This is a genomic window from Rubrivirga sp. S365, assembly GCF_032248475.1.
Lineage (GTDB): Bacteria > Bacteroidota > Rhodothermia > Rhodothermales > Rubricoccaceae > Rubrivirga > Rubrivirga litoralis.
In genome coordinates this window covers 454,952-511,019 of record NZ_JAVTTN010000001.1, presented here as the reverse complement: position 1 = coordinate 511,019, position 56,068 = coordinate 454,952, and the positions used below count along the sequence as shown (strand labels likewise).

General features: G+C 74.1%; 53 protein-coding genes (2 of these 53 cut by a window edge). 38 read left to right on the top strand and 15 right to left on the bottom strand.

What is annotated here, in order from left to right; genetic code table 11:
• Positions 1-549 carry the 3' portion of an ISAs1 family transposase gene (locus RQM47_RS02285; RefSeq protein ID WP_311666078.1) on the top strand. 549 nt of this gene lie to the left of the window's left edge, so 549 of the gene's 1,098 nt are visible here — the last part of the coding sequence; its start codon lies beyond the left edge, outside the window; its stop codon occupies positions 547-549.
• Positions 550-626: 77 nt separating this feature from the next.
• Here RQM47_RS02285 and pheT read toward each other — a convergent pair whose 3' ends face one another.
• The 5 genes from pheT to infC all read right to left on the bottom strand — a co-directional run bounded on the left by pheT (position 627) and on the right by infC (position 5,871).
• Positions 627-3,149 carry a phenylalanine--tRNA ligase subunit beta gene (pheT, locus tag RQM47_RS02280; protein WP_314007225.1) on the bottom strand — a complete coding sequence of 841 codons (2,523 nt, stop codon included), beginning with the start codon at positions 3,147-3,149 and terminating at the stop codon, positions 627-629.
• 59 nt (positions 3,150-3,208) lie between these two features.
• Complete coding sequence (pheS, locus tag RQM47_RS02275; protein ID WP_311664721.1) at positions 3,209-4,276, bottom strand: phenylalanine--tRNA ligase subunit alpha; 1,068 nt, start codon at positions 4,274-4,276, stop codon at positions 3,209-3,211.
• Positions 4,277-4,445: 169 nt separating this feature from the next.
• The gene (gene rplT / locus RQM47_RS02270) at positions 4,446-4,793 is read right to left on the bottom strand and encodes a 50S ribosomal protein L20 (RefSeq protein ID WP_311664719.1); all 348 of its coding nucleotides are present in this window, start codon (positions 4,791-4,793) and stop codon (positions 4,446-4,448) included.
• Positions 4,794-4,880: 87 nt separating this feature from the next.
• Positions 4,881-5,075, bottom strand: coding sequence for a 50S ribosomal protein L35 (gene rpmI / locus RQM47_RS02265; RefSeq protein ID WP_311664717.1), 195 nt, complete (start codon positions 5,073-5,075; stop codon positions 4,881-4,883).
• A gap of 166 nt (positions 5,076-5,241) precedes the next feature.
• Positions 5,242-5,871 (bottom strand): translation initiation factor IF-3, encoded by a 630-nt coding sequence (gene infC / locus RQM47_RS02260; protein WP_314007222.1) that lies wholly within the window; start codon positions 5,869-5,871, stop codon positions 5,242-5,244.
• A 137-nt stretch (positions 5,872-6,008) separates the two neighbouring features.
• Here infC and RQM47_RS02255 point away from each other — a divergent pair, with 137 nt between their 5' ends.
• The 11 genes from RQM47_RS02255 to RQM47_RS02205 all read left to right on the top strand — a co-directional run bounded on the left by RQM47_RS02255 (position 6,009) and on the right by RQM47_RS02205 (position 17,499).
• The gene (locus tag RQM47_RS02255) at positions 6,009-6,290 is read left to right on the top strand and encodes a hypothetical protein (RefSeq protein WP_314007219.1); all 282 of its coding nucleotides are present in this window, start codon (positions 6,009-6,011) and stop codon (positions 6,288-6,290) included.
• A 311-nt stretch (positions 6,291-6,601) separates the two neighbouring features.
• On the top strand, positions 6,602-7,903 hold the full coding sequence (locus RQM47_RS02250) for a sigma-54 dependent transcriptional regulator (RefSeq protein ID WP_314007217.1): 1,302 nt from the start codon (positions 6,602-6,604) through the stop codon (positions 7,901-7,903).
• 110 nt (positions 7,904-8,013) lie between these two features.
• Positions 8,014-8,490 (top strand): LPS assembly lipoprotein LptE, encoded by a 477-nt coding sequence (gene lptE, locus RQM47_RS02245; RefSeq protein ID WP_311664709.1) that lies wholly within the window; start codon positions 8,014-8,016, stop codon positions 8,488-8,490.
• Positions 8,487-10,010 carry a glycosyltransferase family 2 protein gene (locus tag RQM47_RS02240; protein ID WP_314007214.1) on the top strand — a complete coding sequence of 508 codons (1,524 nt, stop codon included), beginning with the start codon at positions 8,487-8,489 and terminating at the stop codon, positions 10,008-10,010. The genes lptE and RQM47_RS02240 overlap by 4 nt, the downstream gene beginning before the upstream one ends.
• A 78-nt stretch (positions 10,011-10,088) precedes the next feature.
• Positions 10,089-11,054: a hypothetical protein gene (locus RQM47_RS02235; RefSeq protein ID WP_311664705.1), complete on the top strand. Its 966-nt coding sequence runs from the start codon at positions 10,089-10,091 to the stop codon at positions 11,052-11,054.
• 73 nt (positions 11,055-11,127) lie between these two features.
• Complete coding sequence (locus tag RQM47_RS02230; RefSeq protein WP_311664703.1) at positions 11,128-12,288, top strand: anhydro-N-acetylmuramic acid kinase; 1,161 nt, start codon at positions 11,128-11,130, stop codon at positions 12,286-12,288.
• 249 nt (positions 12,289-12,537) lie between these two features.
• Positions 12,538-13,653, top strand: a complete 1,116-nt coding sequence (gene thiL / locus RQM47_RS02225; RefSeq protein WP_311664701.1) for a thiamine-phosphate kinase — start codon at positions 12,538-12,540, stop codon at positions 13,651-13,653.
• 85 nt (positions 13,654-13,738) lie between these two features.
• Positions 13,739-14,266 (top strand): DUF1648 domain-containing protein, encoded by a 528-nt coding sequence (locus tag RQM47_RS02220; RefSeq protein WP_311664699.1) that lies wholly within the window; start codon positions 13,739-13,741, stop codon positions 14,264-14,266.
• A gap of 171 nt (positions 14,267-14,437) precedes the next feature.
• Positions 14,438-15,964, top strand: coding sequence for a F0F1 ATP synthase subunit beta (gene atpD, locus RQM47_RS02215; RefSeq protein WP_311664697.1), 1,527 nt, complete (start codon positions 14,438-14,440; stop codon positions 15,962-15,964).
• A 91-nt stretch (positions 15,965-16,055) separates the two neighbouring features.
• The gene (gene atpC / locus RQM47_RS02210) at positions 16,056-16,466 is read left to right on the top strand and encodes an ATP synthase F1 subunit epsilon (protein ID WP_311664695.1); all 411 of its coding nucleotides are present in this window, start codon (positions 16,056-16,058) and stop codon (positions 16,464-16,466) included.
• Between the two features lie 547 nt (positions 16,467-17,013).
• The gene (locus RQM47_RS02205) at positions 17,014-17,499 is read left to right on the top strand and encodes a methylated-DNA--[protein]-cysteine S-methyltransferase (RefSeq protein WP_314007211.1); all 486 of its coding nucleotides are present in this window, start codon (positions 17,014-17,016) and stop codon (positions 17,497-17,499) included.
• Positions 17,500-17,596: 97 nt separating this feature from the next.
• Here RQM47_RS02205 and RQM47_RS02200 read toward each other — a convergent pair whose 3' ends face one another.
• The 4 genes from RQM47_RS02200 to RQM47_RS02185 all read right to left on the bottom strand — a co-directional run bounded on the left by RQM47_RS02200 (position 17,597) and on the right by RQM47_RS02185 (position 21,129).
• Positions 17,597-18,931, bottom strand: coding sequence for an amidohydrolase (locus RQM47_RS02200; protein ID WP_314007208.1), 1,335 nt, complete (start codon positions 18,929-18,931; stop codon positions 17,597-17,599).
• A 93-nt stretch (positions 18,932-19,024) separates the two neighbouring features.
• Entirely contained in the window at positions 19,025-19,855 is an 831-nt protein-coding gene (locus RQM47_RS02195) for a hypothetical protein (RefSeq protein WP_311664689.1), read from the bottom strand.
• 649 nt (positions 19,856-20,504) lie between these two features.
• The gene (locus RQM47_RS02190; protein ID WP_311664687.1) at positions 20,505-20,918 is read right to left on the bottom strand and encodes a SufE family protein; all 414 of its coding nucleotides are present in this window, start codon (positions 20,916-20,918) and stop codon (positions 20,505-20,507) included.
• A 37-nt stretch (positions 20,919-20,955) separates the two neighbouring features.
• A complete protein-coding gene (locus tag RQM47_RS02185) occupies positions 20,956-21,129 on the bottom strand; it encodes an aminotransferase class V-fold PLP-dependent enzyme (RefSeq protein WP_311664685.1) in 174 nt (57 codons plus the stop codon).
• A 276-nt stretch (positions 21,130-21,405) separates the two neighbouring features.
• Here RQM47_RS02185 and thrS point away from each other — a divergent pair, with 276 nt between their 5' ends.
• Positions 21,406-23,481 (top strand): threonine--tRNA ligase, encoded by a 2,076-nt coding sequence (gene thrS, locus RQM47_RS02180; protein ID WP_311664683.1) that lies wholly within the window; start codon positions 21,406-21,408, stop codon positions 23,479-23,481.
• A gap of 37 nt (positions 23,482-23,518) precedes the next feature.
• Here the strand turns inward: thrS and RQM47_RS02175 are convergent, their stop codons facing one another.
• From RQM47_RS02175 to queC, 3 genes are all read right to left on the bottom strand, one after another.
• On the bottom strand, positions 23,519-24,106 hold the full coding sequence (locus RQM47_RS02175; protein WP_311664682.1) for a Uma2 family endonuclease: 588 nt from the start codon (positions 24,104-24,106) through the stop codon (positions 23,519-23,521).
• Positions 24,107-24,803: 697 nt separating this feature from the next.
• Positions 24,804-25,676, bottom strand: coding sequence for a 7-carboxy-7-deazaguanine synthase QueE (locus RQM47_RS02170; protein WP_311664681.1), 873 nt, complete (start codon positions 25,674-25,676; stop codon positions 24,804-24,806).
• Positions 25,677-25,679: 3 nt separating this feature from the next.
• Positions 25,680-26,465 (bottom strand): 7-cyano-7-deazaguanine synthase QueC, encoded by a 786-nt coding sequence (gene queC, locus RQM47_RS02165; protein ID WP_311664680.1) that lies wholly within the window; start codon positions 26,463-26,465, stop codon positions 25,680-25,682.
• Between the two features lie 159 nt (positions 26,466-26,624).
• Between queC and queF the strand changes: the two genes are divergently transcribed.
• From queF to RQM47_RS02105, 12 genes are all read left to right on the top strand, one after another.
• Positions 26,625-27,155 (top strand): preQ(1) synthase, encoded by a 531-nt coding sequence (queF, locus tag RQM47_RS02160; protein WP_314007204.1) that lies wholly within the window; start codon positions 26,625-26,627, stop codon positions 27,153-27,155.
• 97 nt (positions 27,156-27,252) lie between these two features.
• A complete protein-coding gene (gene mltG, locus RQM47_RS02155; protein ID WP_314007202.1) occupies positions 27,253-28,320 on the top strand; it encodes an endolytic transglycosylase MltG in 1,068 nt (355 codons plus the stop codon).
• A 524-nt stretch (positions 28,321-28,844) separates the two neighbouring features.
• Positions 28,845-29,996 carry an SDR family NAD(P)-dependent oxidoreductase gene (locus RQM47_RS02150; protein WP_314007199.1) on the top strand — a complete coding sequence of 384 codons (1,152 nt, stop codon included), beginning with the start codon at positions 28,845-28,847 and terminating at the stop codon, positions 29,994-29,996.
• A 2-nt stretch (positions 29,997-29,998) separates the two neighbouring features.
• Positions 29,999-32,179: an NAD-dependent epimerase/dehydratase family protein gene (locus tag RQM47_RS02145; RefSeq protein ID WP_311664672.1), complete on the top strand. Its 2,181-nt coding sequence runs from the start codon at positions 29,999-30,001 to the stop codon at positions 32,177-32,179.
• Positions 32,180-32,415: 236 nt separating this feature from the next.
• Entirely contained in the window at positions 32,416-33,351 is a 936-nt protein-coding gene (locus RQM47_RS02140; RefSeq protein WP_349256327.1) for an MDR/zinc-dependent alcohol dehydrogenase-like family protein, read from the top strand.
• Between the two features lie 335 nt (positions 33,352-33,686).
• On the top strand, positions 33,687-34,754 hold the full coding sequence (locus tag RQM47_RS02135) for a Gfo/Idh/MocA family oxidoreductase (RefSeq protein ID WP_311664668.1): 1,068 nt from the start codon (positions 33,687-33,689) through the stop codon (positions 34,752-34,754).
• Between the two features lie 26 nt (positions 34,755-34,780).
• On the top strand, positions 34,781-36,205 hold the full coding sequence (locus RQM47_RS02130; RefSeq protein ID WP_311664666.1) for a glycosyltransferase family 4 protein: 1,425 nt from the start codon (positions 34,781-34,783) through the stop codon (positions 36,203-36,205).
• A gap of 114 nt (positions 36,206-36,319) precedes the next feature.
• Positions 36,320-37,501, top strand: a complete 1,182-nt coding sequence (locus RQM47_RS02125) for a glycosyltransferase (RefSeq protein ID WP_311664664.1) — start codon at positions 36,320-36,322, stop codon at positions 37,499-37,501.
• Positions 37,502-37,506: 5 nt separating this feature from the next.
• Positions 37,507-38,580 (top strand): glycosyltransferase, encoded by a 1,074-nt coding sequence (locus tag RQM47_RS02120; RefSeq protein ID WP_311664662.1) that lies wholly within the window; start codon positions 37,507-37,509, stop codon positions 38,578-38,580.
• A gap of 68 nt (positions 38,581-38,648) precedes the next feature.
• Positions 38,649-38,921, top strand: a complete 273-nt coding sequence (locus RQM47_RS02115; protein WP_311664659.1) for a hypothetical protein — start codon at positions 38,649-38,651, stop codon at positions 38,919-38,921.
• A gap of 64 nt (positions 38,922-38,985) precedes the next feature.
• Positions 38,986-40,071 (top strand): glycosyltransferase, encoded by a 1,086-nt coding sequence (locus RQM47_RS02110; RefSeq protein ID WP_311664657.1) that lies wholly within the window; start codon positions 38,986-38,988, stop codon positions 40,069-40,071.
• 142 nt (positions 40,072-40,213) lie between these two features.
• Positions 40,214-41,017 carry a TIGR04290 family methyltransferase gene (locus RQM47_RS02105; protein WP_311664656.1) on the top strand — a complete coding sequence of 268 codons (804 nt, stop codon included), beginning with the start codon at positions 40,214-40,216 and terminating at the stop codon, positions 41,015-41,017.
• A gap of 176 nt (positions 41,018-41,193) precedes the next feature.
• Here the strand turns inward: RQM47_RS02105 and RQM47_RS02100 are convergent, their stop codons facing one another.
• Entirely contained in the window at positions 41,194-42,291 is a 1,098-nt protein-coding gene (locus RQM47_RS02100) for an ISAs1 family transposase (RefSeq protein ID WP_314006942.1), read from the bottom strand.
• 139 nt (positions 42,292-42,430) lie between these two features.
• Between RQM47_RS02100 and RQM47_RS02095 the strand changes: the two genes are divergently transcribed.
• The 12 genes from RQM47_RS02095 to RQM47_RS02040 all read left to right on the top strand — a co-directional run bounded on the left by RQM47_RS02095 (position 42,431) and on the right by RQM47_RS02040 (position 52,267).
• Positions 42,431-42,769: a hypothetical protein gene (locus tag RQM47_RS02095; RefSeq protein ID WP_314007196.1), complete on the top strand. Its 339-nt coding sequence runs from the start codon at positions 42,431-42,433 to the stop codon at positions 42,767-42,769.
• Positions 42,766-43,119, top strand: a complete 354-nt coding sequence (locus RQM47_RS02090) for a cell division protein ZapA (protein WP_311662403.1) — start codon at positions 42,766-42,768, stop codon at positions 43,117-43,119. The genes RQM47_RS02095 and RQM47_RS02090 overlap by 4 nt, the downstream gene beginning before the upstream one ends.
• Positions 43,116-43,517 carry a hypothetical protein gene (locus RQM47_RS02085; RefSeq protein WP_311662404.1) on the top strand — a complete coding sequence of 134 codons (402 nt, stop codon included), beginning with the start codon at positions 43,116-43,118 and terminating at the stop codon, positions 43,515-43,517. Before RQM47_RS02090 ends, RQM47_RS02085 begins: the two co-directional genes overlap by 4 nt.
• A 644-nt stretch (positions 43,518-44,161) precedes the next feature.
• A complete protein-coding gene (locus tag RQM47_RS02080; protein ID WP_311662405.1) occupies positions 44,162-45,058 on the top strand; it encodes a glucose 1-dehydrogenase in 897 nt (298 codons plus the stop codon).
• Positions 45,059-45,160: 102 nt separating this feature from the next.
• A complete protein-coding gene (locus tag RQM47_RS02075) occupies positions 45,161-45,787 on the top strand; it encodes a YbhB/YbcL family Raf kinase inhibitor-like protein (RefSeq protein WP_311662406.1) in 627 nt (208 codons plus the stop codon).
• A 37-nt stretch (positions 45,788-45,824) separates the two neighbouring features.
• Complete coding sequence (locus tag RQM47_RS02070) at positions 45,825-46,055, top strand: DUF433 domain-containing protein (protein WP_311662407.1); 231 nt, start codon at positions 45,825-45,827, stop codon at positions 46,053-46,055.
• A gap of 313 nt (positions 46,056-46,368) precedes the next feature.
• Positions 46,369-48,201 (top strand): translational GTPase TypA, encoded by a 1,833-nt coding sequence (gene typA, locus RQM47_RS02065; protein WP_311662408.1) that lies wholly within the window; start codon positions 46,369-46,371, stop codon positions 48,199-48,201.
• Between the two features lie 57 nt (positions 48,202-48,258).
• Positions 48,259-48,582, top strand: a complete 324-nt coding sequence (locus tag RQM47_RS02060; protein ID WP_311662409.1) for a nucleotidyltransferase domain-containing protein — start codon at positions 48,259-48,261, stop codon at positions 48,580-48,582.
• Positions 48,579-48,965: a HEPN domain-containing protein gene (locus tag RQM47_RS02055; RefSeq protein WP_311662410.1), complete on the top strand. Its 387-nt coding sequence runs from the start codon at positions 48,579-48,581 to the stop codon at positions 48,963-48,965. The genes RQM47_RS02060 and RQM47_RS02055 overlap by 4 nt, the downstream gene beginning before the upstream one ends.
• 345 nt (positions 48,966-49,310) lie before the next feature.
• Positions 49,311-50,384: a hypothetical protein gene (locus RQM47_RS02050; RefSeq protein WP_311662411.1), complete on the top strand. Its 1,074-nt coding sequence runs from the start codon at positions 49,311-49,313 to the stop codon at positions 50,382-50,384.
• Positions 50,385-50,489: 105 nt separating this feature from the next.
• Positions 50,490-50,801, top strand: a complete 312-nt coding sequence (locus RQM47_RS02045) for a hypothetical protein (protein WP_311662412.1) — start codon at positions 50,490-50,492, stop codon at positions 50,799-50,801.
• Positions 50,802-51,139: 338 nt separating this feature from the next.
• Positions 51,140-52,267 (top strand): saccharopine dehydrogenase NADP-binding domain-containing protein, encoded by a 1,128-nt coding sequence (locus RQM47_RS02040; protein ID WP_311662413.1) that lies wholly within the window; start codon positions 51,140-51,142, stop codon positions 52,265-52,267.
• A gap of 171 nt (positions 52,268-52,438) precedes the next feature.
• Here RQM47_RS02040 and dnaN read toward each other — a convergent pair whose 3' ends face one another.
• Positions 52,439-53,569: a DNA polymerase III subunit beta gene (dnaN, locus tag RQM47_RS02035; RefSeq protein WP_311662414.1), complete on the bottom strand. Its 1,131-nt coding sequence runs from the start codon at positions 53,567-53,569 to the stop codon at positions 52,439-52,441.
• 336 nt (positions 53,570-53,905) lie between these two features.
• Complete coding sequence (dnaA, locus tag RQM47_RS02030; RefSeq protein ID WP_314007193.1) at positions 53,906-55,495, bottom strand: chromosomal replication initiator protein DnaA; 1,590 nt, start codon at positions 55,493-55,495, stop codon at positions 53,906-53,908.
• 557 nt (positions 55,496-56,052) lie between these two features.
• Here dnaA and RQM47_RS02025 point away from each other — a divergent pair.
• Positions 56,053-56,068, top strand: the start of a protein-coding gene (locus RQM47_RS02025) for a DUF177 domain-containing protein (protein WP_311662416.1). The gene runs 473 nt beyond the window's last position; only the first 16 of its 489 coding nucleotides appear in the window; its start codon is at positions 56,053-56,055; its stop codon lies beyond the right edge, outside the window.

Genomic DNA, 56,068 nt, shown 5'->3' with positions numbered 1-56,068 from the left:
GGCGGGGACTACGTGTTCGGCCTCAAAGGCAACCAGGCCGGGCTGCGCGAGCAAGCCGAGCGCTGGATGATGGAGGCGACGCTCTCGGGAGACGTGGACGCCTTCGAGACCTCTGAGCGTGGCCACGGCCGCGTCGAGACGCGGCGCTACTGGTCGGCCGCTGTGCCGGACGAGGCGCTGCGGAGGCTGCTCTGGGCCGGACTGACGAGCGTCGGGATGGTGGAGTCCACGCGGACGGTGGGCGGCAAGACCTCGACCGAGCAGCGCTACTTCGCGACGAGCCTGGCGGTCGACGCCGAGACGCTTGCGCGGTCGGTGCGTGGGCACTGGGGCGTCGAGAACGGGCTGCACTGGTCGCTCGACGTGAGCTTCGGCGAAGACGCGAGCCGGACACGGACCGATCACGCAGCGGCGAACCTGGCGGTAGCGCGGCGGGTGGCGCTGACGCTGCTGCGCGCCGAGACAACGGCCGAGGGCGGCGCGCCGACGAAGCGGATGCGATGCGCCTGGGACGCCGACTACCTCGCGACGGTGCTCCGGCTAGAGTGATGCGTAGCCCCTGCGCCTCCGCGCCGCCGCCCCGCCCTCACCACGCACGTACCACGCGCGGGCGGGGCGGCCCCGGGTCAGCCCCGGAGCTCAGCGCCGTGCTCGGCGCCGAGCGCCTTGACCACGCGGCGGACCCGGCCGTCGACCTCCTTGTCGCGGAGCGTCCGGTCGGCCCCGAAGCGGAGCGCGAACGCGAGGCTCTTGTGGCCCGCCTCGACGCCCTCGCCCCGGTACAGGTCGAACAGGCGGACGTCCTGCAAGAGCGGCCGCCCCGCCCGGCGGATCGTCTCCAGCAGCGGCCCGGCCGGCTGCGCCTCGGGGACCACGACGGCCAGGTCGCGCTCGACGACGGGGTGCCGGCTGATCGGCTCGTACGCCACGACGGCGTCACGGTCGGCGAGGGCCACGACGGCGTCCCAGTCCAGCTCGGCCGCGAAGAGCGGCGCCTGGAGGTCGGCCGCGTCGGCGACGGCGTCGGACACGCGGCCCAGCACGCCGAGGCGGCGCCCGCCGGCCTCCAGCACGAGCGCGTACGCGGTGAGGGCGTCGGGGGCGGGGCGGGGCGTCTCGGTCACGCCCGTGATTCCCAGGTCGGCCAGCAGGTCCACGACCACGCCCTTCAGGTCGTACACGTCGGTCTCGCGGGCGGGGCGGTCCCAGGCGTCGAGCACGGCCGCCCCGCTCATGCCCAGCGCGAGCGCGCGGTGCTCGTGGTAGCCGTCGACCACCCCGCCCGCGCCGTTCCTGTCTGCGCCGTTCTCGTCTGCGCCGGCCGCTTTCCGGTAGACGTGGCCCGACTCCATGAGCCGGAGCGACCCCGCCCCGCGCGCCTGGTTGTACGACGCGACGGCGAGCAGGCCGGGCAGGAGCGACGGCCGGAGCGCGGCCATCTCCTGCGAGATCGGGTTGAGCGTCTCGACGGGCGGGGCGGCGGCCCCGGTCCACGCCGCGTCCGCGAACGCCTCGGCGGTCGGGCGGGAGACGAGCGAGTTGGTGTACGTCTCGCGGAAGCCCAGCGCGGCGAGGCGCCGGAGGCTCCGCGCGAGCAGCCGCGCGCTCGGCGTGTCGCCTGCGGGCACGAGCGGGACCGCCGTCGTGGTCGGCGTCGGGAGGCGGTCGTAGCCCCACAGCCGCGCCACCTCCTCGATCACGTCGACCTCGCGCTCCACGTCGGGCCGGAACGGGGGGACCGTCACCTCCAGGCCGGACTCGCCGCCCTCGACCCCGAACCCGATGGCCGTGAGCAGGCGCGCGATGTCCTCGACCGGCACCTCGACGCCCAGCACGCGGGCCACGCGGGCGGGGCGGAGCCGGACCGTGCGCGGGGCGTAGGGCCGCGGGTTCTCGTCGATCCTGCCGTCCACGACCACCCCGCCCCCGGTCTGCGCGACGAGGTCGGCGGCGCGGGCGACGGCGAACGGCTGGCCTGTCGGGTCGGCGCCGCGCTCGAAGCGGTAGCTGGCGTCGGTCTGGAGGCCGAGCGCTTTGGCGGTCCGGCGGATCTGGCTGGGCTCCCACATGGCGCCCTCAATGAACACGGTCGTCGTCGCCTCCGTCACCTCGCTGTCCGCCCCGCCCATGACGCCGGCGACGCCGACGAACCGCTCGCCGTCGGCGACCATGACCGTTCCGGCCGGGAGCTTCCGCTCGACGCCGTCGAGCGTCGTGAACGCCTCCCCGCCCTCGGCGGCCACGACGCGGACGCGCCCGCCTTCGAGGCGGTCGAGGTCGTAGGCGTGGAGCGGCTGGCCCGTCTCCAGCATCACGAAGTTGGTCACGTCGACCACGTTCGAGATCGGCCGCAGGCCGACCGACACGAGCCGCTCCTTGAGCCACTCCGGCGACTCCCCGACCGTCACGTTCTCGACCACCATGCCCACGAAGCGCGGGCACGCATCGGGGACGTCGATCTCGACCGACACGAGGTCGGCCACCGCCCCGCCCACACCAGGCACGGGCGGGGCGGACCGCAACCCGGCGGGGCGGCGCAAGGGCTTGTCCAGGAGCGCGGCCACGTCGCGGGCCACGCCGACGTGGCTCGTCGCGTCCGGCCGGTTGGGCGTGACGTTGACGTCGAGGACGGCGTCGCCGCCCCGCCCGTGCTCGGCGAGGTAGTCGGCGAACGGCTGGCCCACGACGGCGTCGCCGTCCAGGACCAGGATGCCGTCGTGGTCGGTCCCGATGCCTAGCTCGTCCTCGGCGCAGATCATCCCGTTCGAGACCTGCCCGCGGATCTTCCCCTTTTTGATGGTGACGAGCTCGACCCCGGACCCGTCGCGGGCGGGGAGGTCGAGGACCGTCCCCACCGTCGCGACGGGCACGGCCTGGCCGGCGGCCACGTTGGGCGCCCCGCACACGATCTGGACCGGACCGTCCGCGCCCGCCACCCCGCCCAGATCGACGTCGCAGACCTGGAGCCGGTCGGCGTCCGGGTGCGGGCGGACGTCGACGACGCGGCCGACGACGACGCCGTCGAGCGCCGGCCCGCCCCGCTCGACGCCCTCGACTTCGAGGCCGGACCGCGTGAGGAGGTCAGCGAGCGCGTCGGCCGAGAGCCCGTGCTCGACGTACTCGGAGAGCCAGTTGATCGAGAGGTACATGGTACAGGGTACTCGGTACGGTGGGCGGGGCACGTACCTCGTACCCCGTACCCCGTACCTCAGAATTGGCGCAGGAAGCGAACGTCGTTCTCGTAGAGCAGGCGGATGTCGTCGATGCCGTGACGGAGCATGGCGAGGCGCTCGACGCCCATCCCGAAGGCGTAGCCCGTGTAGCGCTCGGAGTCCACGCCGACGTTGTCGAGCACGTTCGGGTCGACCATTCCCGAGCCCAGGATCTCCATCCACCGGCCGCCGTCCGGGAGCGCGCTGTCGGCCCACCACACGTCGACCTCGGCCGAGGGCTCGGTAAAGGGGAAGAAGCTGGGGCGGAATCGCATCCGCGCCTCGCGCGCCGGCCCGTCCGACGCCCCGAAAAAGGCCCGCGCGAACGCCTGGAGCATGGCCTTGAGGTCCGCGAAGCTCACGCCCTCATCTACGACGAGCCCCTCGACCTGGTGGAACAGGCAGTAGCTCTTGTACGAGATGGCCTCGTTGCGGAACACGCGGCCCGGCGCGATCAGGCGGAGCGGCGGCTCGCCGTCTTCGAGCGCCCGGATCTGGACCGGCGACGTGTGCGTGCGCAGCACGACGCCCCGCCCCTCGGGCGGCGGCGGCTCCAGGAAGAACGTGTCCTGCATGTCCCGGGCGGGGTGGTCCGCCGGGAAGTTGAGGGCCGAGAAGTTGTGCCAGTCGTCCTCGATCTCGGGGCCGCGCGCGACCGAGAACCCGAACGAGCGGAAGATGTCCTGGATGTCCGCGAGCGTCTGCGTGAGCACGTGGAGGCTGCCCCGCCCCGCCCGCCCGGCGACCGGCGCCGGCACGCGGCCGGGCAGCGTGAGGTCGAGGTCCGTGGCGCCCTCCGCCCCGCCCGCCCCGCCCCGCGCGCCGTCAGCGGCGGCGTCCAGCCGGTCCTGCGCCGCCTGCTTGAGCGCGTTGAGCCGCTGCCCCACGGCCCGCCGCTGGTCGGGCGCGACGGTCCCGATCTGGGCGAACAGGTCGGTGACGACGCCGGACTTCCGCCCGAGAAACCGGACGCGATACGCCTCGGCGGCCTCAGCGCTGTCGAGGGGGGCGTCGTCGATCTCAGCCTGGACGGCGGCGATCTGGTCGTCGAGGGAGGTGGCCATGCTGCGTGTTTCGTATTGCGTGTTCCTCTGCGCGCAGCTCCAACACGCACGACGAAACACGGAACAGGATCAACAAAAAGACTCCCGCCGGGCCGGGGCCGGGCGGGAGTCGCGTCGAACAAGCCGGGCGGGCCCAGAGGGCGGAACCCAACGGGCGGGGCGGTGGCCCCTACGCCGTGGCCTGCTCGACGACGGCGGCAAACGCGGCCTTGTCGCGGACCGCGAGGTCGGCGAGGACCTTCCGGTTGAGCGGGATGTCCGCCTTGTTCAGGCCCGAGATCAGGCGCGAGTAGGTGGTCCCGTTCTGGCGGGCGGCGGCGTTGATGCGGGCGATCCAGAGCCGCCGGAACTGGCGCTTGCGGGCGCGGCGGTCGCGGTAGGCGTACTGGAGCCCCTTTTCAACGGAATGCTTGGCAACGGTGTAGACGTTGCCACGGCGACCCCAGTAGCCTTTCGCCAGCTTCAGAACTTTGCGGCGACGGCGACGGGAGGCCACGAGATTTCGTGCTCGGGGCATCTTGGTTCCGTGGGTGAGGGTGAGGAGGGCCGGCCGCGAACGGCCGGGACGGAGGGCGGGCGGGGCAGACCGCCCCGCCCAAGCGCCTTACTTGACGATGAGCTTCTTCATCCGGGCCTCGTCGGCCTGGTTGACCAGGGTCGCGCCGCGGAGGTTGCGCTTCCGCTTCGGCGACTTCTTGGTCAGGATGTGGCTCGTGAACGCCTTTTTGCGCTTGACGCGACCCGTCCCGGTCAGCGTGAAGCGCTTTTTGGCGCCGCTGTTCGACTTCATCTTCGGCATCGGACTCTCGGGGCGTGGTCGGGCAAACGAACGCCCGTCGCGGTTGGGCGGCGGGCGAGACGAAGGGCGGAAGCTACGGGCGGGGCGGAGCTAGACCGCCCCGCCCACGGGTCTTTGCAGAGTGTTCGGGCGGGGCGGGTCCCCTCCCGAGCGCGGAGCGCGCCGCCTACTTCTTCTTGTCGGGCGTGAGCATGATGGTCATGCGGCGGCCCTCCATCGTCGGCGGCTGGTCCACCTTGGCGATGTCCGCGAGGTCCTCGGTAAAGCGGTCGAGCATGTCGCGGCCCTGGTCCTTGTAGATGATGTCGCGGCCGCGGAACTGGACCCACGCCTTCACCTTGTTCCCCTTCTCGAGGAACTCGCGGGCGTGCTTCATCTTGAACTCGTAGTCGTGGTCGTCGGTGCGCGGGCGGAACCGGACCTCCTTGAGCTCGCCCTGGCCGGCCTGCTTTTTCCGCTGCTCCTTGGCCTTCTTCTGCTGCTCGTAGCGGAACTTCCCGTAATCCATCGCCTTGACGACGGGCGGGTCGGCGGAGCCGGCGATCTCGACGAGGTCGAGGCCGCGCTCGCGGGCAAAGTCGAGCGCCTGCTCGAGGGGCATGACGCCCATCTGCCCCTCGCCGTCGACGACGACGCGGACCTGGGAGGCGTTGATGTTCTCGTTGATGATGGCGTCCGGCTCGCGGCGGGCGGGCTGCGGACGGCGGGAGCGACGTCGGGCTATGGCTGACCTGTGGGGCGTGGAACAAGAGACCCCGGCGCGCTCGGGGCACGGGAGCGGGGCGTGGGGGGACAACGCGGCCGTCGGCCGGCGGGTTCGCGAGGGCCGGTTAAAACTCCGTCAGGAGGCGCCGGCACCGGGGCGGGGCGGCGCGCGCGCTGGCCCTAGCTTGACCGCCCCGCCCGACCGCACGCCCTCCGCCCCGCCCGCTCATGGACTTTACCGCCGTCGACCTCCGCGTCGGGACCGTCGTCGAGGCCGCCGCCGAGGGTGGCGCCCTTCACCTCGTGATCGACCTCGGCGGGGTCCGCCGCGAGGCCGTCTCGCACATCACCGAGAACTACGCGCCGGCCGACCTCCTGGGCGGGCAGGTCGTGACGGTGCCGACGCCGGGCGGGACGGGCGTCGTGGTCCTGGCCGCGGTGAGCCCGAGCGACGGCGCCGTCGTGCTCCGCCCCGACCGGCCGGTCGCCAACGGGACGCAGGTGGTGTAGCCGCCCCGCCCACGGCCGATACGAAAGTCCGTGGCCGTTTCCACGGCGTAGAGGCCGGGCATGAGCCGGCGCCGGCCGACCCGCCGGCGGGGGCGCTATCCGGTAGGCCCCGCTGAGGGCGGGATGGAGGGGCAGACGGTGTCGCCGGGCGCGCTGCGGAGCGCCCCGCCCTCGGGGCTCCTCCCACGCGCCGCGCCCTACCGCCGCCCCCCCGCTCGGGCGGCCCCGCCCCCGCGCTCAGCGCGCCCCGTACGGCGGCGCGGGCGGGGCGGCGTCTATCTTGGCCTCACCTCCCTCTGCGCAGACGGCACATGGACCGGCAGGCCCTCCAAGAACGGTTCGGCATCCTCGGCGACAGCCCGGCGCTCCGCCGCGTGCTCGACCGCGTGCGTCAGGTGGCGCCGCCCGACATCACGGTGCTCCTCGAAGGCGAGAGCGGCGTAGGCAAGGAGCTCGTCGCGACGGCCGTCCACGGGCTCTCGGCGCGGCGCCACAAGCGGCTCGTCGTCGTCAACTGCGGGGCGATCCCCGAGGGACTTATCGAGTCGGAGCTGTTCGGGGCCGAAAAGGGCGCCTACACCGGCGCCGTCGAGCGGCGGACGGGCTACTTCGAGGAGGCCGACGGCGGAACGCTGTTCCTCGACGAGATCGGCGAGATGCCGCTCCAGGCGCAGGTCCGCCTGCTGCGCGTGCTCGAGAGCGGCCAGTTCAGCCGCGTCGGCGGGACGGCGACCTTGCACGCCGACGTCCGCGTGATCGCGGCGACCAACAAGGACCTCGCGGCTGAGGTCGGGGCGGGGCGGTTCCGCGAGGACCTGTACTACCGCCTGAGCGCGGTCGTGCTGCGCATCCCGCCGCTCCGCGAGCGCCGCGACGACGTGGTGCCCCTGTTCGAGGCGTTCCTCGCCCGGTTCTCGCGCCAGTACGACGCCCCGCACCTCGCCGTCACGCCCGAGGCCGCGGCGCTCCTCCGCGGGTACGCGTGGCCGGGCAACGTGCGCGAGCTCCGCAACGTGGCCGAGCAGGCCGTCGTGCTGTCCGAGAGCGGGGCGGTCACGGCCGACTCGCTCCGGCCCCACCTCCGCGGCGTCTCGGCCGGGCTCGCGCTGGCCCGCCGCGAGGCGCCGCCGGCCGGCGACGTGGGCGAGCGCGAGCTGGTCTACCGGGCGCTCCTCGAGCTCCGCGCCGAGATGCAGGAGGTCCGCGCCGCGCTCCGCAGCCTGGGCGCGCGGGGCGGCCTCCCCGACGGCCTGTTCGCCGCCCCGCCCGACCTCGACGACGCCCTCGACGACGCCCTGGAGGTGGCCTACGAGCCGCCCCCCGCCCCGCCCCCGCCCGACGCGGCCGACACCGTGTTCGAGTTCGAGGACTACACCGACGACGCCCCCGCCGACTACGGCGCGCCCGAGGGCGACGGCGCCGCGGGGCTCCCGGACGACCTCGAAGGGGCGCTCGCGACGGGCCTCCCGCTGCCGACGATGGAGGAGGCCGAGGCCGCCCTCATCCGCGAGGGCCTCCGCCGGTTCGACGGCAACCGCCGCCAGACCGCCGAGGCGCTGGGGATCTCCGAGCGCACGCTCTACCGGAAGATCAAGGACCTGGAGGCGGAATGAACGGCGCGAGACCCTGGAGGCCCAGTCCGGCCACCCCGCCCCATACGCGGCGGGGCGGGGCGGGGCGGAGCCGGGCGGGGCGGGGCGGGTGGAGGTTCGCCCTCGGCCTCATGGCTCTGGCGCTCTTCGCCGGCTGCGGCGTCTACTCGTTTTCCGGCGCCTCCATCCCCGACCACCTCCAGACCGTCGCCGTGCCGATCGCGGAAGACCGGGTGGGCGGGACGCCGCCGGGCGCCGAGGGGCTCCTGACCGATGCGCTCGTCCGGCTCTTCGGTGACCGCTCGCGGCTCGCGCTCGTGGCCGACGAGGGCGAGGCCGACGCCGTCGTCCGCGCCTCGATCGAGCGGTACGCCGTGGCCCCGGCCGCCGTGACCGGCGACGACCGCGCGGCCGTCAACCGCGTCACGCTGGCCGTGCGCGTGGTCGTCCGCGACCGGGTGGAGGACCGCGACCTCCTCGACCGCGCGTTCACGGCGACCGAGGACTACGCGCCCGGCGAGGGCCTCCAGGGCGAGGCCGACGCGACGGCCTCGGCCCTCGACCAGATCGCGCGCGACGCGTTTACGGCGGCGACCTCGGACTGGTGAGCGGGGCCGCCCCGGCGCTCGACGCGCTCGCGGTGGCCGCCGTGGCGGTGTACGCGCTCGCCACGTTCGTGCTGACCGGGCTCGGGCTCCACGCCGGCGCACTCGCAGTGGTCCGCCTGCTCCGGCCGCCCCGCCCGCTGCCGCATGCGCCGGACGGGCCGTGGCCGCTCGTCGTCGTCCAGGTCCCCGTGTACGACGAGCCGCCGGCGCTCGTGGCCCGCGCGCTCGACGCCGCGCTCGCGCTGGAGGCGCGCGGGCCGGTCGAGGTCCAGCTTCTCGACGACTCGCCTCGGGCGGGGCGGCTGGCGAACGCCGCGCTCTGCGCCGAGCGCCGGGGCCGCGCTGCGCGCCGCGGGGCCACGCTCCGCCACCTCTCGCGCGACGCCCGCGACGGGTTCAAGGCCGGCGCCCTCGCCGCCGGCCTCCACGCCGCCCCGCCCGAGGCGTCGGCGCGCGGGGCGGGGCGGCTGGCCGCCGTGTTCGACGTCGACTTCCGCCCCGCCCCCGACGCGCTCCTCCGCCTGGTCCCGGCGCTCCTCGCGGACCCTGACCTCGCGTTCGTGCAGGCGGGGTGGGCGCACCCCGAGGCCGACGACACGGCTCTGGGGCGCGTGCAGGCGGCGGTGCTCGACCTCCACTTTGCCGTCGAGCAGGCGGGGCGGGACCGGGCCGGGCTCCCCGTCACGTTCAACGGGACGGCCGGCGTGTGGCGCGTGGCGGCCATCGAAAGCGCGGGCGGGTGGCAGGGCGACACGCTCGCCGAGGACCTCGACCTCGCGCTCCGCGCGCAGGCGGCGGGGTGGCGCGCGCGGCTGGTCGAGACCGTCCGCGTTTCGGCCGACCTCCCGCCGACGGTCGCGGCGTGGCGGCGGCAGCAGGCGCGGTGGGCGAAGGGGCTGGCCGAGGTGGGGCGGAAGTCGGCCGGAGCCGTGTGGCGCTCCGGCCTGTCCGTCGCCGCCCGCGCCGAGGCGACGGCGATGCCGGCGCTGTCGCTGAGCCTCCCGTCGCTCCTCGTCGTGGCCGTGCTGCACCCGGTCGTCGCGCTCGCCGGGGCCGCGGGCGTCGGCCCGGCCAGCGTGTACGTGGCGCTCGGGGCGGGGTGGGCCGGGCTCGCCGGGCTCCTGCTCGCCCACGTCGTCGCCCAACGCGCGCTCTACCCGGACGCGTGGGTGGGCCGGTTGCGGCGGCTCCCGCTCGTGCTCGTCGCCCCGCTCGCGCTCGTGGTGCCGGCGGCGCGGGCGGTCCTGGAGGCGGCGCGCGGGCGGCGGACGCCGTTCGAGCGGACGCTCAAAACCAGCCGCCCCGCCCCGCTCCCGGCGTGGGAGGGCGGGGCGGAGGCAGCGTTGGCGGTTTACAGCGTGCTGGGGTTTGTCGCCCTCCTGGCCGTTGGGGCGTGGGCCGGCGCAGCGTTTCAGGGTCTCTTGGCGGCCGGGTTCGCCGGGGCGACCCTCGCGCTCCGGGGGGCGGGGCGGGCGGCCGAGGCCCCGGCCATCGACGACGTGCGGCGCGTGGCGGCGTAGGGGGCGCCGCGCCTTTGTGGGGCGGCGGCGCGGGCGGGGCGGCGGGCGGCCTGCGTACCTTTGGCGGCCCCCACGCGCATGCCCCCCGTGTCCCCCGAGCCCGACCTCCACCTGGCCGCGCGGCTGCTCGCCGAGGACCGCTCGGCCGAGGCCGTCGAGCGCCTCGGCGCACTCGTCGCCGACGCCCCCGTCTACGCCGCCGCCCACGCCCTCCACGCGACGGCCCTCGAAGCCGACGGCCGGCCGGCCGAGGCGCTCGCGGCGTGGGGGCGCGTGGCCGCGCTCGTCCCGTCGAGCCCGCTCGCGCACCGCGAGCGCCGCCGCCTGCTCAGCGCCGACGCCGCCGACGCCGCCCCGCCCGCGCCTGCCGACGCCGCTCCCGCCCCGCCCTCCCAGCCTGCCCCCACCGACGCCGCTCCGCCCGCTCCCGCCGCGCCCGCTGACCTGCGGGCCGTCGACGAGCGGTTCCTGCGCGACGACGACGCGGCCGACGACGCGGACCCCGAGTCTAACGGCGCGGATGGCGAGCCGGAGGCCGATGCGTCCGGCGTCTTTTTCGGCGATGCCTCCCCGGTGCCCAGCGCCGCGCTCGCCGCCGAGCTCCTCCCGCCGGAGGCGCCCGCCCCGCCCGACCCGCTCCACGTGACGCCCGAGGCGCCGGGCGGGGCGGGGTGGATGATCCTGGGCGAGGAGGAGCACGCGCCGGCCGAGGGCGGGGCGGGGGCCGACGTAGTCTCGCCCGAGGCCGCGCCGACCGACGCTGCACCGGCCGAGCGCCACCCGGTCGCCGACGAGCTCGACTCGCTCATCTCGCAGCTCGAGAGCGCCCCGCGCATCCGCCCCGACCCCACCTTTAGCGGCCCGGCCGTCACCTTCGACGACTCGGACGTGGAGGAGATCGCGTCGGAGACGCTGGCGAAGATCTTCGCGGCGCAGCGCCAGTTCGAGAAGGCGGCCGACGTCTACGAGACGCTCGCCGCCCGCCACCCCGCCCGCGCCGACGAGCTCCTGGAGCTGGCGGGCGAGATGAGGGAACGGCGGTGAGTCGCGCCGCGCCACTCTGCACGCCGCGGGCGGACTCAAAGGGCGGGGCGGGGCTCTGGCCCGCGATCTCACCGTGACCCACCCCGCCCTCGCCCTCTTTCGTCCCGGCCCGCGCGTGGTCGTCGGGCTCATGAGCGGGACGTCGCTGGACGGCGTCGACGCGGCCGTCGTGCGCCTCGACGGGAGCGGGGCGGCGCTCTCCGCCGAGCCGCTCGGGTTCGTGTCGGAGCCGTACGACGACGCGCTCCGCGCCGCGCTCGCGGCGTGCGTCGAGACCGAGACGTCGGACGTCCGCCTCGTGTCGCAGCTCCACACGCGCCTGGGCGAGCGGTTCGCGGCCGTCGCCCGCCGCGCGCTCGACGCGGCCGGCGTGGACGCGCCCGACCTTGTGGGGAGCCACGGGCAGACGGTCCAGCACGTGCCCGAGCCCGAGGACTGCGCCGGCGTGCCGACGCGGTCGACGCTCCAGATCGGGAGCCCGGCCGTGATCGCGGCCCGCCTCGGCGCCCCGGTCGTCGCCGACTTCCGGGCCGGCGACCTCACGCTCGGCGGGCAGGCCGCCCCGCTCGCGCCCTACCTCGACGGCGCCCTGTTCGGGTCGGCCGCCGAGACGCGCGTGCTCCTCAACCTGGGCGGCATCGCCAACCTCACGGTCCTGCCGGCGGGCGGGCGGCCGAGCGCAGCCTTCGACACCGGCCCGGCCAACATGGTCCTCGACGCGCTCGCGCTCCGCCTGACCGGCCGGCCGGTCGACGAGGGCGGGGCGCTCGCCGCGCAGGGCGCGCCCGACGAGGCGCTCCTGGCGGACCTCCTGGCCCACCCGTTTTTCGCCGCCCCGCCCCCCAAGTCGACCGGCCGCGAGGACTTTGGGGCGGCGTTCGTGGAGCGGCTGGTCGGGCGGGGTGGCGCTCCGGCCGACCTCCTGGCGACGGCGACAGCGCTCTCGGCGCGGTCCGTCGCCGCCGCCGTCCGCCGGTTCGTTCGCCCCGCCCCGGCGCGCGTGATCGCGTCGGGCGGCGGCGTCCACAACGCGGCGCTCGTGGCGGCGCTGGCGGCGGCGCTCGCGCCCATCCCGCTCGAAACGACGGCGGCGCACGGGCTGGACCCCGACGCCAAAGAGGCCGTGCTGTTCGCGGTCCTCGCCCACGAGTGGGCCGAGGGCGTGCGGACCGGGCTGCCGGCCGTGACGGGCGCCTCGCGCGCCGCCTTCCAGGGCTCGCTGACGCTGCCGTGACGCGGGCGGGGCGGTCGGCGGCTGGAGGAGCCCACGCCGCCTGACCGGATGCGACCGCCCCGCCCCGCCCTCGTCCTGCTGCTGGTCGGCCTCGTCTGACGAACGAGCGGATCGGCGAGCACCGCGCGTCGGTCGCCATTGCCCGCTTCCAGCCCCGAGCCCGAATGTGACCGAGCGGACCCCGCGGGCGGACCTTACGGGCGGGGCGGCGGGTTGGCTTCGGCCTCACCCCGCCTTCTGGATCCGCCCATGCCCGACGCCACCCCGCCCGACGCCGCCCCCTTGTCTGACGGCGACCTCCAGTTCACGCCCGTCTCCGAAGTCGGCGAGTTCGGCCTGATCGACCGGCTCCGCGACCGGCTCGGCGACGCCGCGAGCGCCCGCGACCTCGTCGTCGGCATCGGCGACGACGCCGCCGTCTACCGCGTGGGCGGGGCGGGCTCCGACGGCTCGGCCCGCGTCCACGTCGTCACGACCGACGCGCTCGTCGAGGGCGTCCACTTCGACCGGACGTACGTCCCGCTCCGGGCGCTCGGGTGGAAGGCCGTCGCCGTCAACGTGAGCGACGTGGCGGCCATGAACGCGTCGCCGCGGTTCGCGACCGTCACGCTGGGGCTCCCGAACAACCTGTCGGTCGAGGGCGCCGAGGCCCTCTACGCCGGCATCGCCGAGGCGTGCGAGCGGTACGGGCTCGCCGTCGTCGGCGGCGACACGACGGCGAGCGCCCGGCTCGTGATCTCGGTCACGGTCGTCGGCGAGGCCGACGAGTCCGCCATCGTGACGCGCGCGGGCGCGGCCCCGGGCGACCTCCTGTGCGTGACGGGCGACCTGGGCAGCGCGGCGGCCGGTCTCCAGGTGCTCCTGGCCGGGAAGGACGCGATGGACACGGGCGGGGCGGCCGGCGGCGACGGCGCCGAGGGCGCGGCGCCCGACCTCGCGGAGTTCGCCTACGTTGTCGAGCGCCAGCTGATGCCGCAGGCCCGGCTCGACCGCGTGCGCCAGTGGGCCGAGGCCGGCGTCCGCCCGACGGCGCTCGTCGACGTGTCGGACGGGCTGGCGTCCGAGGCGCACCACCTGAGCCAGGCCGGGACGGTCGGGGCGGTCATCGACGGCGGCCTCCTCCCGATCCACGTCCAGACGGCGCTCGCGGCCCAGCGCTTCGACGCCCGCGCCGAGGCTTATGCGCTCTACGGCGGCGAGGACTACGAGCTCCTGTTCACGCTCCCCGAGGCCGAGGCGCCTAAACTCGACCCGGCGACCTACGCGGTCGTCGGCCAGATCGTGGAGCCGGACGAGGGCGTCGTGCTCCGCCTGCCCGACGGCAACCGCGTGCCGCTCGTGGCCGGCGGGTACAAGCATTACTGAGCGGGTAGAGCGGGTAGAGCGGGTACTGGGTACGAGGTACCGGGTGCAGTTTGCCCCGCCCCGCCCTGCCCTCGCTGCGCCGCCCATGTCGTTCCGCCTCGTCATGTGGGCGCTCGCCGTTGGCCTCGCCGTCTGGGCGGGGTGGCTCTGGCCCGATGTGCCGGCGCGCGTGCCCACGCACTTCGGGCTCGACGGCCAGCCCGACGCGTGGGCGGGGCGGTCGGTGGGGTCGTGGTTCGGGCTTCCCGCCATCGCGCTCGCGCTCGCCGCGTTCCTCGACGCGCTGGTCGTGTGGACGCACCGCCACCCCGCCCTCGCAGGACTCAACCTGCCCCAGAAAGACGCCATCCTCGCCCTCCCGCCCGACCGCCGCGCGCCAGTCCTGGCGTGGTCGGCGGCGGCGCTCTACGCGGTCGGAGCGGCCTGCATGGTGTCGTTCGCGCTGATCCAGGCGGGCACCTGGGCCGCCGCGCACGGCGGGAGCGGGGCGGAGTGGGTGGCGGCGGGCGGGGCGGTTGCCGTGGTCGCCCCGCTCGTGGCGCTGGCGTGGGGCCTCCGAGGCGTCTCGGTCGAGCTCCGGCGGCAGCAGGCGGCCGCCCCGCCCCGCCCGTAGCGCGGTCGGGGTGGGCATCTTTCCGCCTTCCGCCTTCCGCCTTCCGCCTTCCGCCTTCCGCCTTCCGTCGGCCTTTCCACCGAACCTTCGACGCCGTACGGCGGCCCGTTCACCGGGGCGGGGCGGGGGCTCGGTAGCTTCCTGCCCCGCTCCTAAAGCCCTCCCCGCCCGATGGAAACCTCCCCGCCCCGCGTCGGCACGCCGGCCCCGACGACCGCCACCGCCACCGGCGAGATCCTCCAGGTCATCGGCCCAGTCATCGACTGCGAGTTCCCGGCCGAGTCGGTCCCCGAGATCTACGACGCCCTCGAAGTCGACCGCGAAGACGGCGTGCTCGTCCTCGAAGTCCAGCAGCACCTCGGCGAGAACCGCGTGCGCACGATCTCCATGGACTCGACCGACGGGCTCACGCGCGGCACGGCCGTCCGCAACACGGGCCGGCCCATCTCGATGCCCGTCGGCGTCGAGGTCCGCGGGCGCCTGTTCAACGTGGTCGGCCAGGCCATCGACGGGCTCCCGCAGCCGCGGACGGCGGAGACGCGCTCGATCCACGCCGAGCCGCCGAGCTACGACCAGCTCGCGACGTCGGTCGAGGTGCTCGAGACGGGCATCAAGGTCATCGACCTCATCCAGCCCTACGCCCGCGGCGGCAAGATCGGCCTCTTCGGCGGGGCCGGCGTGGGCAAGACGGTGCTCATCCAGGAGCTCATCAACAACATCGCCAAGGGCCACGAGGGGTTCTCGGTCTTCGCCGGCGTCGGCGAGCGGACGCGCGAGGGGAACGACCTCCTGCGCGAGATGCTCGAGTCGGGCATCATGCGGTACGGCGACGACTTCATGCACTCGATGGAGGAGGGTGGCTGGGACCTCTCGAAGGTCGACATGGACCTCCTGAAGGAGAGCCAGGCGACGTTCGTGTTCGGCCAGATGAACGAGCCGCCCGGCGCCCGCGCCCGCGTGGCCCTCTCGGGCCTCACGCTCGCCGAGTACTTCCGCGACCTCGGCGGCACGGACGTCTTGTTCTTCGTCGACAACATCTTCCGGTTTACGCAGGCCGGCTCCGAGGTCTCGGCCCTCCTCGGCCGGATGCCGTCGGCCGTGGGCTACCAGCCCACGCTGGCGACGGAGATGGGCGAGATGCAGGAGCGGATCACCTCGACCAAGGCCGGCGCCATCACGTCGGTCCAGGCCGTCTACGTCCCGGCGGACGACCTCACGGACCCCGCCCCGGCGACGACCTTCGCCCACCTCGACGCCACGACCACGCTCTCGCGCTCGATCGCGTCGCTCGGCATCTACCCCGCCGTCGACCCGCTCGACTCGACCTCCCGCATCCTGACGGCCGAGGTCGTCGGCGACGAGCACTACAAGGTGGCCCAGGACACCAAGGAGCTGCTCCAGCGCGACAAGGAGCTCCAGGACATCATCGCCATCCTCGGCCTCGACGAGCTCTCCGACGAGGACAAGCAGGTCGTCAACCGCGCGCGCCGCGTGCAGCGGTTCATGTCGCAGCCGTTCTTCGTGGCCGAGCAGTTCACGGGCACGCCCGGCAAGTACGTCAAGGTCGAGGACACCGTCCGCGGCTTCAAGATGATCCTCGACGGCGAGCTCGACCATTTCCCCGAAGGCGCCTTCCTCTACCGGGGCTCCATCGAGGAGGTCATCGAGGCCGGCGAGAAGATGCTCGCCGAAGCGTAGAGGGATGGCAGAGGGATAAGGGGCGGAGGCATGGGCAGAGACGCCCGCCCCGCCCCGACCCTCCATCCCGCATCCCCCATCCCTCCCCGTCATGGCCGACTCCCTGCTCGTCGAGATCGTCTCCCCCGACCGCTCCGCCTACCGCGGCGAGGCCCGCAGCTTCCGCGCGCCCGGCGTCGAGGGGTCGTTCGAGATCCTGCGCGGGCACGCGCCCCTGCTCGCGGCCACCCAGGTCGGCCCCGTCGTCGTGACGACGACGTCCGGCGAGCGCGTCACGTTCGCCACGTCGGGCGGGTTCGTCGAGGTCCTGGACGACCACGTCATCATGCTCGCCGAGACGGCGGAGCCCGCCGACGAGATCGACGTCGAGCGCGCCCGCGCCGCTGAGGACAGCGCGGCCGAACGGCTCGCGGCGGCCCAGACGCCCGAGGACCGCGAGGCGCTCCAGGCGGAGCTCGAGCGCGCCCGCAACCGCCTGCGGACGTCGATGGGCGGCGTGTAAACGGCGCGCGGGCGAGGGGAATTCGGGGGCGGGGTGGTTCGGGTGAGGCACCAACCTCCGGAGCCGGTATAAGGGGCGGGGTGGAGCCGGGGACGCTCTCGACCTGCCGCCCCGCCCCGCCCATATCCGGGCGGCCGGTGGGTAGGTAACTGCCTCTGCCCAAAGCAGACGTGCCCGTCTCTGGTGCGGACACCATGCATGGTGTCCCTACCTGACTCGGCTCGTGCCCCGTGGGCGGGGCGGTGATCTGTCACCTGCTCGTCTTCACACGACGTCCGCTTGCTGTTTCTGGGGCGTGCCGGTATCATGGGTTCATCGAGTTCGGTCGCACACGCGGCCACCGAATCGGGTCGAGCTCGCCCAGCCCCGCCCTCCAGGGCGAGTTCCCCGACTGAGCGTCCGACGGTTTGACCGTCGGGCGCTCTCTTTTTGTACCTACTGCATGGTCCGCCGCGCCGACTCGGCGGCCGTTCGGGAGGCACTCTCCGTTCGCACCGTCCGACGGTGGCACGGCAGGAGCCCATTCGGTCCGGCTCTAGCTTCCCCCATGCGCCGCACCCTCACCGTCGCCACCCCGCTCGGGCTGCTCCTCCTAACGGCGGACCGCGGCGCCCTCGTCGGCGCCGCGTTCGACGCCGACGAGGGCGCCCCCACGGCCGCCCCGTCCGACGCCGAGGCGGACGCCCTGCTCGCCGCCGCCGCGGCCGAGCTGCGGGCGTACTTCGGCGGCAGCCGCGCTCCGTTCACCGTCCCCGTCCGGCCCGAGGGCACGCCGTTCCAGGAGCGCGTGTGGGCCGCGCTCCGCGAGGTCCCCCACGGCGAGACCGTCGGCTACGGCGCGCTCGCCGCCCGCCTCGGCGATCGGGGCGCGGCGCAAGCCGTCGGCGCCGCGAACGGGCAGAACCCGGTCGCCGTGGTCGTCCCCTGCCACCGCGTCGTTGGGGCCGACGGCTCGCTCGTCGGCTACGCGGGCGGGCTGGCGCGGAAGCGGGCGCTCCTGGACCTGGAGAGCCGGCAGGGCCGCCTGTTCTGACCACCCCGCCGCTCGCGGCACGTCGGGCGGGGTGGACACCGAGGAGCAGCGCGCCACCCCGGCCCTGGCGCCACGCGGGCGGGGCGGGCACCTTGGCTCACCGACCTGCCGACTCGTCGCCTTCGAGGTAGCCGACGGCGAGCTGCGCCAGGGTGCGGACGCCCAGCGGCAGCGCGTCCTCGTCGATGCGGAACAGCGGCGAGTGGTTGGGCGGGAACAGCTCGTCGCTCGCGCCCGGCGTGCGGACGCCGAGCCACAGGAACAGGCCGGGCACCTCGTTGGCGAAGTACGAGAAGTCCTCGGCGCCCAGGACCGGCGCGACGCCCGTGTCCAGGCCGTCGCCGGCCACGCGCTGGAGCGTCGGCGCCATGCGGTCGAGGAGGGCGGCGTTGTTGGCCGTGACGGGGTAGCCGTACTCGTCGGCGATCGTGACGGTGGCGGTCGCGCCCTGGCTCGACGCGATGTCCGTCGCCGTGCGGCGGATGCGGTCGTGGAGCTCGGCGCGCATCCCGTCGTCGAGTGCGCGGATCGTCCCGATCATCGCCACGGAGTCGGGGATGATGTTGGAGCGGACGCCCCCGTCGATCCGCCCGATCGTGACGACGGCCGGCGCCTTCGTGAGGTCCATCTGCCGGCTCACGATCGTCTGGAGGCCCGTCACGACGAGCGCCGAGGTCGCGACCGGATCCACCCCGCCCCACGGATAGGCCCCGTGCGTCTGCTTGCCGTGGACGACGATTTCGAGGTTGTCCGCGCTCGCCATCATGCCGCCCGGCCGCGTCTTGAGCTGGCCGACCTCGTGGGCGCTCGTGACGTGGAGCCCGAACACGGCCTCCGCCCCGCTCAGCGCGCCCTCGGCCACCATGAGCTCGGCGCCGGCCGGGGCCTCGCCCGCCGGCGCGCCCTCCTCGGCCGGCTGGAACAGGAACACGACCGTCCCCGGCAACTCGTCGCGGACGGCCGCGAGGACCTCGGCCACGCCCATCAAGATGCCGACGTGGGCGTCGTGGCCGCACGCGTGCATCACGCCGACCTCCATCCCGTTGTAGATCGTCGTCACGGTGGACGCGAACGGGAGGTCAACGCGCTCGGTCACGGGCAGCGCGTCCATGTCGGCTCGTAGGGCGACGGTCGGGCCGGGCTTCCCGCCCGTCAGCACGCCCACGACGCCGGTCCGCGCGACGCCCGTGCGGACCTCCATTCCCAGCCCGGTCAGGTGCTCGGCGACGTAGGCGGCCGTTTCGGTCTCGCGGTTCGAGAGCTCGGGGTTCTCGTGGATGTGCCGCCGGTACGCGACCACGTCCGGCACGACATCGGCCACGAGCGCGTCGACGCGCTCGGCGAGGTCGGGGCGGGGTGGCCCGTCGGCCTGGGCGCGCGCCGGGGCGGGGAGGAGAGCGAGGGCGGCGAGCGCCGCGAGCAGCTTGGTCATGGGCGGGGCGGACGCGAGAGGCGAACCCAACGGTCGGGGTGAGACCGGAGAGTACGGCCGCCCCACCCCGTCCGCCGCTCACACGGAGGGGGCTCACGCGCCGCAACCCGGTGAGGCGTCGTCTGTCGGGTCACGGCTGCGGGGGGCGGCCTCCGCGTGGAGGAGCGCGAGGTACCGGCCCGCCGCGAGCGTGTCGAACTCGAGCCGCTGGAGGAGCCCCCCGCAGAACGTCCCGCGTGCGAGCCCGTGCGCCACTCCGCCCCCGATGCCGAGCCACTCGGCCGCCGTGACGACAGCGTCCATCTCATACCCACCTTCGACGTGCTCTGCTCCGGGGGCCAGGCGGAACGACCGCCCGTCGAACTGGACCCCGCCCCGCTGGCGGCGGGCGTCGAACTCCCGGCGCTCCTTGGCCCCAGCGCTCGGGTGCACCGGGTCGAAACGTCCATCGGCGGTCTGAGCGGCGGTCAGCCGGTTGAGTGCCCGGCTAATCGCGGCGGCCAGCCGGTCCTTGGTGGGGTACCACTGAGGGAAAAATGGGAGGGCAACGTAGGCGTCTACGAGAGCCCGCGTTGTGATTCCGTGGTACCACGTCCACGATTCGTGACCGGCCCACGCCCCGTCCGGGAGTTGAAAGGCCAGGGCCGTCCGCCGCACGCGCCGTACCATCGCCGACAGGAACCGCCGCTCCCCCGTCGCGCGGTACAGCGCAGCGAAAAGCCAGACGGGCGCGCAGGCGTGGTTGACCGATCCCGCGATGGGGTATGCCAGCAGCCGGTCCCCGATCCGCACGGCGGCGGAGAGGAGGTCGCGCCGACCGGGCGGGTCTCGCTGCCACAGTTCGACGAGGGCTGTGCCCGCAAAGGCGTAGGGCAGGTCAGGGACGAGGTGGCCCCGAAGGTGGAGGTCCCCGTTCGCAAACATCCGCCGGACCAGGTGCTCCCCTGCCGCCTCCGCACGCGCGGCGTACACTGGGTCCCCCAACGCGTCGTACGCCCCGAGATACCCCGGCACTCGTAGAGCCGCCTCCTCTACGCTAGGCCCGAGCGGGGCGCCCGTGTCGAGGGGGACCGGATCCCACGAGCCGTCCGACCGCCGCACGGCCTCGTTCGCCTCGTGGACGTGGCGGAACCGCGCGGCGGCCGCCTCGAGAGGGAGCGGGGCAAACGGGTGCCGAGGGGGGAGGACCCCCTCCTCGCAAACGGACGGGCCGTGTGGCGCGACGGGACCACGGATCGCGTGGCGGACCCGCCGGCCCGCGTAGACGCCCGCCCGTGCGGCGGCGTTGAGTCCGGTGGGGAGAGGGAGCCGGTCGGTCATGGCCCAGACCCGGCCGTACAGGCCGACGGGATACCAGCGGTTGCCCCGGTGACGGTGGAAATGGAGCATAGGGCTTCGTGCGCGTCGAGACGTGGGGTTCTAAATCCGAAAGCTGACGACGCTGCGCTACGCCTGTTGGGAGCGAGTCGTTAGGCACGTTTGGCTTGCCACGCGTGCCGTAGCCTGAACCGGAGCGGGCGCCCGGCTCCGTGCGAACGGGGGCGCGGCGCGTCCAGCGGCCCCGACCCGCCCGTTAGGCGGCGGGGCGGGCGGCGGCCCGGATCGCCCGAATCATGGTGTCGAGGCCGTTGGCGCGGTTGGACGAGATGTGCTCGGTGAGACCGATCTCGCGCGGGAACCAGAGGTCGGCCGCGGCGGCCTCCGCCGGTACGACGCCGTCGAACACGCCGACGAGGAGGGACGCGACCCCGCGGGCGAGGGCGGACTCCGAATCGGCCCGTACGCGGAAGGCGCCGTCCTCGGTCCACGTCCGCAGCCACACAGTCGACTGGCACCCGCGGACGAGCCGGTCGTCCGTCTTCTCGGCGTCGGGCAGTGGGGGCACGCGCTCGCCGTGCTCGATGACCTGCTGGGACCGGAGCATCCAGTCGACAACGAGCGCGAACTCATCGACGATCTCCTGCTGGCGGCGGTCGGTCTCGGTCATGAGCGAACCCAAAGGTCGGACCCAAAGGGCGGGGCGGCTAGCCGAATAGGGTGCGGACCGTCCCGAGCCCCTCCACGAGCGCGTCGACGTCGGCGCGCGTGTTGTAGAAGGCGAAGGACGCGCGGTCCGTCCCCGGCACATCGAACCGGTCCATCACGGGTTGCGCGCAGTGGTGGCCCGTGCGGACGGCCACGCCCAGCCGGTCGAGCACGGTCCCGGCGTCGTAACGGATGGACGCCGTCGAGGAGGAACGAGACGGCGCTGGCCCGGAGCTCGGACATCCCGACAAACGGTGCCCCCGAGGCCGATGCCGCCCCGGCCCGCCCACCTGCGGAGCCGCCCCGCCCCCTGGGTTCACCTGCAGGCGGGGCGGGGCGGCCGATTCCGCCCGGTCTTCGCCCCGCCTGCGGCCGCCGCGCGAACGGCGGGGCGGGGCGGCCGGTTAGCTTCCGCGCCCCCGACGCCGACCGCCCCGCCCTCGCACCCGATGCAGATCACGCTCCCCGACGGCACCGAGAAAGAGCTCCCCGACGGCGCGACCGGCCGCGACCTCGCCGAGTCCATCTCGATGGGCCTGGCGCGCAACGCGCTCGCCGTCGACGTCAACGGCGAGGTCCGCGACCTGGACCGCCCGCTGCCGGACGGCGCGACGGTCTCGATCCTGACGTGGGAGTCCGAGGGCGGGCAGGCCGCGTTCTGGCACTCGTCGGCGCACCTGATGGCCGAGGCCCTGGAGGCGCTCTACCCGGGCGTCCGGCTGGGCATCGGGCCGGCGATCGACAACGGGTTCTACTACGACGTGGACCTGTCGGAGACGGACCACCCGGTCCTGTCCTCGGACGACTTCCCGGCCATCGAGGCCAAGATGAAGGAGCTGGCCCGCCAGGACAGCCGGTTCGAGCGCCGCGACGTCTCCAAGGCCGAGGCCGTCGCCCACTTCGAGGACAAGGGCGACCCGTACAAGCTGGAGCTGCTAGAGGGCCTCGACGACGGCGCCATCACGTTCTACACGCAGGGCGCCTTTACCGACCTCTGCCGCGGCCCGCACATCGCGTCGACCAAGCCGATCAAGGCCGTCAAGGTCCTCTCGCTCGCCGGCGCCTACTGGCGGGGCGACGAGTCGCGCCCGCAGCTCACGCGGATCTACGGCGTCAGCTTTCCCAAGCAGAAGCTGCTCGACGAGCACCTGGAGCGGCTGGAGCTGGCGAAGCAGCGCGACCACCGGAAGCTGGGGCGCGAGCTCGAGCTGTTCATGTTCTCGGACAAGGTCGGCCCGGGCCTCCCCATCTGGCTCCCCAAGGGCGCCCGGCTCCGCGAGGCGCTCGTGGACTTCCTCAAGGAGGAGCAGGTCCGGCGCGGCTACGAGCCCGTCGTCACGCCGCACATCGGGCGGCTCGACCTGTTCCGCACGAGCGGCCACTACCCGTACTACGCCGACTCGCAGTTCCCGCCCATGTTCGCCCCGCAGTCCGCTGCGGGAGTCGAGACGGGCGGGGCGGCGGGCGCGGGCGGGGCGGTGAGCGAGGGCGCCGAGATCTTGAACGGGGGCGGGGCGGACGAGGCGGCGCCCGTCGTGGGCGGGGCGGACGACCGCGACGGCTACCTGCTCAAGCCGATGAACTGCCCGCACCACACGCAGATCTACGCCCACAAGCCGCGCTCCTACCGCGACCTGCCGGTGCGGCTCGCCGAGTTCGGGACGGTCTACCGCTACGAGCAGTCGGGCGAGCTCGGCGGCCTCACGCGCGTCCGCGGCTTTACGCAGGACGACGCCCACGTCTTCTGCCGGCCCGACCAGGTCAAGGGCGAGTTCAAGGCGGCCATCGACCTCACGCTGACCGTCCTCCGCGCGCTCGACTTCCAGGACTTCACGGCCCAGATCTCGCTCCGCGACCCGGCCGACGCGGCCAAGTACATCGGCGAGGCCGCGCAGTGGGACGCCGCCGAGCAGGCGATCCGCGAGGCGGCCTCCGAGATGGGGCTGGACACGGTCGAGGTCGAGGGCGAGGCCGCCTTCTACGGCCCCAAGCTCGACTTCATGGTCCGCGACGCGCTCGGCCGCCAGTGGCAGCTGGGGACCGTCCAGGTCGACTACAACCTGCCCGAGCGGTTCGACCTCGTCTACACCGACGAGCACGACGACCGCGTGCGGCCAGTCATGCTCCACCGCGCGCCGTTCGGGTCGCTGGAGCGGTTCGTGGGCGTGCTCCTGGAGCACACGGGCGGCAACCTCCCGCTGTGGCTGGCGCCGACCCAGGTGAAGGTGCTCCCGATCACCGACGACCAGAACGAGTACGCCGGCCAAGTCGCCAAGACCTTGGGCGGGGCGGGGTTCCGCGTCGAGACCGACACGCGGAGCGAGAAGGTGGGCCGCAAGATCCGCGACGCCGAGGTCGAGAAGGTGCCGGTCATGCTCGTCGTCGGCCGCAAGGAGGCCGAGGCCGGCACCGTCAGCGTCCGCCGCCACGGGCTGGGCGACGACTCCGACCAGGGCTCGCAGCCGCTCGACGCGCTCCGCGACGCGTTCCTGGACGAGATCGCCCGCGGGCTCGGCCGCGCCTAGCCGCCCCGCCCCGCCCGCTCCTGCTCGGGCGGGGCGGTCAGGGCCGGAGGAACAGGTCGGCCGCCTCGACCTCGAAGCCGGCGAGCGCGGCCGACGCGACGGCGCCCCGCTCGTAGACGCGGCCGGCCGCGCGGAAGGCTCCGTCGCCCGCGACGAGCACCTCGACGGACTGCTCCCCCGGGTCGAGCAGCCAGTATTCCTCGACGCCGGCCTCCTCGTAGGCCCGCCGCTTCCGCGACAGGTCGAGATAGGCCGTCGACGGCGAAAGGACCTCAGCCACCAGCGTCGGCGCTCCGTTCACGCCCCGCTCTGCCAGGCGGTCCCGCCGGTCGGCCGCGACGTAGACGACGTCGGGCTGGACGACGAGCTCATCCGCGAGCGCCACGTCGATGGGGGCCACGGCGACGTACCCGCCGTGCTCGGCGGCGTACGCGAACAGCGCGCGGTAGAGGTTCTGGACGACGTCCTGGTGGCGGAGGAGCGGGGCGGGGGACATATGGACGTGGCCGTCGAGGTACTGCGCGCGCGTCCCCTCGGGGAGCGCCTGGAACGCCTCGAACGAGGCGGGGTAGCGGACCGGCTCGGTCACGCGCGGGGGCGGGGCGGTCAGGGCGATGGGCGACATGGGAGCAAGGGACGGGGACGGCAACATAGGACGCGCCGGGGAGCCCGCCCCACCCCGGAGCCCACTCTGGAACGCCACCTCGCCCTCTGGGTCCGCCCTCTGGGTTTGCCATGAATGCAACGAAGTGCGACGCAGGCCGCCTTCTGAATGTGTGTCCGCGACAGTCCCGCTAGCCGTCCTTCCCGTGGAGGCGGGAACCCGGGGGCCGACCGCCCCGCCCTCGTACTGGATCACAGGGCGGGGTGGCTGCGCCCCCGGATCGTCGTCCGGGGCAGGCTCTGCTGCGTGGTTCGGGATGACGGTTCAAGGAGAGGTCCTCACTCGTGACCAGACTCTCGAAGGGCACAGCGGCCGGAGGGCCGTTCAAGCGCTGAGGGCGGGGCGGGGGCCGGCGCGGGACGTGTGCTGCCGCCCCGCCCCCTCCTCACGTCCACCCCGCCCTGATCGGCCGGGATCGACGCCGGCCCCTTGACTCCCAGCTACAACCCGCGGCGAGTTCTGCCGCACGGTGGTCAGGAGACACGCCGGATTCGCTCATCATTTGCTCATGCCGAGGTGAGCGGCCACGTCGCCTACGATCGCGTTCAGCGTTCCAACCCGGAGCAGGCTGTGGAGCAGGACCGTCACGTGGTGCTCGCCCTCGTCGACTGGCGCGTGAGCCGGGCGTGGCTACGACCACCCCGCCCGGGCGGGGTGGTCAGTCCACGCCGAGGTGCTTGTGCGTCTGGACCGAGACGCGCCACCGCGGGTCCTCGAACACGAGGTCGAGCGCCAGCCGCGTCGCCTCCGCCAGCCGCGGGCCGTCCTCGGGCTGGACCCAGAGCGCGCGGCGCCGCGCGGCGCCCGCGCCGTGCTCGCGGACGCGGCCGGCGAACGCGGCGTACTGGGCGGGGCGGTAGTCGGGGACGACCAGCTTGAGCTCGTCGCACGCCTCCAGGCGCAGCGCGCCCTCGGGGAGCTTTGGGCTGCACACGACCCAGTCCGGGCGGTCGCCGTCGCCGAAGGCGTCGGCCAGGCGCTGCGTCCCGTTCGTCTCGACGGCGACCGTGAAGCCGGCCGCGTGGAGCGCGCCCACGAGGGCGGCGTCGGCCTGGAGGAGCGGCTCGCCGCCCGTCAGCACGCAGAAGCGGACCGCCCCGCCCACGCGCGCGGCCTCGGCGGCGAGGGCATCCGCCGAGAGCTTGACGGCGCCCTCGCGCGTAAAGTCGGTGTCGCACCACAGGGCGCAGGCGTTCCCGTGGCGGGCCGCGTCGCGCTCGCGGTCGCCCTCGTAGCCGCTCCACAGGTTGCACCCGGCCAGGCGGACGAACACGGCCGGCCGCCCCGCCCAGACGCCCTCGCCCTGGACCGTCCGCCACAGCGCCTTGACGGCGTAGCGCCGCCCGCCCGGCGGCGAGTCGACTAGGCGGTCCGCCACCCCGCCCTCGCGCTCGTCGGGCGGGGCGGGGCGGGCGCCGGCGGGCTCCACGTCTGGCCGCCCGTGTGCCACCCCGCCCTCGCCCTCGGGGAGAGGGGACCTCGTAGCAACGTCGCGGGCGGGGCGGGGCGGGCGGAGTTCTTCAGCGTTCATCGTTCAGCGTTCTCCGAGCCACCCGTTCGCTTCGGCCTCGGCGTAGCCGCGCGCGCGCAGGACGGACGCCGGGTTGTCGAGGCGGCCGTAGCCCCACGCGTGGCGCTCGGTCCGGTCGCCGTTGTAGTCGGTGTGGCTAAGCTCGCGGACCGTTTCGAGCACGTCGAGGCCGCGGACCTCCCCTAAGTCGCGGGCCAGCTTCCACGTCTCGGCCTTCGTCAGGTGCATGAGCGGCGTCCAGATGCGGACGGGCTGGCCGAGCGCGAGGGTGAGCGTCTGCGCCTGGCTCTCGACGAAGTCGGCCCGGCAGTCGGGGTAGCCGCTGTAGTCGGTCTCGCACATGCCACCGACGAGGTCGCGCGTGCCGCGGAGGAAGCCGCGCGCGGCGGCGAGCGTGAGGAACAAGGCGTTCCGGCCGGGCACGAACGACGCCGGGAGGTCGGGCGCGAGGTCGTGAACGTCGTTCGAGTCGCGGTCGTGCTCGGTCAGCGACGAGCCGGCCAGCAGGCCGCTCAGGTCCTGGACGGCGAACGGGACGCCGGCCGCGTCGGCGATTTGCCGGGCCTGCCCGATCTCGACGGCGTGCTTCTGCCCGTAGTCGAACGCGACGGCCTCGACGCGGTCGAACGCGCCGCCCTCGGGCGAGAGCGCCCAGAACAGGCACGTCGTCGAGTCCTGGCCGCCCGAGAACAGGACGAGCGCAGAGCGCTCCGCGTCGGGCGACCTGCCGGCGGGCGACCCGCTGGCGGAGCGTTGGGCGGGCGGGGCGGGGCGGGGCGGCGTGGACATGCGCCAAGGAACGGCCCGGCGGCGGCGGTCCGCCCCGCCCGCGCGTGAGGTTCTGCGAAGAACGCGGCGCCCGCGCGGAACGGGGGCGGGGCGGCCGTTGCTATCCTCGCACCGCCCCGGCGCCACTCTGCGCGCCCCACCCCGCCCCTGGGTCCGCCCATGCCCACGACCGACTCTCCCGCCGACCGCCTCGACGCCTTCCACCAGGAGGCGCTGGAGAACACACGCGCCTCGCTCGCGCACATGGCCCGCTACGGGATCGAGCCCGAGGGCCGCGTCGCGCTGTTCCTGCCGCCGGACGCGCGCCAAGCCGAGGTCCACCGGATGCCGTACACGCACGCGGCGCGGCAGCGCGTGGTCTACACGACCGAGCCCGGCGAGTTCACGGCGCTCTGCCCGTTTTCCGGCCTCCCCGACTCGGGGACCGTCCGCGTCGAGTACGTGCCGGGCTCGTGGCTCCTCGAGCTCAAGAGCCTCAAGTACTACCTCCTGAGCTGGCGCCACATCGGGGCCGCCCAGGAGGACATCACGGCGCTCCTGTTCGAGGATCTCATGGGCTGGCTCGACGACCCCGACCGCCTCGTCGTCACGACCGACTACACGGTCCGCGGCGGCATCCACACCGTCTGCACCGTCGACAGCCGCGAGCAGGGCTCGGGCGGGGCGGCCGGCGGCGACGGCGCCGCGTGATCCGGGCGGGGGTGGGTACAGGGTACGTGGTACCGGGTACACCTCCGATTCCGACCGTACCCCGTACCGGGTACCCTGTACTTCTCGACTCTTCCCCATGAGAACCGTCCTCCTGATCCTCGTCCTGCTCGGCCTCGTCGGGGCCGGCGTCGCGGCGTGGCTCGCGTTCCTGCCCAACACGCCGGCCGCCGAGGAGCCGTACAGCGTGCGCGTCCCCGAGGGGACCTCGTTCGAGGGGCTGCTCGACTCGCTGGAGTCGGTCGGCGCGGTCCGCTCGCGGACGTCGCTGTCCGCGCTCGGGAACGTGACCGGCTGGGACGAGCAGGTCAAGACGGGGCACTACTACCTCGAGCCGGGGATGACCAACTGGGCCGTGCTCGACAAGATCAGGAAGGGGCTCCAGGACCCCATCCGCATCACGATCCCGCCGGGCAGCCGCCCCGAGCGGACGGCCCGCGTGCTCCGCAACCAGCTCGGGACCGACTCGGCGGCCGTCGCGCGCCTCCTCCGCGACCCCGCCTTTGCGGACTCGATGGGTACGAACGTCGCGCACCTCCACGGGCAGATGCTCGCCGAGACGTTCGACATGTACTGGACTGACGACGCCGAGACGGCGCTGCGGCGCATCCACGAGCGCTACGACCGCTTCTGGACGCCCGAGCGCCGCGCCAAGGCCGAGTCCCTGGGGCTGACGCCCGACGAGGTCGTCACGCTGGCGTCCATCGTCGAGTGGGAGGCGCGCAAGCCCGAGGAGCGCCGCCGGATCGCGGGCGTCTACGTGAACCGCCTGCTCGGGCGGACGTCGTCGGGCCGCATGCGGCTCCAGGCCGACCCCACGGTCCAGTTCGCGCTCATGGAGGAGGGCGGGGAGCCCCGGATGCGGCGGCTCCTGTTCCGCGACTACGCCTACCCCAGCGACTACAACACGTACCGGATCGACGGCCTCCCGCCCGGCCCCATCACGAACCCCGCCGACGGGACGATCGACGCGGTCCTCGACAACGAGGCCCACGACTACCTCTTCTTCGTCGCCGACGGCTCGGGCGGCCATGACTTTAGCCGGACCGTGAGCGAGCACAACGCGAAGGCGCGCCGGTGGAGCCAGTGGCTGAGCGAGCAGGTCCGCCAGAAGAGGGCGGCCGAGGCGGCGGACACGGCCCCCTGACGGCGGGCAGCGGGCAACAACATGCGCCACCCCGCCCGCAGAACGCGAGGGCGGGGCGGACGCCGTAGCGGCGTTGCATGCAACGCCGTCGGGCCGCGGCGCCCAGGCGGGGTGCAACCGCCCCGCCCATGCCGCGGGCGGGGCGGTCGTAGGGACGACCGGCGGTCGCCCGGTGCGCAGCGGCCGCCCCGCCCTCGCTCCGTGCGAGCAGGGCGGCCGTCGTAGCGGCGTTGCACGCAATGCCGTCCGCGCCGCGCCGTCCGGGACCGCCCCGCCCTCTGCACCGCCCCGCCCAGGCGCGCGGGCGGGGTGGCGCCTCGGCGGATCAACGCCCCGCTCCGCGCTGCGGCGCACGAACCGGCGGGCGGACTCAGGAGGTTCCCCTACAGAGGCCCGGTGACTTTCCCCAAAGTCGATCGGGCGGGGCGGGGCGGCGTGCGCGCGGGCGGCCGCCCGGGTAGGTTGATGAAGCTGCTGAACGCCCCGCCCGGGCTCCAGCGGCCCCTTCTCCACGCCCCTCCCCTATGTCTCAGACCGTCCTCGTCACGGGCGGCGCCGGCTTTATCGGCTCCCACCTTGCCGACGAACTGCTCCGGCGCGGCCACACCGTCCGCGCGCTCGACGCGCTGAGCGAGCAGGTCCACGGACCGGCCGCCGCCGCGCCCGACTTCCGCCCCGATTACCTCGCCGCCGACGTCGAGCTCGTCCGCGGCGACGTCCGCGACCGGGACGCCGTTCGCGCCGCGCTCGACGGCGCCGACCGGGTCGTCCACCTCGCGGCGGCCGTCGGCGTGGGGCAGAGCATGTACGAGATCGCCGAGTACACCGACGTCAACAACCTGGGCACGGCCGTGCTGCTGGAGGAGGTCGTCGCGCGACGCGACGCCGACCGGCCGGTCGAGAAGCTGGTCGTGGCCTCGTCGATGAGCCTCTACGGCGAGGGGCTGTACGCCTCGGCACGCGGCGACGGCGGCACGCGCGAGGTCCCGCCCCGCCCGCGCGCCCAGCTCGAAGCCCGCGACTGGGAGGTCCGCGACGCCGACGGCGAGGCGCTCACCCCGCTCCCGACGCCCGAGACCAAGACGCCCGACCCGACGAGCGTCTATGCGCTCTCGAAGTACGACCAGGAGCGGCTGTGCCTGATGACCGGCGCGGCCTACGGCGTGCCGACGGCGGCGATGCGCTTTTTCAACGCTTACGGCACGCGCCAGGCGCTCTCGAACCCGTACACCGGCGTCCTCGCCATCTTCGGGTCGCGGTTCCTCAACGGCAGCCCGCCGAAGATCTTCGAGGACGGCCGCCAGCTCCGCGACTTCGTCCACGTGACGGACGTGGCGCGGGCGGTCGCGCTCGCGCTGGAGGCCCCCGAGGCCGACGGCGAGACGTTCAACGTGGGCAGCGGCGACCCGCGCTCGGTCCTCGACATCGCCCGGCTAACCGGCGAGGTGCTGGGCAAGAGCGACCTCGACCCCGAGGTCGTCGGGACGTACCGCGTCGGCGACATCCGCCACTGCTTCGCCGACATCACGAAGGCCGAGGAGCGGCTGGGCTACCGGCCCCAGGTCGCGCTCCGCGACGGGCTCGACGAGCTGGCGGGGTGGCTCGACACGCAGACGGCGACGGACCGCGTCGACCAGGCCAGCGGCGAGCTGGCGGCCCGGGGGCTCACGGTTTGACCATGCACAACGACACGACGACGAACGCGACCCCCGACAACGCCGCGGCGGGCGGGGCGGCGTGGGGCCTGCTCGAATGGATCCGCACGGGCGAGTACGAGCGCGCCGAGGAGGTCCTCTCAGACCTCGCCGCGCTGGGCGTCGAGCACGTCCGCACCGGGCTCTCGTGGGCCGACTTCGTCTCGGACGGCGGGCCGGAGTGGTTCGACTGGCTCCTCCCGCGCCTCGCGCGCCAGGCCGAGGTGCTCCCGTGCGCGCTCTACGTCCCGCCCTCGATCTCGCGCTCCGGCAACCCGACGTCGCCGCCCCGCGACCTCAAGGCCTACGCCGACTTTCTCGACGTCGTGCTCGACCGCTACGGCCGGCACTTCGAGCACGTCGAGATCTGGAACGAGGCCAACAACCACCACTACTGGGACTGGTACGCTGACCCCGAGTGGGACGCGTTCGCTGAGATGGCGAGCGGGGCGGCGCACTGGGTCCAGAAGCGGGGGTGGAAGACAGTCCTCGGCGGGATGAGCCCGACCGACCCGCCCTGGCTCTACCACATGGGCAAGAAGGGCCTGCTCGACTTTATCGACGTCGTCGGCGTGCACGGCTTCCCGGACACCTGGGACGACAAGTTCCTCGACTGGCCCCAGACGCTCGACACCGTCCGCGCCACGCTGGAGCACGGGGGCTGGGCGCGCCCGCTGTGGATCACTGAGGCCGGCTACGCCACGTGGCGCCACGACGAGCACCGCCAGGTGCTCGAGTTCCAGCGCGCGCTGGACTCGGGCGCCGGCCGCGTCTACTGGTACGCCGCGCAGGATCTCCACCCCGACCTCCCGGCCGACAGCGGGTTCCACCGCGACGACCGGCACTACCACTTCGGGCTGAAGCGCGCGAACGGGCGGCCCAAGCTGCTCCACCGCCTCCTGGCGTCCGGCGACCCGGCGGCGCTCGCGGCCGTGGCCGCCCACGCCGAGCGCGTCCCGGCCGCGCCCGAGCCGCCCCGCCCCGGCTTGAGCGGGGCGGTCCCGGGCGGGGCGGCCGCAAACGAGGCGCCCGCGGGCGGGGCGGCCGACGCCCGCGGCGACGGGGCCGCCGTCGCGGCCCCGGCCCTCCACGTCGACGGCGCCCGCGACGACCGCCCCGCCCTCGTCACGGGCGGGGCCGGCTTCGTGGGCACGAACCTGGCCGCGCGGCTGGCGTCGGAGGGCCGCCGCGTCCGCGTGTTCGACAACCTCTCGCGGCCGGGCGTCGAGACGAACCTGGCGTGGCTGACCGAGACGTACCCCGACCGCGTCGAGGTGGAGCTGGGCGACGTCCGCAACGCGTTCGCCGTGCGCCACGCCGTGCGCGACGCGTCGGCGGTGTACCACTTTGCGGCCCAGGTCGCGGTCACGACCAGCCTGACGGACCCGCGCGAGGACTTCGGCTCGAACCTCGAAGGCACGCTCAACGTGCTCGAAGCCGTCCGCGAGCGGTCCGCCCCGCCCCCGCTCCTGTTCACGTCGACGAACAAGGTCTACGGCGACCTCGCCGATCTGGAGATGGAGGAGGGCGAGACGCGGTGGGCGCCGGCCGACGCCGAGACGCGCGCGCACGGGATCTCCGAGGCCCGCCCGCTCGACTTCCACAGCCCCTACGGCTGCTCGAAGGGGGCCGCCGACCAGTACGTCCTGGACTACGCCCGCTCCTACGGGCTCCCGGCAACGGTCTTTCGGATGAGCTGCATCTACGGCCCGCACCAGTTCGGGACCGAGGACCAGGGGTGGGTCGCCCACTTCCTCATCCGCGCGCTCGCACGCGAGCCCATCACGCTCTACGGCGACGGCAAGCAGGTCCGCGACGTCCTGTTCGTGGACGACCTCGTGGACGCGCTCGTCGGCGCCGTCGAGCACATCGACCGGACCGCCGCGCGCGCCTTCAACATCGGGGGCGGGGCGGCGAACGCGGTCAGCCTCGTCGAGCTGCTCGATCAGATCGGCGGCCTCACCGGCACGCCCGTCGACGTGTCGTTCGACGGGTGGCGCCAGGGCGACCAGCGCTACTACGTGGCCGACGCGCGGGCGCTCGGCGACGCCATCGGCTGGGCGCCCCGCGTGGGCGTCGACGAGGGCGTCCGCCGCCTCCACGACTGGCTCGCCGCTCACCACCCCGCCCTGGGTCAGGGGGTCAGTGGATCGGTGGGTCAGTAGGTCGGTACGACTCGTTTGGGACACTCACGCACCTCCCCGCCCCGGTCTCGCTGAAAGGGCGGGGCGGGAGCGCACGAGGCGATTGAGGAGCCCCCTCTCCCTGACCTACTGATCCACTGACTTACCGACCTACCGCACCACCACCCGTGACCGACCCGTCTCCCGCCCCGCCCGCCGCCGCCGCCCCGCCCGGGCCGTCGCGCGCCGCCGTCGTCACCGAGCCGGGCGGGGTGGAGATGCGCGACGTGCCGCTCCCCGAGCCCGGCGCCGGCCAAGTCCGCCTCCGGCTGGAGGGGTCCGGCGTGTGCGCCTCGAACGTGCCCGTGTGGGAGGGCCGCGAGTGGTTCTCATACCCGCAGGAGCCCGGCGGGCCGGGCCACGAGGGCTGGGGCGTGGTCGAGGCCGTGGGCGAGGGCGTCGAGGCGCCGGCCGTGGGCGACCGCGTGGCGGCCATCACCTACCACGCCTACGCCACGCACGACCTGGCCGACGCCGAGGGCTGCGTCGTGCTCCCGCCGTCGCTCGACGGCGTCCCGTTCCCGGGCGAGCCGCTAGGCTGCGCCCTCAACATCTACCGCCGGGCCGGCGTCGAGGCCGGGCAGACCGTCGCCGTCGTCGGCGTCGGCTTTCTCGGCGCGCTCCTCACGCAGCTGGCCGTGGCCGACGGCGCCCGCGTCGTCGGGATCTCGCGCCGCGGCACGTCGCTGGACGCCGCCCGCGCGGCCGGCGCCGCCGAGACCATTGAGCTCGACGGCGACCGGGGACGCGTGGTCGAGCGCGTGTTCGAGCTCACGGGCGGGGCGGGCTGCCCGGTCGTGTTCGAGTGCACGGGCAAGCAGGACCCGCTGGACCTGGCCGCCGAGCTGTGCGCCGTCCGCGGCCGGCTCGTCGTGGCGGGCTACCACCAGGACGGCCTGCGGTGCGTGAACATGCAGCTCTGGAACTGGCGCGGGCTCGACGTCATCAACGCGCACGAGCGCGACCCGGCCGTTTACACCGAGGGCATCCGGCTGGCCGTCGCGGCCGTCGCCGAGGGCCGGATGGACCCGCGCCCGCTCCTCACGCACACCTACGGGCTCGACCGGCTGGGCGAGGCGCTCGACGCCACGGGCGCGCGGCCGGACGGGTTCATGAAGGCGCTCGTCGTCACCGCCCCGCCCTCGGATGACTAAAACGGTCCGCCTGGTGGGAGTCCCCTCCCCCACCGGGGGAGGGCCGGACCCAACGGGCGGGGTGGGGGACCAACGTCCGGGCCGGGCGGGGCGGCCGACTCTGCTGCCCCGCCCGCGGCGCCGCCTCTAGCCCTTCCTCGCTGCACCGACTGATGGCTGAATAGGGCGGGGAAGTCGATCCTACCGCCCCGCCCATTAGGACCACCCCGCCCACCCGGTCCACCACGCATGCCCCTCCTGGCTGCGCCGACCTGACGGTTGTCCAGGAGGGGGACCTTTTCTCTCGCCGCCCGCCGCTCGCTTCTCGCCGGGGCGGGGCGGCCTGCCCCAACCCGATGGAGACGACCGACACCGCGACCACCCCCCGCCCCGCCCCGCCCGCGGGGCGCCCGCGCCTGGGGTTCTTGGGCGTCGGGTGGATCGGGCGGAACCGGATGGAGGCGATTGTCCAGAGCGGGGCGGCCGAGGTCGTCGCCGTGTCGGACCCGTCGAGCGAGGCGGTCGCCGCGGCGCAGGAGGCGGCGCCGGGCGCCGAGGCGGCGGCGGACCTCGACGCGCTCCTCGCGCTCGACCTGGACGGCGTCGTGATCGCCACGCCGAGCGCGATGCACGCGGCGCAGAGCGTGGCGGCGCTCGAACGCGGCGTCGCCGTGTTCTGCCAGAAACCGCTGGCGCGGAGCGCGGCCGAGGCCCGCCGCGTGGTCGACGCCGCACGCGCGGCCGACCGGCCGCTGGGCGTCGACCTCTCGTACCGCCGCGTCGCGGGCGTCCCCGAGATCCGCAACCTCGTCCAGGGCGGCGCGCTGGGGAGCGTCTACGCCGTCGACCTCACGTTCCACAACGCCTATGGGCCGGACAAGGCGTGGTTCTACGACGCCGAGCGCTCGGGCGGCGGGTGCGTCATGGACCTCGGCGTGCACCTCGTCGACCTCGCGCTGTGGGCGCTGGACTACCCAGACGTCGAGGCCGTCCAGAGCGCGCTGTACTCGGGCGGCGAGCGGCTCCCGCTCCCCGTGGACCGCGTCGAGGACTACGCCCTCGCTACGCTGGACCTGGCGGGCGGGGCGGCGAGCGCGGCCGGCGCGACGGTCCGCCTCGCGTGCTCGTGGAACGCGCCGGCCGGCCAGGACGCCGCCATCGAAGCGACGGTCTACGGGACCGAGGGCGGGGCGCGCCTCGCGAACGTCGACGGCTCGTTCTACGACTTTACGGCCGAGCGCCTCCAGGGGACCGCGCGCGAGACGATCGCCGCCCCGCCCGACGACTGGGGCGGGCGCGCGGCCGTGGCGTGGGCCGAAGGGCTGGCCGCCGGCGCCGGCTTCGATCCGGAGGCCGAGCGACTCGTCGCGCTTCACGACGTGCTCGATTGGATCTACGGCCGCCCCCGGACGGAGCGCCCGTGACGCCGCCCCGCCCCCTCCGCGTCCTGATGACCGCCGACACCGTCGGCGGCGTGCTGACGTACGCCGTCGAGCTGGCGGGCGCGCTCGGGCCGCTCGGCGTCGAGGTCACGCTTGCGACGGCGGGCGGGGCGGTCCCGGCTGCCGAGCGCGCCCAGATCGAGGCCATGCCGCACGTCGCGCTCTGGGAGAGCGACTACCAGCTCGAATGGATGGACAATCCGTGGGGCGACGTGGCGGCGGCCGGCGACTGGCTGCTCCGCCTCCGCGACGCCGTGCGCCCCGACGTCGTCCACCTCAACGACTACGCGCACGGGGCGCTCGACTGGGGCGTGCCGGTCGTCGTGGCCGGTCACTCGTGCGTGCTCTCGTGGTGGGAGGCCGTCCACGGCGAGCCCGCCCCGCCCGCCTGGGGCCGCTACGCCGACGCCGTCCGCGCCGGTCTGGGCGGGGCGGACGCCGTCCTCGCGCCGACGGCCGCCATGCTGGACGCGCTCGTCCGCCACTACGGGCCGCTCCCGCCGTCGGCCGTCGTGCCGAACGGGCGCGACGCGCGGCGCTTTCCTCCGGCCGAGAAGGAGCCCGCCGTGCTCGCAGCGGGGCGGCTGTGGGACGAAGCCAAGGGACTCGACCGGCTGGCCGAGGCCGCGCCTGCGCTGCCGTGGCCGGTCCGCGTGGCCGGGAGCACGGCGCACCCCGACGGTGGTTTGCGTCCCGCCCCGCCCGGCGTCGAGGCGCTGGGGCGGCTCGCGCCCGACGCGCTCGCGGCCGAGATGGGGCGGGCCGCCGTCTACGCCCTCCCCGCCCGCTACGAGCCGTTCGGGCTGAGCGCGCTCGAAGCCGCCCTCGCCGGCTGCGCGCTCGTCCTGGGCGACGTCCCCTCGCTCCGCGAGGTGTGGGGCGGGGCGGCCCTCTACGCCTCGGACGCCGCCGCGCTCGCGGACGCCGTCGGCGCGCTCGCCTCCGACGCCGACGCCCGCGCGCAGTGGGCGGGGCGGGCGCGGGCGCGGGCGCTGACGTTCACGCCGGAGCGGACGGCCGAGGGCACGCTCGCGGTCTACCGCCGCGCGCAGGCGTCGTTCGGCGCGGGCGGGGCGGGCTCTGAGCGGCTGTTTGGGATCTCCCCCTCCCCCACCGGGGGAGGGCCGGGGTGGGGGACAGACGTCGGCTCGGGGCGGGGCGCTCGGCCCGTCACCCCCCTCCCAGCCTCCCCCCGCTGGGGGGAGGAGAACGCCGTGCAGCCTCAAACAGACTCTGAGAAGCGCACGCCTTCCCACCCCGCCCGCACACTCGCTACGGCGTCCCCTCTTCCCCCGGGAGAGGGACAACCGACAGGTCGGCGGAGCCAGGGTGAGGGAGCGGCGTCCGAGTGGGGCGGGGCGGCCGCTTCTGCCGCCCCGCCCGTCGGAACCGCCCTGCCCACCCGACAACCACCCCTGGCCCCTCCTGGCTAGGAGGGGGACTGCCGCCGCCCCGCCCTGCTCGCCCGCTCTCCGCGTGACCTCGCGCTAGCGGCCGCCCCGCCCGCGGCGCGCCTTGCTCGTCACTCGTTACCCGCTCCCCGCCGCATGACGTTCGCGCTCTTCTACCACTCGCTCCTCTCCGACTGGAACCACGGCAACGCGCACTTCCTGCGCGGCGTCGTGAGCGAGCTCGTCGCGCGCGGCCACGACGTGACGGTCTGGGAGCCCGAGGACGCGTGGAGCCTCCAGAACCTCCGCGCCGAGCACGGCGAGGGGCCGGTCGAGGCGTTCCTCGACGCGTACCCGCAGCTCCGCGGCATCAGCCGGTCCTACGACCCGGCGACGCTGGACCTGGACGAGGCTCTGGGCGGGGCGGACGCCGTCGTCGTGCACGAGTGGAGCGACCACGACCTCGTCGCCCGCGTCGGGCGGCACCGGCGGGGCGCCGGCTACCGGCTCCTGTTCCACGACACGCACCACCGGGCGGTGACGGAGCCCGAGACGATGGGCGCCTACGACCTGAGCGGGTTCGACGGCGTGCTCGCCTTCGGCGACGTGCTCCGCCGGCTCTACCTCGACCGCGGCTGGGCCGAGCGCGCGTGGACGTGGCACGAGGCGGCCGACACGCGCTTTTTCTACCCCCGCGAGGCCGAGCGCGAGGGCGACCTCGTCTGGGTCGGCAACTGGGGCGACGAGGAGCGGACGGCGGAGCTTCACGAGTTCCTGCTGGACCCCGTCGAGGCGCTGGGGCTGAGCGCCCGCGTCCACGGCGTCCGCTACCCCGAGCACGCGCGCGCGGCGCTCGCGGCGGCCGGCATCGAGTACGGCGGCTGGCTCCCCAGCGCCGACGTGCCGCGGACGCTCGCGCAGTTCGGGGTAACGGTCCACGTCCCGCGCCGGCCCTACGTCGAGGCGCTCCCCGGCATCCCGACGATCCGCCCGTTCGAGACGCTCGCCTGCGGCATCCCGCTCGTGTGCTCGCCGTGGGACGACGCCGAGGGCCTGTTCACGCCCGGCGAGGACTTTCTCATCGCCCGCGACGGCGCCGAGATGCAGCGCCACCTCCGCGACGTGCTCCACGACCCGAGCCTCGCCGCGTCGCTCCGCGCGCACGGCCTCGCCACGATCCGCGCCCGCCACACCTGCGCCCACCGCGTCGACGAGCTCGACGCCATCCTTGCCGAGCTAGGCGTGGGCGGGGTGGAGCCCGCCGCCCCAAAACCCGCCGCCCCGCCCGAGCGGGGCGGGGCGATTTCCAGTCCCCAGTCCCCGATCCCCAGTCCCTAACCGCCGTGCACATCGCGTTTTTCGGCTCCAGCCTCGTCTCGGCCTACTGGAACGGGGCGGCCACCTACTACCGCGGCATCATCCGCGCGCTGAGCGAGCGCGGCCACACGACCACGTTCTACGAGCCCGACGCCTTCGACCGCCAGGCCCACCGCGACCTCGACGACCCGGATTGGGCCGAGAGCGTGGTCTACGAGCCCACCGAGGCCGACGCGGCCCGGATGCTGGAGCGCGCCGCCGGCGCCGACCTCGTGGTGAAGGCGAGCGGCGTCGGCGTGCTCGACGAGTACCTGGAGCGCGAGGTGCTCCGCCTCCAGGCGCCGGGCACGCTCGTCGCCTTCTGGGACGTCGACGCGCCGGCCACGCTCGACCGCGTGCAGACGGACGCGGCCGACCCGTTCAGCCCGCTCGTCCCGCAGTACGACCTCGTGCTGACGTACGGCGGCGGCCCGCCCGTCGTCGACGCCTACCGCGCGCTCGGCGCCCGCGACTGCGTCCCGATCTACAACGCGCTCGACCCGACGACGCACCACCCCGCCCCGCCCGACCCGCGCTTCGAGGGCGGGCTGGGGCTGCTCGCGAACCGGCTGCCCGACCGCGAGGCGCGCATCCTGGACTTTTTCTACGGCGCCGCCGAGCGGCTCCCGGACGAGTCGTTCCTCCTGGGCGGGAGCGGGTGGGCCGAGCACGCGCCCGACCTCGCGAACGTCCGCACGCTGGGGCACGTGGCGGTCCCGGACCACAACGCGTTCAACTGCACGCCGCGCGCGGTCCTCAACGTGAGCCGCGAGAGCATGGCGCGGTACGGGTTCAGCCCGGCCACGCGCGTGTTCGAGGCGGCCGGCGCCGGGGCGTGCCTGATCACGGACGCCTGGGAGGGCGTCGACCTGTTCCTCGAGCCCGGCCGCGAGGTGCTCGTCGCCGAGGGCGGGGCGGACGTGGCCGAGCACCTCGCCGCGCTCACGCCCGAGCGCGCCCGCGACATCGGCGACGCCGCGCTCCGCCGGATGCTCGCCGAGCACACCTACGCTCACCGCGCGGCCGTGCTGGAGAACGTGTTGGAGGGCGTCGGCGTGTAGGGGCGGGGCGGCCGGTGCAGCCGCGCCGAGTCCGCCCCGCCCTCTCCCCTCCCCTTTCCCCTCTTGCCATGAGCCAGACCACGACCGACCACAACACCATCCGCACCTGGGCCGACGAGCGGGGCGGCACGCCCGCCGCCGTCAAGGACACGCAGGACGGCGACAGCGAGGTCATCCGCCTCATGTTCCCCGACGCGCCGCAGAGCGAGTCCGATAACCTGAAGGAGATCTCCTGGGACGAGTGGTTCGAGCAGTTCGACGCCAACGGCCTCGCGCTCCTCTACCAGGACCAGACCGACGACGGCGAGACGAGCCGGTTCAACAAGCTCGTCTCCCGATAGCGCAGGGACGGGGTCCGGCGGTACAGCACCTCGCCGGCTCCCCGTACCGAGTACCCCGTACCGAATGCCCCCGCCCCTCGACATCGTCGTCCTCGGCCTCTCCATCACGTCGTCGTGGGGGAACGGCCACGCGACGACGTACCGCGCGCTCGTCCGCGCGCTCGACGCCGCCGGCCACCGCGTGCTCTTCCTGGAGCGCGACAAGCCGTGGTACGCCGACAACCGCGACCTCCCCGCCCCGCCCTACGGCACGACGCGGCTCTACGACTCCCTGGACGAGCTGAAGGACGAGCACGCCGACGCCGTCCGCCGCGCCGACCTCGTCGTCGTCGGGTCGTACGTGCCCGACGGCGTGGCCGTGGGCGACTGGGCGCAGGCGACGGCGGGCGGGGCGGTCGCCTTCTACGACATCGACACGCCGGTCACGCTCGCGAAGCTCGGGCGGGGCGACACCGAGTACCTGGCGCCGCGCCAGATCCCGGGCTACGACCTCTACCTCTCGTTCACCGGCGGCCCTACGCTGGACCGGCTGGAGCGCGAGTTCGGGAGCCCGGCGGCGCGGCCGCTCTACTGCTCGGTCGACCCCGAGGCCTACGCGCCCGACCCCGCCGCCCCGCCCACGCACGACCTGGGCTACATGGGGACGTACTCGGACGACCGTCAGCCCGGCCTCGAACGGCTCCTCCTCCACCCCGCCCGGCAGTGGCGGGCGGGGCGGTTCGTCGTCGCCGGGCCGGGCTACCCGGACGACGTCGCGTGGCCGGACAACGTGGACCGTGTCGACCACCTGCCGCCGGCCGAGCACCGGGCGTTCTACACGAGCCAGCGGTGGACGCTCAACCTGACGCGGGCCGACATGGTCGCGGCCGGCTACGCGCCGAGCGTCCGCCTGTTCGAGGCCGCCGCGTGCGCGACGCCGGTCGTGAGCGACTGGTGGGAGGGGCTGGATTCTTTTTTTGTACCGGGCGAGGAGATCGTCATCGCGCGGTCCTCCGAGGAGGCGCTGAGCGCGCTCCAGGACACGCCGGACGACGAGCGCCGCCGCATCGGCGAGCGGGCGCGGGCGCGCGTGCTCGCCGCCCACACGGCGGCCCACCGCGCCGAGGAGCTCGTCGGCTACGTCCACGAGGCCCGCGCCGCCACCGCTTGACGCCCCGCTACAACACGCCCGACGAGACGACCGGCGCGCGTCCGATGCGCGACGGGGGATTCGTGACTCCCGCCGGGACAGGTCACGCATCCCTCATCGCACATCCGCGCCTACGGCCGCTCCCCACGCCACCGCCCCGCCCATGACCCTCGACACGCTCCAGTCCGCCGGCCCCGCCGCGCCTTCCACCGCCGCCGAGCGCGCCGTGGCCGAGCGCGCGCCGTGGTTCCACAACCTCCACCTCCCCGACGGGACGCAGACGGCGCCCGACCACCCGCTCGGCGACTTTCCCGCGTTCAAGTGGCGCGAGATCGCCCCGCACGTGCCCGACGACTTGAGCGGGTGGCGCGTGCTCGACATCGGCTCGAACGCCGGGTTCTACGCCTTCGAGCTGGCCCGGCGCGGGGCCGACGTGACCGGCCTGGAGTTGGACCCGCACTACATCGCGCAGGCCGAGTGGGCGGCCGAGCAGTTCGGGCTCGCCGACCGCGTCCGCTTCCGGCAGGGGACGGTCTACGACCTCGCGCGGATGGACGAGACGTTCGACCTCGTGTGGTTCATGGGCGTCTTCTACCACCTCCGCTACCCGCTCCTCGCCCTCGACCTCGTGGCGCGCGCGGCCGAGCGGCTCGTCGTGTTCCAGACGCTCACGGCCCCGGGCGAGGCCGCCGCCGCCCCGCCCGAGAACCTGCCCATCGACGCGCGCGAGCAGATGGCCCAGCCGGGCTGGCCGCAGATGGCCTTTATCGAGCACCGCCTGGCTGGCGACCCTACGAACTGGTGGGCGCCGAACGCGGCGGCGTGCGAGGCCCTGCTCCGCTCCGCCGGCCTCCGCGTCGCCTCGCGCCCGGGCCACGAGATCTGGGTCGCCGAGCGAGCGGCCGAGGACCCGAACGCGGCGGCGCGGGCGGCGGAGCTCCAGGCTGTCGCGGGCGACGGCGCGTAGCCGGCGGGCGGGGCGGTCCATCTCGGGAGCGCCCGCCCCGCCCGCGCTAGCTGTCCCAGGTCCGCGCGCTGCGCGCCCGCCCCGCCCGCGCCCTCGGCGCACAGGCGGGGCGGCGGGCGCCGTTCGGGGCGGCGCGTGCTCCGCCCGAGGCCGTCCCGCCCCGCAGGGGCTACGCATCACTCTAGCCGGAGCACCGTCGCGAGGTAGTCGGCGTCCCAGGCGCATCGCATCCGCTTCGTCGGCGCGCCGCCCTCGGCCGTTGTCTCGGCGCGCAGCAGCGTCAGCGCCACCCGCCGCGCTACCGCCAGGTTCGCCGCTGCGTAATCGGTCCGTGTCCGGCTCGCGTCTTCGCCGAAGCTCACGTCGAGCGACCAGTGCAGCCCGTTCTCGACGCCCCAGTGCCCACGCACCGACCGCGCAAGCGTCTCGGCGTCGACCGCCAGGCTCGTCGCGAAGTAGCGCTGCTCGGTCGAGGTCTTGCCGCCCACCGTCCGCGTGGACTCCACCATCCCGACGCTCGTCAGTCCGGCCCAGAGCAGCCTCCGCAGCGCCTCGTCCGGCACAGCGGCCGACCAGTAGCGCCGCGTCTCGACGCGGCCGTGGCCACGCTCAGAGGTCTCGAAGGCGTCCACGTCTCCCGAGAGCGTCGCCTCCATCATCCAGCGCTCGGCTTGCTCGCGCAGCCCGGCCTGGTTGCCTTTGAGGCCGAACACGTAGTCCCCGCCGCCGTCGACGATCTGCTTCGCAATGTCGGTCTGGCACCCGGCCGCGTCGGTGGTGACGATGCAGCCCGAGAGGTCCAAGAGCGCCAGCAGGCGCGGGACGGCTGACACCTCGCCCTCGCCGTCGTCGGTGGTGACCTGTCCGAGTGCCGCGCCCGCCTCGGTGGCCCACGCCGAGACGACCGTCAGCATGGGCTCGCCCGCGTCGCGGGCGCGCCGGAGCCGCTTGCCGTCGACGGCGACGACCCGGCCGTCGGTCTTGCGGAAGGCCTCCTGCGCCCAGGCGGCAAACGAGCGCTCGAAGTGTCGGCGGTCGACGAGGGCGAAGACACGGCGGACGGTGTCGTGCGACGGGACGCCGTGGGTGAGCGGCAACCAGCGCCGGAGCCAGTCGAGGCGCGCCTTGCCGAAGGCCTCGATGGCGAGGAAGCTGTCGGCACCGGCCGTGATGGCGCAGAGCGCGAGGCCGAAGATGTCGGAGAGCGCGTGGCGCTTGCCGTGGTCTCGGCGCGGGTCGGGGATGAGGTCGAAGTGACCTCCAAGCAGAGCCATGAGCGGTGGAGCGGAGCGAAACCGGCTCCTACGCTACTCATGGTGATGCGTAGCCCCTGCGCGGAGGCGGCTCTAACCGAGGGCTGGGGGACACCCGGAGCGCTCGGTGCCTATCTTGACGCTGTCTCCTTCGCCGCTCATGGAGCCCGACGCCCCCACCCCGCCCGACGACGCGGGCCGCGCCAGCGCGGCGCGGCAGGAGGCGCGCGCGCTCGGCCCCCTCCGCGACCGCGTCGAGACGGCGGCCCGCGAGATCGAGCGGCTCCGCTCCGAGAACGCCGCGCTCGCCCAGCGCGTGCTCGAGCTCCAGGACGCCCGTGACGACCGGGCGCCGTCGTTCTCGTTCGGCGGAGACGAGGAGGACGCCGAGGCGCTCCGCAGCCGCGTCCAGGGCTTTATCGACACCATCGACGCCGCCCTCCGCACGGGCGGCGACGGCACCGCGGACGCCGTGCCCGAGACGCCCGGAGAGGAATGAGCGCGTCGCAGCCCGTCTCGATCCGCGTCCGCATTCTGGACCGCGACTATCCGCTCCGCGTGGCGCCGGGCGACGAGGACTACACGCTCCACCTGGCCCAGCGGGTCGACGAGCGGCTCCGGCGGCTCCGGGCGCAGCTCCCGTCGCAGCCCGACCTGACGCACGCGGTCCTCGCGGCGCTCGCGCTCGCCGAGGAGCTCTACGCCGCCCGCGCCGAGACCGACCGCCTGCGGGCGCGCGTCGAGTTGGAGTCGGCCGCCCTCGCCGACCGACTCGACGCCGCGCTCACCGCCCCGCTCGGCGGCGACGGCGCGTCGGCGGGCGGGGCGGGGGAGAGGCCCGACCCGTGACGTCGGTCTCGCCGTGGGTGACGGCCTACGCCGTGCTGCTGGCGGCGGCGGGCGCCGTGTTCCTCTTCGTGCCCGACATCGTGTTCCCGGACGCGCGCGCCGGCGGCCCAGCGGCCCTCGCCGCCCAGCTTTTCGGCGCGGCCCTCCTCGGATTTGCCGCCCTGTGCTGGGCGGGGCGGGGCGCTCTCCTCGGCGGCATCTACGGCCGGCCGATCGTCGTAGGCAATCAGGCGTTCGCGGTCGTCGGGACGCTCGTCGTCCTCGGGGGACTACCGCCGGAGGCGGGGCCGGGGCTCTGGGGCCTCCTGGCCGTCCTCGTGTTCGGTGCCGCGCTCTGGAGCGTGCTCCTGTTCCGGTCGCCGCGGCGCGACGGGCCGCCGCCCCGCCCGGCGGCGTAGCCCGCCCCGCCCGCGTGTCCTAGGGGGCGGGGAGCCGCCCCGCTCAAGCGAAATTCGAGGGGCGGGGTGGAACAGGCGCCGCCTCCCGCCGATACCCTGATGCGCCCGGGAGGGGCTACCCGCCCCGCCCGGTGCTTACCGGCTTGTGGCCACCGCATGGGAACCTGAACAGCGTTAACCGCGGGGGTCCCGCTTCGGACCTGACCATCAGACCGCGTCCCGCTCCGGCGGGATTCCGGGGCTCCGGCCCCGGGCCGCGGAAGTAGAGAGGGTCCAGAGGGCCTCCACATTGTCAGACGAGCAAGGTTCTCGTCCACGCGCCGCAGGCTGGTACTTCTGCCCCCGCCCCGCGACCGCCGTCGCCGGGCGGGACCCCGAGAGCCCCGGGTGTCCGCCAGTGGGCGGACCCGGGGCGCTCGCCGTACGTGCCGTCTTCCCGCCTGACTGGGGCGGGGCGGTCTGCCGCGGGCGGGGCGGCCTCCCGAGGCCGGCCGACAAACGCGACCCCGCCGCCATCCGAGCGCGCCGTGGTGCTCGTGAGCAAGGCGGGGTGGGGGAGAGCCTGAGTTCGGCCGGAGGCGCGGATCTGCGGAACGGGCGGGGCGGGGCGCCGATCCAACCTGCCCTCTCTCCACCCCGCTCCCATGCCCGACTCCCAGCCCACGCGCCCCGGCCTCGTCCAGGACAAGATCGCCATCGTCACCGGCGCCGCCGAAGGCATCGGCGAGGCCATCGCCCACAAGTTCGCCTACGAGGGCGCGGGCGGCCTCGTCCTCGCCGGCCTCCCCGGCGACCCCCTCGACCAAGTCGCCGCCGACGTCCGCGACCAGTATGGGACGCGCGTCGAGACGTTCGCCGGCGACGTCGGCGAGCCGGAGCACGCCGAGGCCTGCGTTCAGAAGGCGGTCGACGCGTTCGGCCGGCTCGACGTGCTCGTCAACAACGCCGGGTCGCTCCCCGCACTCGCTGAGCTCCCGGAGTACCCGGTCGAGGCGTTCGACAAGCTCCTCCACAACAACGTCAAGACGACGTTCTTCATGACGCGCGCCGCGGTCCCCGAGCTCCAGAAGACCAAGGGGAACGTGGTCACGGCCGGGTCCGAGGCGGGGTGGAACGGGTCGCCCCGGTTCACGCCGTACGGCGGGACGAAGGCGTGGAACCACGCCTTCATGAAGGGGGTCGCTGGCGAGCAGGGGGCGCACGGCGTCCGCGCCAACTGCGTCTGCCCCGGCCCCGTCGACACGTCGTTCACGCACAAGGAGGACGGCCCGATGGACAAGGACGCCGAGCAGACCGTGACGCAGTCGACGGCCTTTGGGCGCCGGGCGACGACCGAGGAGATCGCCAACGTCTACGCCTTCCTGGCGTCGGACCAGGCCAGCTACGTGACCGGCGCGCTCTGGCTCGTCGACGGCGCGACGACGATCGTCCACGGGATGCCGGGCAAGAAGGCGCCGAAGGACGTCCAGCAGGAGCCGGCCGGCGTCCTCACCCTCCGGTTCCAGCGCCACTCCGACCCCGCGGCGGTCCCGGCGAGCTAGCCCCGCCCCGCCCGGAGCTTCGGGCGGGGCGGCCCGTTCTTCTCCCGCCCCGCTCCGCCCCGCCCGCCTGGGCGGGGCGGCCCGTTCCTCGCACCCCGACCCATGACCCTGACCAGCACCTCCCTCACCGACGGCGCGCCCATCGACCCGCAGTACGCCTTCTGCAAGGCGGCCGCCAGCGGCCACACCGAGCCCGGCGGCGACCGGAGCCCGCACCTCGCCTGGAGCGGCGCCCCCGACGGCACGCGCTCGTTCGCCGTCGTCGTCCGCGATCCCGACGTGCCGGCCGACGCGAGCGACGCGAACCAGGAGGGCAAGACGATCCCCGTGGACGCCGAGCGGACGCCGTTCTACCACTGGCTCCTCGTCGACATCCCCGCTTCGACGACCGAGATCGCCGAGGGCGCCGCCTCGGACGGCGTAACGCCGAACGGCAAGGCGCCGGGCCGCACGTCGCTCGGGCTCGCCGGCACCAACACGTTCACCGACTTTCTCGCCGGGAGCGACATGGAAGGGACCTACGGCGGCTACGACGGCCCGTGCCCGCCGTGGAACGACGAGCGGCTCCACCACTACCACTTCACCGTCTACGCCCTCGACACCGAGAGCCTGGGGCTTGGCGACGACGGCGACTTTACGGGCGACGACGTGGAGGCCGCCCTCGACGGTCACGTCCTCGCGCAGGCCGAGATCGTGGGGACGTACACGACGAACCCGGCCGTGGGCTAGCCGCCCCGCCCGGGCGGGGCGGCTGTATCCTGTCCTCATGGCCCTCCTCGAACGCATCACGATCGATCCCGCCGTGTGCCACGGCCGTCCCTGCGTACGCGGCCTCCGCTACCCCGTGGACATGCTGCTCGACCTGCTCAGCGGCGGGATGACGACGGACGAGGTCCTGGAGGACTACCCCGACCTGGAGGCCGACGACCTCCGCGCCGTCCTCGCGTACGCCGCGGAAGTGACACGGACGCACCGAACACGCTCGCTTGCAGCGTGAGGGCGCTCGTCGACGCTCAGCTCCCCCGCCGGATCTCGAGGTGCTCCTGCTCCCCGTCTTCAGCGAGATCGCCGCGGCCTTGGAGGAGACGCTGTTTGTTGAGGTAACGAGGGACGCGATCTTTTTTGGGAGATGAAAGACGGCTCGGCCGCCCCGCCCGTCTTCGCCCCGAATCCGCCCCGCCCCGGTCGGGACCGCACGGGGCGGGGCGGACCTTATGCGTTTCGCCACCCCGCCCTCGCAGACCCAAAGGGCGGGGCGGGGCGGTCTCCGGGACCGAGCCCCGCCGTCGTCCCCCGCTTAGCGCTCCCCTATGCAGATCCGTAACGTCGCGATTGTCGCCCACGTCGACCACGGCAAGACCACCCTCGTCGACGCGCTCCTCCAGCAGAGCGGGACGTTCGCCGCCCACGAGACCGTCACCGAGCGCGTGATGGACTCGATGGACCTCGAACGCGAAAAGGGCATCACGATCATGGCCAAGAACACGGCCGTCCGCTACACGACCGAGGCCGGCGACGACGTCAAGATCAACATCGTCGACACGCCGGGCCACGCCGACTTCGGCGGCGAGGTCGAGCGGACGCTCCGCATGGTCGACGGCATCATGCTGCTCGTCGACGCCGCCGAGGGGCCGCTGCCGCAGACGCGGTTCGTGCTCTCGAAGGCGCTCGCGCTGGGGCTCGTGCCGATCGTGGTCATCAACAAGATCGACCGGGGCGACGCCCGCGCCGAGGAGGTCCTGGACGAGATCTACGACCTGTTTATCGACCTCGACGCCGACGAGCACCAGCTCGACTTCCCCGTCATCTACGCCGTCGCCCGCGACGGCGAGTGCACCCTCGACCTGGAGGCCGACCTCACCGACCTCAAGCCGGTCTTCGAGACGATCGTGAGCACGGTCCCGGCCCCCGCCGGCGATCCCGACGCGACGCTGCAGCTGTTGGTCACGGACGTCAAGCCCGACAACTTCCTCGGCCCCATCGCCATCGGCCGCGTCGTCAACGGCACGCTCGCCGTGAAGCAGCGCGTGCTCATGTACCACCGGACCGGCGAGACGAAGGCGACGCAGGTGACGAGCCTGTTCGTGAGCGAGGGCCTGGACCGCGTCGAGACCGAGACGGCCGTCGCGGGCGACATCGTCTACGTGGGCGGGCTGACTGGCATCGGCCTGGGCGAGTCCGTCACCGACGCCGACGACCCGCAGCCGCTCGCCGCGCTCGACATCGACGAGCCGACGCTGTCGATGGAGTTCCGCGTCAACGACTCGCCGTTCGTGGGCAAGGACGGCAAGTACGTCACGTCGCGCAACCTCCGCGACCGGCTGATGAAGGAGGGCGAGGCCAACCTCGCGCTCCGCATCGACGAGACCGAGAGCACCGACCGCTACCTCGTCTTCGGGCGGGGCGAGCTCCAGATGGCCATCCTCATCGAACAGATGCGGCGCGAGGGCTACGAGTTCGCCGTCGGGACGCCGCAGGTGATCACGAAGGAGGTCCGCGGCAAGACGCACGAGCCGTACGAGCGCGCGACGGTCGACGTGGCCGAGGAGTTCATGGGCGTCGTGATCGAGACGCTGGGCACGCGCAAGGGCCAGATGGTGGAGATGAAGAACAACGGGTCGGGCCGCGTCCGCATGACGTTCGAGATCCCGGCGCGCGGGCTCATCGGCTACCGGACCGAGTTCCTGACCGACACCAAGGGCACGGGCCTGCTCACGCACATCTTCGACGGCTACAAGCCGTGGGCCGGCCCCATCACGCACCGCGCGACGGGCGCCATCGTGGCTGACCGGAACGGGAAGGTGACGCCGTACACCATCGTCAACCTCCAGGAGCGCGGCCAGCTGTTCGTCGAGCCCGGCGACGAGGTCTACAACGGGATGATCGTCGGCGAGAACGCGCGCGACGAGGACATGGAGGTCAACGCGACCAAGGAGAAGAAGCTGACGAACATGCGCGCGTCGGGCTCGGACAACTTCCTGAAGATGAACCCCTCGAAGAAGATGAGCCTGGAGGAGGCCATCGAGTTTATCCGCGAGGACGAGCTCATCGAGATCACGCCGGCCTCGATGCGGCTCCGCAAGCGGCACCTCGACCCGCACGAGCGGAAGCGGGCGGCTCAGGCCCGCAAGCAGGAGGCGTAGGCCGCCCCGCCTAGGCACCGCCCTGCCCCCGGCGGGCGGGGTGGGTATCTTCGCGCTGTGGCCACCCCGCCCCTCCGCCAGATGATCGCCGCCGTTGCCGAGGCCGTTAGGCCTCGGCGCGTGGTCTTGTTCGGCTCACACGCGGCGGGCGGGGCGGGCGAGGATTCAGACGTAGACCTGCTCGTGATTGAGGACGGGCCACTCGATGAGGCTGGCCGGGCGGATGAGATGGTCCGGCTGTGGGAGGCGCTGGCCCCGTTCCGCGTGCCAGCGGACATCCTCGTCTACACCGAGGAGGAGGTGGCCCAGTGGGGCGCGACGACAAACCACGCCGTCGCCCACGCGCTCCGCGAGGGGACCGTCGTGTACGAGCGGCCGTGACGGACCACGAGCACGGGCTGGCCCTCCTCGACCTCGCCCGGCGGGATTTCCGAACCGTCCGAGCGATGGGAGACGACCCCGCCTTCGCCGACGAGGTCGTCGGGTTCCACGCTCAGCAGGCAGCGGAGAAAGCGTTGAAGGCGTGGCTCGCAGCGGGCGGGGCGGCGTACGGGCGGACGCACGATCTCAGCGCCCTTCTTGGTATGCTGGAGTCCATGGGCTGTGATGTCGATCCGTTTCGCTCTCTCGTCCGCCTGAACGTGTTCGCGGTCCGATTTCGGTACGAGAGCCCCGGCCCGGGCACCCCCGTAGAGAGCCGGTCGGTCCTGGCAGACGACGTGGCCGAACTGGTTCGGCATGTCGAGGCGCAGATTGTACCGTAGCCGCCCCACGAGCGGAAGCGGGCGGCTCAGGCCTACAAGTAGAAGGCACGGACCGCTCCGCCCCGCCCCAGCGGGCGGAGTGGGCGACGCGGGAGATAGACCGAGTCGGCGCTGAGCTTTGCGCCGCCGGTGTAGGTGTCGCGCATGGCCGCCACCGACGCCCCCCCGGCCGAGCGAGCGGAGCTCGACGCGGGCCCCGCCCGCTCTCCGGCGTCGCCGCGCCGGCGGCCGCGTGGACGTTCGCGTTCCTGGTCCTGCGCATCTTCGCCGTGCCGGGGTGCGACTGGAACGCCCCGTTCGCCGTCAGCACCTTGAAACGGGGGTGGCGCCGTTAGCTTCCGCCGCATGGGACCGCTCGACCTGCTCACGCCGGAGCCCGCCCCGCCGTGGGGCGGCCCGCCGCCGCGGAACGCCTACGTCGAGCTCCACAACCTCATCGCGGCGGCCGAGCGGCCGTTCGAATTCGGGCCGTCCGACCGCGACCGGATCTCGGAGCGCTGGGCCGTCGACCTGGCGTCGTCGTTCCCGGCCGAGCGGCTCGCGCTCTACCAGACGCTCCTCGACGACGCCCTCGCGTCGGGCGACCTGAGCGGGGAGGAGCGGGCGCTGCTCGCCCACGTCGCCGACACGCTCGCCCTCACGGACGCCGACCTCCGCCCCGCCCACGAGCGCGCGTTCGCCGTCGCCGTCGAGGCCGCGGTCGCCGACGGCGCGCTCTCGGACGAGGAGCGCGACCTGCTCTACACGCTCCAGCACACGCTGGGCTTCGACCCCGCCGTCGCGGGCGGCGCCTACGACGTGTTCGCCCAGCGGCGCCTGCTCCAGGTCGCCGCCCACGCGCTGGCCGACGGCGTGGTGTCGCCGGACGAGGTGGACGAGATCGAGCGCATCGAGGGGGCGCTGAGCGTCGAGGTGCCGCGCGACCTCGCGGATCGGATCGCGCAGGCCGCAGCGCGGTGGGAGGCGGCGGCGGGCGGCAACGGCTCTCCAAGCGGCCTACCTCGCCGCCCCGCCCGCCCCGTGGGCGGGGCGGCCGTGCCCGTTCGCTCTGCCCCGTTCCGCGAGGCGGGGCGGTGGCAGGACGTCGACCTGAGGGCGCTCCGCACGTCGGGAGGTGCCGCCTTCCGCAGCGCCCTCGACCGGGGCGAGACGGCCGGATTCCGCGTCACCGGCGACGCCCTCACGGGCCGGCGGGCCGGCGGCCGCGTCGCCGTCCGAGGCGGGACGCTCACGCTGTCGTGGGCGGGGCAGCGCGAGGAGGTCCGGCTCTCGGCGCGGCGCCCGCCCCGCCGGTTCCTCAACGGCGTCCTCGTGCCCGTGACGCGGCGGCACGCCGTCTTGGTCGACGTCGAGGGCCGCGCCGACGCGCTCGTCGACGCCCTCACCGGCGGCCCCGCCCGCCCCGAAGCCCCCGACTGACAGGCCGCGGCGTCCGGGCGGTGGAGGAAGGCGCTCGCGTCCGAGATCCGGGCCGCTACCGAGGCGGGCGCGACGTGGGCGGGGTGGTGGCTCTTCCGCCGCCGCGTGCCGCCCCGCCCCGAGGCCGTCGCGCGCGCGCTGGGCGGGGCGGAGGACTCGTGGGACGGGCGGGGGACGGTCCGCGTCACGGACACGCACCTCGTGTTCGAGGGCGGGGGCGAGGTGCGGCGCACGTCGCGGCGCACCGTGGCCGCCGTCGTCCAGAGCGACCGCGTGCTCTGGGTCCGCCGGCGACGGGCGCATGACTGGGCCGTCCGTTTTGAGACGGAGGCCGAAGTCGCCCGCGTCGCCCAGGACCTCGGGGCTGAGCGGCAGACGCGGAGCCGCTTTCAGTCCACGTGGGACCTCCTGCCCTGACGAGGTTTCCGGGCGGGGCGGCCGTACAGCAGCGGGGGCAGAGCAGTCGGGGGCGGCCACCCCGCCCCGATGCCTGGCAGGGGTGGGCAGGGCCAACGCATTGGGACTGCCCCACCCGGGCCGCGCAGCTACTACGGCAGCGGGGGCGGGGCGGCGACGTTTTCGGCTGTCCTGCTCTGGCTCGCCCTTTGCACGGGGTTGGACGCACAACGTGGCGCGCGTCATTTAGGCCTGGACCTGCGGCGCGACGGCGTTCCATATTCGGGACTCGTTTGCTCATGTCGTGAGGTTCGGTCCCTCTCCAGAGGGAGGGCCGCGCCTCCACCATCCCCGGCTGCATGCCCCGCCACCCGTTCGCCTTCCTCGTCCACCCGCGCGCCGACGTCCGCCAAGACCTCGCACGAGCGTGGCCCCCGCTGGGGAAGGTGCCTCTCCGCCTGGTCGACCGAGCGGCTACGCTTCCCATCCCGCCGATCCCCGCAGGGTCTGTCTCCTACGCCGACGACCCCGATACCGTGGCGGGGTGGGTGATGCTGCTCCCCATCGGGGCCGAACAGATGCTCACGCTGGACCGCTCCTACGTCGTCGGCCGCATCAAGGGCGCGCTGGACTCGATCGCCAAGCGCGGCGTGAAGACCGTCACGCTCGGGGCGCTCACGTCGCCGGTGACTCGGGGTGGGCGGCTCGTGTGCGGACGGCCGGACCTCGGCGTTACGACCGGAAACGCGTTCACGGCCGCGGCGACGGTCCAGGCCATCGAGCGCCTGCTCCCGTGGTGCCCCTCCGATGACCCCCGCGTCGCGATCGTCGGGGCGACGGGGAGCGTCGGGTCGTGCGTCGTGCGCCTGCTCGCCGAGCGGCGGACGGTCTCGCGCCTCTCGGTCATCGCGCGGACCAAGACGAACGTCGAGCGCCTGGCCGCCGAGGTCTCTCGCCCCGGCTTTGACGTCACGGCCGAGACGACGATCGAGCGCGCGCGCGACGCCGACCTCGTGGTCCTGCTGACGAGCGCGGCGCGGGCCATCCTCGGGCCGGAGCACCTGAAGGAGGGGGCCGTCGTGCTCGACGACACGCAGCCCCGGAACACCTCGCCCTCGATCCTCACCGAGCGCCCGGACGTGTCCGTCGTCGACGGCGGCGTCATGGCGATGGTCGACGTCGACATCCGCGCCGACGTCGGGCTGCCGAAGGGGTCGAAGGCGGCCTACGCCTGCATGGCCGAGTCCATGCTCCTCGCGCTCGACGGCCACGAGGGCGACTTCGGCCTGGGCGCCCCGAAGGCGGAGCAGGCCCGGTACATGATGGACCTCGCGCACAAGTACCGGCGGTTCGGGTTCGACCTCGCCCCGCCGTTCTCGTTCTGTCAGCCGATGGGCGTCGGCTGGGAGGCGCCTCGCGGGGACGGCCAGGCCGGCGCCGCCGCGGGCCACCAGTGGGCGCCCGCGGCGCAGGGCGCGCGGGCATAGAGCCGCCCCGCCCGCCGAGTTCCGCGGGTTGAGCCCGAACAGGGCCGCCCCGCCCTCGGCGGAGGGCGGGGCGGCGAATGCAGGCGGAGCGGCACGGGACGCGCCTGGGGCGACCGCCCCGCCCCGTGCGCCCGACGGCCTGACGCGCGGGCTGGGCGGCCCCCGCCGCCGTCAGGCGTAGGTGTTGAGCATGACCGGCATGATGAGCATCAGGAGCTCCTCGCCGTCGGCCGGGTCGGCCGGCGAGACGACGCCGGCCCGGTTGGGCGACGAGAACTCGAAGACCGTGTCCTCGCCGTCCACGTTCGCCAGCACCTCCTGGAGGTACTGCGAGTTGAACCCGATCTCCATCGGGTCGGCGTCGTAGTCGCCGAGCACGCGCTCCTTGGCCTCGGACGCCCGCTCGATGTCCTCGGCCGAGACCACGAGCGCGTCGGACTCGAGCGCGAGCCGGATCTGGTGCGTCATCGACGACGAGTAGAGCGCGACGCGGCGGACGGCCGCCAGCATGGCCTCGCGGCCGACCGTCAGGCGCTTCTCGTTCTCGACCGGGATGACGGCCTCGTAGTTCGGGTACTGCTCCTCGATGAGCCGCCCGATCACCTGCGTGTCGCCAAAGTCGAACCCGACGTAGCCCTGCGCCACTCGGATCGTGGCCTCGCCGTCGCCGGCCGCCTTGCCCGCCAGCGACAGCGCCTTCTCGGGCACGATGACGTCGATGGGCTCCTCGGCGGTCAGCCCGTCGAGCATGAGCTTGACGAGGCGGTGGCCGTCCGTCGCCACGACGGTCGACTTGTCGGGGCGGATCTGGAACAGCACGCCCATCATGGCGGGGCGGAGCGCGTCCTTCGAGGCCGCGAACCCGGTCTTGTCGATGGCCCGCTTGACGAGCGCGGCGTCGGCCGTGACCACCTTGGCGTCGTCGAGGGCGGGGAGGGCGGGGTAGTCGCCGCCATCGTACCCGACCATCTTGTACCGGCCCTGGTCCGTCGTCAGCTCGACGTTGAACTCGCCGTCGGTGGCGACGGTCACGGGCAAGTCGGGGAGCGCGCGGAGCGTGTCGAGCAGGCGCCGCGCTGGGACCGCGATCCGCTGCTTCTCGTCGGTCCCGTTCTGCTCGAACGAGACGGCCACGCGCTGGACGATCGATATTTCGAGGTCGGTCGCCGCGATCTGGAGCGCGTCCCCGTCGCGCTCGAACAGGACGCTCTCGAGGATGGGCAGCGTGCTCTTCGACGGGACGGCCCCGCCGGCGGTCGAGAGCGCGCGGAGGAGGTCGGCGCTGGAGACGGTAAACTTCATGGCTCGGGGTGGATGCGGGGCGGGGCGGCCTCAGGGTCGGGGGGACCTGGGAAGGTAAACGGCGACGACGGCGCGGCGGTCCGCCCCGCCCGCGAAAAGTGGGGCGGGGCGGCCGGTCGTCTGCGGACCCGTAGCGGCGTTGCACGCAACGCCGTCTCTCCTGGATGCCCACCCCGCCCGGTCGAGGCCCATGGGCGGCCCGCCCTCAGCAACACGCGCGGCGCCCGAGCACGCGCCACCCCGCCCGAGCGCGGACACGACGCGTCGTGTCCCTACGGGTGCCAGGGCGGGGCGGCTCGATGTGAGCACCACCCCGCCCGCGCATGCCCCCCGTCCCTACCGCTGGTGCAGTTCCAGCTTTTTGCGCACCGCCACGACCATCTCGCGGAAGCTCGGGTCCGTCTCGATCTGGTCGTCCACCGACCGCACGGCGTGGATGACGGTCGAGTGGTCGCGGCCGCCGAAGTGGAGCCCGATCGTCTTGAGGCTGTGCTTCGTGATCTCCTTGGAGAAGTACATGGCCACCTGCCGCGCCTGGACCACCTCGCGCTTCCGCGTCCGCGCGCGGACGAGGTCCTCGGGGATGGCGAGGTAGTCGCACACGACCGACTGGATGGCCTCGATCGTCAGCTGCGGGCGGGACTCCTTGATGAGGTCCTTGAGCACGTCGCGGGCCAGGTCGAGGTCGATCTCGCGCGACGTGAGCGCGGCGTGGGCCTGGAGCCGGATGAGCGCGCCTTCGAGCTCGCGGATGTTGCTCTTGACGTGCGTCGCCACGTACTCGATCACCTCGTCGCGCACACGCGTGCCGTCGTCGGTCGCGCGCCGGTTGAGGATGGCGATGCGCGTCTCGACGTCCGGCGGCTGGACGTCGGCCGTGAGCCCCCACCCGAACCGGGACAGCAGGCGGTCCTCGATGCCGGCGATGTCGCGGGGCGGGCGGTCGCCCGAGAGCACGATCTGCTTGCCCTGCTGGTGGAGCTCGTTGAAGATGTGAAAGAACTCCTCCTGCGTCTTCTCCTTGCCCCCGAAAAACTGGACGTCGTCGACGATCAGGATGTCGATGCCGCGGTAGAACTGGCTGAACTCGTTGATCCGGTTGGTCTGGATCGACTGCACGAACTCGGCCGTGAACATCTCCGACGACACGTAGCGGACGGTCCGCGCGTGGCCGTTGGCGCGAGCGTAGTTGCCGATGGCCTGGATGAGGTGCGTCTTGCCCAGCCCGACGCCCCCGTAGATCATGAACGGGTTGAAGCTCGTGGCGCCGGGCGCCTGCGCGATCGACCACGCCGCGGCCCGCGCGAGCCGGTTGCAGTCGCCCTCGATAAACCGCTCGAAGGTGTACGAGTCGTTGAGGTGCGGGTCGACCTCGATGGGCCGCACGCCCGGAATCGCGAACGGGTGGGCGGGGTGGGCGGCCTCGGCGGCGGCCGGCGCCGCCGGGGCGGGGCGGCGGGCGGCTCCTCGCCCCGCGTCAGCGCGGTACGGGCGGCCGGCGTCGGGGCGCGCGTCGGCCGGCGGGCGGGGCGGCGTGACGCCGGCCGGGAGGTCGGCCGGCGGCGGGCGCTCGGACGCCGGCGGCGGGACGTTCGCCGGCTGCCGCGCCGGGAGCTCCATCGACGACCCCCGCCCGTGCCCGGCGCCCGCGGGCTCGTCGCGCTCGATGACGATGTCGTAGTACAGGCGCCCGCCCGGCCCCAAGACCTTCGTGATCGTCTTGCGGAGGAGCCCGAAGTAGTGCTCCTCGAGCCACTCGTAGTAGAACCGGCTGGGCAGCTGGACCGTCAGCTTGACCTCCCCGCCCTCCTCGACCAGCCCGACGGCGCGGAGCGGCTCGAACCACGTCCGAAAGCTCTGCCGGCTGATGTTGTCCCGGATGATGCCGAGGCACTCGGTCCAGACCTCGTCGCGGGAGCGGTCCATCGGCGGGGGTCTGGGGTGGGCGGGGTGGTGACGGGGCTCCGAATATCGGAACGGCCGGCTGCGCGCGGGGCGGGGGGCGGGCTCTTCGCCCAGAGTTGTCCACAGTCCGTGACGCCGGCTTCGACGAGAATCATCGCGTCCGGCGCGCCAGTGGCCTACGCTATCCACAGGCAGTGCACGGCTGAGGAGTGGGCGACTTGCGCGTTGTCCCGCAACGAGATGTGCGGATCGGATAAGATCCGGCACGGCCAAACGGCGCGAGTGGAGCGAGGTGCGCGGGGCGGGGTGGGCGCGGTGCCCGTTCGTTTTCCACAGCTTGTAAACGCGGCCCCTCGACCGTTGCGCGAGGCGCGTGGGCGGATCGCCTTGCCGGGCCGGGTGGGAAAGTCCTTACGACACGGCACAGCGTTTTCCTGGTGACCGGGCGGGGCGGGGAACGGCCCCGTTTGCCAACATCCCGTGAGGCCCTTGCCGCGCCCGCCGGGCGCCCTCTACCTTCCCTGGCTCCCGCCCGCGCGCCCCCGCGGCGCCGTTCTTTCACCGCCCGCCCCGCCCCGATGCTCCGGGTCCGAA

Bases quoted from the DNA above. Each gene is read 5' to 3' on its own strand.
- RQM47_RS02220 (WP_311664699.1), top strand. From the start codon at position 13,739: ATGTCGTTCCGCCTCGTCATGTGGGCGCTCGCCGTTGGCCTCGCCGTC.
- typA (WP_311662408.1), top strand. From the start codon at position 46,369: ATGCAGATCCGTAACGTCGCGATTGTCGCCCACGTCGACCACGGCAAG.
- mltG (WP_314007202.1), top strand. From the start codon at position 27,253: ATGAGAACCGTCCTCCTGATCCTCGTCCTGCTCGGCCTCGTCGGGGCC.
- RQM47_RS02090 (WP_311662403.1), top strand. From the start codon at position 42,766: ATGAGCGCGTCGCAGCCCGTCTCGATCCGCGTCCGCATTCTGGACCGC.
- RQM47_RS02080 (WP_311662405.1), top strand. From the start codon at position 44,162: ATGCCCGACTCCCAGCCCACGCGCCCCGGCCTCGTCCAGGACAAGATC.
- RQM47_RS02110 (WP_311664657.1), top strand. From the start codon at position 38,986: ATGCCCCCGCCCCTCGACATCGTCGTCCTCGGCCTCTCCATCACGTCG.
- RQM47_RS02190 (WP_311664687.1), bottom strand. From the start codon at position 20,918: ATGACCGAGACCGACCGCCGCCAGCAGGAGATCGTCGATGAGTTCGCG.
- RQM47_RS02250 (WP_314007217.1), top strand. From the start codon at position 6,602: ATGGACCGGCAGGCCCTCCAAGAACGGTTCGGCATCCTCGGCGACAGC.
- RQM47_RS02075 (WP_311662406.1), top strand. From the start codon at position 45,161: ATGACCCTGACCAGCACCTCCCTCACCGACGGCGCGCCCATCGACCCG.
- rpmI (WP_311664717.1), bottom strand. From the start codon at position 5,075: ATGCCGAAGATGAAGTCGAACAGCGGCGCCAAAAAGCGCTTCACGCTG.
- RQM47_RS02235 (WP_311664705.1), top strand. From the start codon at position 10,089: ATGCCCCCCGTGTCCCCCGAGCCCGACCTCCACCTGGCCGCGCGGCTG.
- RQM47_RS02100 (WP_314006942.1), bottom strand. From the start codon at position 42,291: ATGGCTCTGCTTGGAGGTCACTTCGACCTCATCCCCGACCCGCGCCGA.
- RQM47_RS02150 (WP_314007199.1), top strand. From the start codon at position 28,845: ATGTCTCAGACCGTCCTCGTCACGGGCGGCGCCGGCTTTATCGGCTCC.
- atpD (WP_311664697.1), top strand. From the start codon at position 14,438: ATGGAAACCTCCCCGCCCCGCGTCGGCACGCCGGCCCCGACGACCGCC.
- RQM47_RS02195 (WP_311664689.1), bottom strand. From the start codon at position 19,855: ATGTTTGCGAACGGGGACCTCCACCTTCGGGGCCACCTCGTCCCTGAC.
- rplT (WP_311664719.1), bottom strand. From the start codon at position 4,793: ATGCCCCGAGCACGAAATCTCGTGGCCTCCCGTCGCCGTCGCCGCAAA.
- RQM47_RS02095 (WP_314007196.1), top strand. From the start codon at position 42,431: ATGGAGCCCGACGCCCCCACCCCGCCCGACGACGCGGGCCGCGCCAGC.
- RQM47_RS02145 (WP_311664672.1), top strand. From the start codon at position 29,999: ATGCACAACGACACGACGACGAACGCGACCCCCGACAACGCCGCGGCG.
- thrS (WP_311664683.1), top strand. From the start codon at position 21,406: ATGCAGATCACGCTCCCCGACGGCACCGAGAAAGAGCTCCCCGACGGC.
- RQM47_RS02040 (WP_311662413.1), top strand. From the start codon at position 51,140: ATGCCCCGCCACCCGTTCGCCTTCCTCGTCCACCCGCGCGCCGACGTC.
- RQM47_RS02135 (WP_311664668.1), top strand. From the start codon at position 33,687: ATGGAGACGACCGACACCGCGACCACCCCCCGCCCCGCCCCGCCCGCG.
- dnaA (WP_314007193.1), bottom strand. From the start codon at position 55,495: ATGGACCGCTCCCGCGACGAGGTCTGGACCGAGTGCCTCGGCATCATC.
- RQM47_RS02200 (WP_314007208.1), bottom strand. From the start codon at position 18,931: ATGACCAAGCTGCTCGCGGCGCTCGCCGCCCTCGCTCTCCTCCCCGCC.
- queF (WP_314007204.1), top strand. From the start codon at position 26,625: ATGCCCACGACCGACTCTCCCGCCGACCGCCTCGACGCCTTCCACCAG.
- pheT (WP_314007225.1), bottom strand. From the start codon at position 3,149: ATGTACCTCTCGATCAACTGGCTCTCCGAGTACGTCGAGCACGGGCTC.
- RQM47_RS02205 (WP_314007211.1), top strand. From the start codon at position 17,014: ATGCGCCGCACCCTCACCGTCGCCACCCCGCTCGGGCTGCTCCTCCTA.
- queC (WP_311664680.1), bottom strand. From the start codon at position 26,465: ATGTCCACGCCGCCCCGCCCCGCCCCGCCCGCCCAACGCTCCGCCAGC.
- RQM47_RS02125 (WP_311664664.1), top strand. From the start codon at position 36,320: ATGACGTTCGCGCTCTTCTACCACTCGCTCCTCTCCGACTGGAACCAC.
- RQM47_RS02255 (WP_314007219.1), top strand. From the start codon at position 6,009: ATGGACTTTACCGCCGTCGACCTCCGCGTCGGGACCGTCGTCGAGGCC.
- thiL (WP_311664701.1), top strand. From the start codon at position 12,538: ATGCCCGACGCCACCCCGCCCGACGCCGCCCCCTTGTCTGACGGCGAC.
- RQM47_RS02070 (WP_311662407.1), top strand. From the start codon at position 45,825: ATGGCCCTCCTCGAACGCATCACGATCGATCCCGCCGTGTGCCACGGC.
- dnaN (WP_311662414.1), bottom strand. From the start codon at position 53,569: ATGAAGTTTACCGTCTCCAGCGCCGACCTCCTCCGCGCGCTCTCGACC.
- RQM47_RS02105 (WP_311664656.1), top strand. From the start codon at position 40,214: ATGACCCTCGACACGCTCCAGTCCGCCGGCCCCGCCGCGCCTTCCACC.
- RQM47_RS02130 (WP_311664666.1), top strand. From the start codon at position 34,781: ATGACCGCCGACACCGTCGGCGGCGTGCTGACGTACGCCGTCGAGCTG.
- atpC (WP_311664695.1), top strand. From the start codon at position 16,056: ATGGCCGACTCCCTGCTCGTCGAGATCGTCTCCCCCGACCGCTCCGCC.
- RQM47_RS02175 (WP_311664682.1), bottom strand. From the start codon at position 24,106: ATGTCGCCCATCGCCCTGACCGCCCCGCCCCCGCGCGTGACCGAGCCG.
- RQM47_RS02170 (WP_311664681.1), bottom strand. From the start codon at position 25,676: ATGAACGCTGAAGAACTCCGCCCGCCCCGCCCCGCCCGCGACGTTGCT.
- RQM47_RS02050 (WP_311662411.1), top strand. From the start codon at position 49,311: ATGGGACCGCTCGACCTGCTCACGCCGGAGCCCGCCCCGCCGTGGGGC.
- RQM47_RS02140 (WP_349256327.1), top strand. From the start codon at position 32,416: ATGCGCGACGTGCCGCTCCCCGAGCCCGGCGCCGGCCAAGTCCGCCTC.
- pheS (WP_311664721.1), bottom strand. From the start codon at position 4,276: ATGGCCACCTCCCTCGACGACCAGATCGCCGCCGTCCAGGCTGAGATC.
- lptE (WP_311664709.1), top strand. From the start codon at position 8,014: ATGGCTCTGGCGCTCTTCGCCGGCTGCGGCGTCTACTCGTTTTCCGGC.
- RQM47_RS02115 (WP_311664659.1), top strand. From the start codon at position 38,649: ATGAGCCAGACCACGACCGACCACAACACCATCCGCACCTGGGCCGAC.